The sequence below is a fragment of the Cyanobium sp. NIES-981 genome, from assembly GCF_900088535.1.
Lineage (GTDB): Bacteria > Cyanobacteriota > Cyanobacteriia > PCC-6307 > Cyanobiaceae > NIES-981.
In genome coordinates this window covers 763162-819482 of sequence record NZ_LT578417.1, presented here as the reverse complement: position 1 = coordinate 819482, position 56321 = coordinate 763162, and the positions used below count along the sequence as shown (strand labels likewise).

General features: G+C 67.0%; 51 protein-coding genes, 1 tRNA gene and 3 pseudogenes (1 of these 55 running past the window's edge). 15 read left to right on the top strand and 40 right to left on the bottom strand.

Going from position 1 to position 56321, the window contains the following annotated elements:
* The 3 genes from CBM981_RS04220 to istB form a co-directional block, all read left to right on the top strand.
* Positions 1-850, top strand: the 3' portion of a protein-coding gene (locus tag CBM981_RS04220; RefSeq protein WP_225867529.1) for a Fic family protein. Its footprint begins 476 nt before the window's first position; the window shows 850 of its 1326 coding nt (coding positions 477-1326); the start codon falls outside the window, past its left edge; it ends in the stop codon at positions 848-850.
* A gap of 162 nt (positions 851-1012) precedes the next feature.
* Positions 1013-2569: an IS21 family transposase gene (istA, locus tag CBM981_RS15775; protein ID WP_087067414.1), complete on the top strand. Its 1557-nt coding sequence runs from the start codon at positions 1013-1015 to the stop codon at positions 2567-2569.
* The gene (gene istB, locus CBM981_RS04210; protein ID WP_304441605.1) at positions 2484-3251 is read left to right on the top strand and encodes an IS21-like element helper ATPase IstB; all 768 of its coding nucleotides are present in this window, start codon (positions 2484-2486) and stop codon (positions 3249-3251) included. Before istA ends, istB begins: the two co-directional genes overlap by 86 nt.
* 352 nt (positions 3252-3603) lie before the next feature.
* Here istB and CBM981_RS16155 read toward each other — a convergent pair whose 3' ends face one another.
* The 9 genes from CBM981_RS16155 to CBM981_RS04165 all read right to left on the bottom strand — a co-directional run bounded on the left by CBM981_RS16155 (position 3604) and on the right by CBM981_RS04165 (position 15850).
* Entirely contained in the window at positions 3604-3870 is a 267-nt protein-coding gene (locus tag CBM981_RS16155; protein WP_225867528.1) for a nucleotidyltransferase domain-containing protein, read from the bottom strand.
* Complete coding sequence (locus CBM981_RS04200) at positions 3803-4177, bottom strand: DUF86 domain-containing protein (protein WP_087067389.1); 375 nt, start codon at positions 4175-4177, stop codon at positions 3803-3805. Before CBM981_RS04200 ends, CBM981_RS16155 begins: the two co-directional genes overlap by 68 nt.
* A complete protein-coding gene (locus CBM981_RS04195; protein WP_087067388.1) occupies positions 4174-4491 on the bottom strand; it encodes a nucleotidyltransferase family protein in 318 nt (105 codons plus the stop codon). Before CBM981_RS04195 ends, CBM981_RS04200 begins: the two co-directional genes overlap by 4 nt.
* Positions 4488-8690 (bottom strand): DNA methyltransferase, encoded by a 4203-nt coding sequence (locus tag CBM981_RS04190; RefSeq protein ID WP_225867527.1) that lies wholly within the window; start codon positions 8688-8690, stop codon positions 4488-4490. The genes CBM981_RS04195 and CBM981_RS04190 overlap by 4 nt, the downstream gene beginning before the upstream one ends.
* A gap of 56 nt (positions 8691-8746) precedes the next feature.
* Positions 8747-12118, bottom strand: coding sequence for a DISARM system SNF2-like helicase DrmD (gene drmD, locus CBM981_RS04185; protein ID WP_087067386.1), 3372 nt, complete (start codon positions 12116-12118; stop codon positions 8747-8749).
* Positions 12115-12480 (bottom strand): Rho termination factor N-terminal domain-containing protein, encoded by a 366-nt coding sequence (locus tag CBM981_RS04180; protein ID WP_087067385.1) that lies wholly within the window; start codon positions 12478-12480, stop codon positions 12115-12117. The genes drmD and CBM981_RS04180 overlap by 4 nt, the downstream gene beginning before the upstream one ends.
* Positions 12464-12943, bottom strand: coding sequence for a hypothetical protein (locus CBM981_RS04175; protein ID WP_087067384.1), 480 nt, complete (start codon positions 12941-12943; stop codon positions 12464-12466). Before CBM981_RS04175 ends, CBM981_RS04180 begins: the two co-directional genes overlap by 17 nt.
* Positions 12944-13315: 372 nt before the next feature.
* Positions 13316-14452, bottom strand: a complete 1137-nt coding sequence (locus tag CBM981_RS04170; protein WP_087066680.1) for an IS5 family transposase — start codon at positions 14450-14452, stop codon at positions 13316-13318.
* 283 nt (positions 14453-14735) lie between these two features.
* Positions 14736-15850, bottom strand: a protein-coding gene (locus CBM981_RS04165; RefSeq protein WP_369801667.1) for an IS3 family transposase whose coding sequence is annotated in 2 segments (ribosomal slippage) — positions 14736-15589 and positions 15589-15850 — 1116 coding nt in all. Because the reading frame shifts where the segments join, the coding sequence is not laid out codon by codon here.
* Positions 15851-15923: 73 nt separating this feature from the next.
* Between CBM981_RS04165 and CBM981_RS04160 the strand changes: the two genes are divergently transcribed.
* Positions 15924-16247, top strand: coding sequence for a helix-turn-helix domain-containing protein (locus CBM981_RS04160; protein WP_225867526.1), 324 nt, complete (start codon positions 15924-15926; stop codon positions 16245-16247).
* A gap of 48 nt (positions 16248-16295) precedes the next feature.
* On the opposite strand, the gene CBM981_RS04155 is transcribed toward CBM981_RS04160, so the two are convergent.
* A protein-coding gene (locus CBM981_RS04155; protein ID WP_369801619.1) for an IS3 family transposase occupies positions 16296-17410 on the bottom strand; the annotation gives its coding sequence in 2 pieces (ribosomal slippage) (positions 16296-17149 and positions 17149-17410; 1116 coding nt in all).
* 75 nt (positions 17411-17485) lie between these two features.
* Here CBM981_RS04155 and CBM981_RS15180 point away from each other — a divergent pair.
* A pseudogene (locus tag CBM981_RS15180) lies at positions 17486-17656 on the top strand (IS481 family transposase); the annotation flags it as partial.
* 58 nt (positions 17657-17714) lie between these two features.
* Here CBM981_RS15180 and CBM981_RS04150 read toward each other — a convergent pair.
* Positions 17715-19241: an IS5 family transposase gene (locus CBM981_RS04150; protein WP_225867525.1), complete on the bottom strand. Its 1527-nt coding sequence runs from the start codon at positions 19239-19241 to the stop codon at positions 17715-17717.
* Positions 19242-19335: 94 nt separating this feature from the next.
* On the opposite strand from CBM981_RS04150, the gene CBM981_RS04145 reads away from it, so the two are divergent.
* Positions 19336-19752, top strand: coding sequence for an integrase core domain-containing protein (locus tag CBM981_RS04145; RefSeq protein ID WP_255376839.1), 417 nt, complete (start codon positions 19336-19338; stop codon positions 19750-19752).
* A gap of 562 nt (positions 19753-20314) precedes the next feature.
* Here CBM981_RS04145 and CBM981_RS04140 read toward each other — a convergent pair.
* The 7 genes and pseudogenes from CBM981_RS04140 to CBM981_RS04110 all read right to left on the bottom strand — a co-directional run.
* Positions 20315-21457: pseudogene (locus tag CBM981_RS04140) on the bottom strand (transposase); the annotation flags it as partial.
* A 43-nt stretch (positions 21458-21500) separates the two neighbouring features.
* Positions 21501-22615, bottom strand: a protein-coding gene (locus CBM981_RS04135) for an IS3 family transposase (protein WP_369801604.1) whose coding sequence is annotated in 2 segments (ribosomal slippage) — positions 21501-22354 and positions 22354-22615 — 1116 coding nt in all. Because the reading frame shifts where the segments join, the coding sequence is not laid out codon by codon here.
* Positions 22616-22689: 74 nt separating this feature from the next.
* Positions 22690-23022 (bottom strand): annotated as a pseudogene (locus CBM981_RS04130) (transposase); the annotation flags it as partial.
* Between the two features lie 1601 nt (positions 23023-24623).
* Positions 24624-24941: an integrase core domain-containing protein gene (locus CBM981_RS15770; protein WP_225867523.1), complete on the bottom strand. Its 318-nt coding sequence runs from the start codon at positions 24939-24941 to the stop codon at positions 24624-24626.
* A complete protein-coding gene (locus tag CBM981_RS15765) occupies positions 24941-25141 on the bottom strand; it encodes a hypothetical protein (RefSeq protein ID WP_225867522.1) in 201 nt (66 codons plus the stop codon). Before CBM981_RS15765 ends, CBM981_RS15770 begins: the two co-directional genes overlap by 1 nt.
* Before the next feature lie 539 nt (positions 25142-25680).
* Positions 25681-25754: transfer RNA gene (locus CBM981_RS04115), tRNA-Pro, on the bottom strand.
* Positions 25755-25765: 11 nt separating this feature from the next.
* On the bottom strand, positions 25766-26587 hold the full coding sequence (locus CBM981_RS04110; protein ID WP_087067380.1) for an ABC transporter ATP-binding protein: 822 nt from the start codon (positions 26585-26587) through the stop codon (positions 25766-25768).
* A 94-nt stretch (positions 26588-26681) separates the two neighbouring features.
* Here CBM981_RS04110 and CBM981_RS04105 point away from each other — a divergent pair, with 94 nt between their 5' ends.
* The gene (locus tag CBM981_RS04105; RefSeq protein WP_087067379.1) at positions 26682-27569 is read left to right on the top strand and encodes an MBL fold metallo-hydrolase; all 888 of its coding nucleotides are present in this window, start codon (positions 26682-26684) and stop codon (positions 27567-27569) included.
* 607 nt (positions 27570-28176) lie between these two features.
* Positions 28177-29514: a DUF2254 domain-containing protein gene (locus CBM981_RS04100; RefSeq protein WP_087067378.1), complete on the top strand. Its 1338-nt coding sequence runs from the start codon at positions 28177-28179 to the stop codon at positions 29512-29514.
* On the opposite strand, the gene CBM981_RS04095 is transcribed toward CBM981_RS04100, so the two are convergent.
* Positions 29466-29918 (bottom strand): hypothetical protein, encoded by a 453-nt coding sequence (locus CBM981_RS04095; protein WP_087067377.1) that lies wholly within the window; start codon positions 29916-29918, stop codon positions 29466-29468. The two genes, CBM981_RS04100 and CBM981_RS04095, sit on opposite strands and share 49 nt — an antisense overlap.
* Before the next feature lie 147 nt (positions 29919-30065).
* On the opposite strand from CBM981_RS04095, the gene CBM981_RS04090 reads away from it, so the two are divergent.
* On the top strand, positions 30066-30290 hold the full coding sequence (locus CBM981_RS04090) for a hypothetical protein (protein WP_087067376.1): 225 nt from the start codon (positions 30066-30068) through the stop codon (positions 30288-30290).
* A gap of 19 nt (positions 30291-30309) precedes the next feature.
* On the opposite strand, the gene CBM981_RS04085 is transcribed toward CBM981_RS04090, so the two are convergent.
* Complete coding sequence (locus tag CBM981_RS04085) at positions 30310-30717, bottom strand: RidA family protein (RefSeq protein WP_087067375.1); 408 nt, start codon at positions 30715-30717, stop codon at positions 30310-30312.
* A gap of 133 nt (positions 30718-30850) precedes the next feature.
* Between CBM981_RS04085 and CBM981_RS04080 the strand changes: the two genes are divergently transcribed.
* The gene (locus tag CBM981_RS04080) at positions 30851-31915 is read left to right on the top strand and encodes an ABC transporter ATP-binding protein (RefSeq protein ID WP_087067374.1); all 1065 of its coding nucleotides are present in this window, start codon (positions 30851-30853) and stop codon (positions 31913-31915) included.
* Between the two features lie 29 nt (positions 31916-31944).
* Here CBM981_RS04080 and gloB read toward each other — a convergent pair whose 3' ends face one another.
* Positions 31945-32676, bottom strand: a complete 732-nt coding sequence (gloB, locus tag CBM981_RS04075) for a hydroxyacylglutathione hydrolase (RefSeq protein WP_087069186.1) — start codon at positions 32674-32676, stop codon at positions 31945-31947.
* Positions 32677-32843: 167 nt separating this feature from the next.
* Between gloB and hisG the strand changes: the two genes are divergently transcribed.
* Positions 32844-33503 (top strand): ATP phosphoribosyltransferase, encoded by a 660-nt coding sequence (hisG, locus tag CBM981_RS04070; protein ID WP_087067373.1) that lies wholly within the window; start codon positions 32844-32846, stop codon positions 33501-33503.
* On the top strand, positions 33503-35302 hold the full coding sequence (locus CBM981_RS04065; RefSeq protein WP_087067372.1) for an ABC transporter ATP-binding protein: 1800 nt from the start codon (positions 33503-33505) through the stop codon (positions 35300-35302). The genes hisG and CBM981_RS04065 overlap by 1 nt, the downstream gene beginning before the upstream one ends.
* Positions 35303-35308: 6 nt before the next feature.
* Here CBM981_RS04065 and CBM981_RS04060 read toward each other — a convergent pair whose 3' ends face one another.
* Complete coding sequence (locus CBM981_RS04060) at positions 35309-36166, bottom strand: alpha/beta fold hydrolase (protein WP_087067371.1); 858 nt, start codon at positions 36164-36166, stop codon at positions 35309-35311.
* A gap of 36 nt (positions 36167-36202) precedes the next feature.
* Between CBM981_RS04060 and CBM981_RS04055 the strand changes: the two genes are divergently transcribed.
* Positions 36203-36691, top strand: a complete 489-nt coding sequence (locus CBM981_RS04055; protein ID WP_087069185.1) for a GNAT family N-acetyltransferase — start codon at positions 36203-36205, stop codon at positions 36689-36691.
* Here the strand turns inward: CBM981_RS04055 and CBM981_RS04050 are convergent.
* Genes CBM981_RS04050 through CBM981_RS04040 form a run of 3 tightly spaced genes read right to left on the bottom strand, consistent with a single transcriptional unit; the run spans position 36688 to position 39157 of the window.
* Positions 36688-37383, bottom strand: a complete 696-nt coding sequence (locus CBM981_RS04050; RefSeq protein WP_087067370.1) for a TIGR04283 family arsenosugar biosynthesis glycosyltransferase — start codon at positions 37381-37383, stop codon at positions 36688-36690. The genes CBM981_RS04055 and CBM981_RS04050 overlap by 4 nt on opposite strands.
* Positions 37384-37386: 3 nt before the next feature.
* A complete protein-coding gene (locus tag CBM981_RS04045; protein WP_087067369.1) occupies positions 37387-38004 on the bottom strand; it encodes a TIGR04282 family arsenosugar biosynthesis glycosyltransferase in 618 nt (205 codons plus the stop codon).
* 13 nt (positions 38005-38017) lie between these two features.
* Positions 38018-39157 carry a trypsin-like peptidase domain-containing protein gene (locus CBM981_RS04040; RefSeq protein ID WP_225867521.1) on the bottom strand — a complete coding sequence of 380 codons (1140 nt, stop codon included), beginning with the start codon at positions 39155-39157 and terminating at the stop codon, positions 38018-38020.
* A gap of 97 nt (positions 39158-39254) precedes the next feature.
* Here CBM981_RS04040 and dnaA point away from each other — a divergent pair, with 97 nt between their 5' ends.
* Positions 39255-40736 carry a chromosomal replication initiator protein DnaA gene (dnaA, locus tag CBM981_RS04035; RefSeq protein WP_087067367.1) on the top strand — a complete coding sequence of 494 codons (1482 nt, stop codon included), beginning with the start codon at positions 39255-39257 and terminating at the stop codon, positions 40734-40736.
* 42 nt (positions 40737-40778) lie between these two features.
* Here dnaA and CBM981_RS04030 read toward each other — a convergent pair whose 3' ends face one another.
* Positions 40779-41270, bottom strand: a complete 492-nt coding sequence (locus CBM981_RS04030; RefSeq protein WP_225867520.1) for a hypothetical protein — start codon at positions 41268-41270, stop codon at positions 40779-40781.
* A 221-nt stretch (positions 41271-41491) separates the two neighbouring features.
* Here CBM981_RS04030 and CBM981_RS04025 point away from each other — a divergent pair, with 221 nt between their 5' ends.
* The gene (locus CBM981_RS04025; protein ID WP_087067365.1) at positions 41492-41755 is read left to right on the top strand and encodes a hypothetical protein; all 264 of its coding nucleotides are present in this window, start codon (positions 41492-41494) and stop codon (positions 41753-41755) included.
* A gap of 38 nt (positions 41756-41793) precedes the next feature.
* Here the strand turns inward: CBM981_RS04025 and cbbX are convergent, their stop codons facing one another.
* The 14 genes from cbbX to CBM981_RS03955 form a co-directional block, all read right to left on the bottom strand.
* A complete protein-coding gene (gene cbbX / locus CBM981_RS04020; protein ID WP_087067364.1) occupies positions 41794-42708 on the bottom strand; it encodes a CbbX protein in 915 nt (304 codons plus the stop codon).
* The gene (locus CBM981_RS04015) at positions 42705-42974 is read right to left on the bottom strand and encodes a 4a-hydroxytetrahydrobiopterin dehydratase (protein ID WP_087067363.1); all 270 of its coding nucleotides are present in this window, start codon (positions 42972-42974) and stop codon (positions 42705-42707) included. Before CBM981_RS04015 ends, cbbX begins: the two co-directional genes overlap by 4 nt.
* A 9-nt stretch (positions 42975-42983) precedes the next feature.
* On the bottom strand, positions 42984-44192 hold the full coding sequence (locus CBM981_RS04010; protein WP_087067362.1) for a CO2 hydration protein: 1209 nt from the start codon (positions 44190-44192) through the stop codon (positions 42984-42986).
* Positions 44192-45703, bottom strand: coding sequence for an NADH-quinone oxidoreductase subunit M (locus CBM981_RS04005; protein WP_087067361.1), 1512 nt, complete (start codon positions 45701-45703; stop codon positions 44192-44194). Before CBM981_RS04005 ends, CBM981_RS04010 begins: the two co-directional genes overlap by 1 nt.
* A complete protein-coding gene (locus CBM981_RS04000; RefSeq protein ID WP_087067360.1) occupies positions 45700-47565 on the bottom strand; it encodes an NAD(P)H-quinone oxidoreductase subunit F in 1866 nt (621 codons plus the stop codon). Before CBM981_RS04000 ends, CBM981_RS04005 begins: the two co-directional genes overlap by 4 nt.
* A gap of 63 nt (positions 47566-47628) precedes the next feature.
* Positions 47629-48096 (bottom strand): ferritin-like domain-containing protein, encoded by a 468-nt coding sequence (locus tag CBM981_RS03995; RefSeq protein WP_087069184.1) that lies wholly within the window; start codon positions 48094-48096, stop codon positions 47629-47631.
* Positions 48097-48101: 5 nt separating this feature from the next.
* The gene (locus tag CBM981_RS16070; RefSeq protein WP_304441609.1) at positions 48102-48827 is read right to left on the bottom strand and encodes a BMC domain-containing protein; all 726 of its coding nucleotides are present in this window, start codon (positions 48825-48827) and stop codon (positions 48102-48104) included.
* 79 nt (positions 48828-48906) lie between these two features.
* Positions 48907-49158 (bottom strand): carboxysome peptide B, encoded by a 252-nt coding sequence (locus CBM981_RS03985; RefSeq protein WP_087067358.1) that lies wholly within the window; start codon positions 49156-49158, stop codon positions 48907-48909.
* Positions 49158-49454 carry a carboxysome peptide A gene (locus tag CBM981_RS03980; RefSeq protein WP_087067357.1) on the bottom strand — a complete coding sequence of 99 codons (297 nt, stop codon included), beginning with the start codon at positions 49452-49454 and terminating at the stop codon, positions 49158-49160. The genes CBM981_RS03985 and CBM981_RS03980 overlap by 1 nt, the downstream gene beginning before the upstream one ends.
* A 1-nt stretch (position 49455) precedes the next feature.
* Positions 49456-51198: a carboxysome shell carbonic anhydrase gene (locus CBM981_RS03975; protein ID WP_225867519.1), complete on the bottom strand. Its 1743-nt coding sequence runs from the start codon at positions 51196-51198 to the stop codon at positions 49456-49458.
* Positions 51199-51205: 7 nt separating this feature from the next.
* Positions 51206-53626, bottom strand: a complete 2421-nt coding sequence (locus CBM981_RS03970) for a CsoS2 family carboxysome shell protein (RefSeq protein ID WP_172820807.1) — start codon at positions 53624-53626, stop codon at positions 51206-51208.
* Positions 53627-53836: 210 nt separating this feature from the next.
* Positions 53837-54178 (bottom strand): ribulose bisphosphate carboxylase small subunit, encoded by a 342-nt coding sequence (locus tag CBM981_RS03965; protein ID WP_006910831.1) that lies wholly within the window; start codon positions 54176-54178, stop codon positions 53837-53839.
* Between the two features lie 97 nt (positions 54179-54275).
* Entirely contained in the window at positions 54276-55688 is a 1413-nt protein-coding gene (locus CBM981_RS03960; RefSeq protein ID WP_087067354.1) for a form I ribulose bisphosphate carboxylase large subunit, read from the bottom strand.
* Positions 55689-55751: 63 nt separating this feature from the next.
* The gene (locus CBM981_RS03955) at positions 55752-56066 is read right to left on the bottom strand and encodes a BMC domain-containing protein (protein WP_006909739.1); all 315 of its coding nucleotides are present in this window, start codon (positions 56064-56066) and stop codon (positions 55752-55754) included.
* Positions 56067-56321: the final 255 nt, after the last annotated feature.

The following is a 56321-nucleotide window of genomic DNA, read 5'->3' as shown; positions in this document are numbered from 1 at the left end:
TCGTTCCGAGCGGATGATCCTCAACAACTTCCTCACGATGCAGCGCATCCAGGAGGTGAGCAAGCAAGCGCTGACGCCGCAGCTGGTGCGGGAGCTGCACAGGCTCGTGAGCGAAGGCACCCTGGATGACCTGGCCGATGCTGGCCGCCTGCGCCCAGCCGGCAAGGAGGTGGTGGTGGATGGCGCCAAAGGCACCGTGTTCCACGTGCCGCCACCAGCGGAGGAACTGCCCGGGCGGCTGGAGGAGCTGTGCCGCTTTGCCAATGGCGAGACCCCCAAGGTGTTCATCCACCCGGTGGTGCGGGCGATTGCCCTGCACTTCTGGCTGGCCTACGACCACCCCTTCTGCGATGGCAACGGCCGCACAGCCCGGGCGCTCTTCTACTGGGCGATGCTGCATCAGGGCTACTGGCTGTTCGAGTTCATCTCGATCTCGTCCGTGATCAACAAGGCCCGGGGGCAGTACGAGCGCTCATTCCTGCTCAGTGAGAGCGACGACAACGATCTCACCTACTTCCTGCTGGCCCAGGTGAAGGTGATCCAGCAGGCCATCGCCAGCCTGCATGCCTACCTGGAGCGCAAGGCCGGCGAGGTGGGGGCCCTGCAGCAGCGGCTGGAGGGGATCGCTGGCCTCAATCACCGCCAGCTGGCGCTGCTGCGTCATGCCCTGCGGCATTCCGGGTTTCGCTACACGGTGCTCTCGCACCAGAACAGCCATGGGGTGAGCCATCAGACCGCTCGCAGCGATCTGCAGAAGCTGGCTGCGCGTGGGCTGCTGATCGCGGGCAAGGATGGGCGTCGCGAAGTCTTCCGGGTGCCGGAGGATCTGGCGGCACGGCTGCCGGGCTGAGCTGGCGGAAGACGTTGACGGGGTTTTGTCCGGCGACAATCTGGTTGAGGGGTCGCGCCGATCTGGTTGACCGCTTCTGAGGGGGTCTGCTGAATCCGGTTGCCATGCGCAGGGCACCGGGCCATGCCTGCTCCCCTCACCGCTCAACAGATTGCGCTGTACATGTCCAAACGACGAGCCGGCAGCCGCCAGGAGGTGGCTGCCGCAGCGGCGGGCATCTCGGTGAGCAGTGCCCACCGCATTGATGCAGGCCGCCTCCAACCCAAAGCCGCCAAGCCCCGCACCAGGCGCCGACCCGATCCATTGGCGGAGGTCTGGGAACCACTCTTACTGCCGCTGCTGGAGCGCCATCCAGCGCTCACGCCCACCACCCTGCTGGAGCACCTGCAGGAGCAAAAGCCTGATCAGGACTGGAGTTCGGTGAAACGCACCCTGCAGCGGCGGGTACAGCAGTGGAAGGCACTGCATGGCCCGGCGCCGGAGGTGATGTTCCCGCTGGCCTACCAGCCCGGCGAGATCGGCTTCTGCGACTTCACCCGGGTGAAACGGGTGGCGATCACCCTGCGCGGACAACCGTTCCCCCACCTTCTCTTTCACTACCGCCTGGCCTGGAGCGGCTGGGCCTACGGGCAGATCGTCCACGGCGGAGAGAGTTTCGTGGCCCTCTCCGAGGGTCTGCAGAACGCCCTGGCCGCCTGCGGTGGGGTGCCCAGAGAGCTGCGCACCGATCGGCTCTCGGCCGCCAGCCGCAACCGGGATGGCAGCTACGCCCTCGACATCACCCCCCGCTACCAGGCCCTGTGTGCCCACTACGGCCTGTCCCCCAGCCGCAACAACCGGGGTGTGGCCCACGAGAACGGCATCGTCGAGGGACCCAACGGCCATGTGAAACGGCGGCTGGAGCAGAAGCTGATCCTGCGCGGCAGCTGTGATTTCGAGGAGCCGGCCGAATACGGCGAGCTTCTCGCTGAGGTGTTCAGCGCCCTCAACGCCCCCCGGCAACGGCGCTACGAGCAGGAGCTGGAGCATCTGGCCCCTCTGCCGGCGTTCCGCTTTGCCGACTACGAGCGGCTCACGGTGCGGGTGCGGAGCACCAGCACGATCGAGGTGAGGCAGGTGATCTACTCGGTGCCGCCCACCCTGATCGGCCGTCAGGTCACGGTGCGGCTGCACCACGACCGGCTGGTGGTGTTCCTGGGCAGCGGCTGGGTCTGCCAGCTCCCGCGCGCCTATGGCGCCGCAGGTGAGAAGCGGGCCTGGTGCATCGATCTGGAGCACCTGATCGATGGCCTGCGGGCCAAGCCCCGGGCCCTGCTCCATTGCCGCTACCAGCGCCACCTGTTCCCGGATCAGCGCTGGTGGGAGTTCTGGCAGCAGTTGCTGGCCGGCGGTGAGCGTGACGGTGCGGCCCGGCTGATGGCGGAGGCCCTGTATGTGGCGGTGCGGGTGGCCTCGTTTGAGTTGGTGCTCGCCTTCCTGGAGCAGGCCCAGCGCCGCCAGTCCCTGTCCCTCTCGGCTCTGCAGCAGCGCTTTCGCGTGCCGCCCCGCTGCCCGAGCCTCCCCGATCCCGTCATTCCCCAACACCTGCTGGCCTCCTATGACCACCTCGTCCCCGCTGCCGCGCTCACAGGCGGTGGAAGCGGCCCTGCCGCTGCTGCTCAAACAACTCAAGCTGGCGCGGTTTCGCAGCCACTGGCAGCCGCTGGCCGAGCAGGCTGAGGCCCAGGGCTGGAGCCCGGGCCAGTTCCTCTACGCCCTCTGCGAGCAGGAGCTGGAACAGCGGCAGACCGCCCGTCAGCAGCGGCTGCTGCGCGGTGCCCATCTCCCCTGGCAGAAGGGCCTCGACGGCTTTGACCACCAGCACCTCGATCCCCGCCAGTGGCAGGAGCTCCAGAGCCTGGCGCGGCAGACCACCTGGCTGCTGCAGGCGGAAAACCTGCTGCTGTTCGGTCCCAGCGGGGTGGGCAAGACCCACCTGGCCATTGCCATCACGATGGCGATGGTGGCGCAGGACCAGGTCTGCCGCTTCTTCCCCGCCACCACGCTGGTGCAGCTGCTGCAGAAGGCCAAGGCGGCCTACGACCTGCCGGCGATGCTGCAGAAGCTCGATCGCTACGCCCTGCTGGTGATCGACGACATCTCCTACGTGCGGCGCAGCGAGCTGGAGACCTCGGTGCTGTTCGAGCTGATCTGCCACCGCTACGAGCGCAAATCACTGCTGGTGACCAGCAACCAGCCCTTCCGCGAGTGGGACGACATCTTCCCCAGCGGCTCCATGACCGTGGCAGCGGTGGACCGGCTGGTGCACCACTGCCACATCATCGGCATCAAGGGCGAGAGCTACCGGCAGAAGGCAGCTGCTGCAAGGGTTTCCAGCGATTCCAGCGACCCGCCAACGTAATTGACGCGGGCGTCAGCACCGGCACGATCACCGGCATCAGCGGCCCAGACGTCCAAGACCAGGGCGGCGACGCGACAACTGGCCCACCTGTCGAGGCAATCTCCCCGCGCAACCAACCAGATTGACGCGCCGCGACATGCCTGGTCACGATCCAGTCCTCATCGGCAGTTCAGGCCTGCAGCAGGGGCAAAACCGGTGCCGCTCACCGGTCAACCTGATTGACGCCACCCTTCAACCTGATTGACACGGGACAGGGTTTCATGGCTCAGCCAGAAAACCAGGTCTGAGTGAGACCGGGAGGTGGGCTCAGAGCTGCGGCGAGTGAGGTTCTTCGTGGCAAGGAGATCCTTGTTCAGAGGGCCAGGGCCTGCTCCAGGATCTGGGTGCGAATCAGTGGATGCAGGCTCTCCGCTTCGGTCACGTCCACCGAACAGCCCAGCAGGTCTTCCAGGTCCTGGCGCAGGCTGATCAACCCCAACAGGGACTGCTCCGCTGGGAGGTCAACCAGTAGGTCGAGATCGCTGGCGGATCTCGGCGGAGGTGGCCATGGCTCAGGGGCTCTCCTTGCTGCTGGCTTCCAGCGTGCGGATGGCTTCCAGAACACCTGGCAAGGCCTCATGGCAGATCAGCAACACCTGCTCCGCGTCGAGATCGAAGTACTGGTGGGCGATCACATCGCGGAAGCCCATGGCGCCCTTCCAGTCGATGTGAGGGAACGTTGTTGCCAGCAGCCCTGGTTGGAGCTTCTCCAGACGCTTCAGGGCCTCGCCAGCTGCCAGGAACTGCATGCAGATCACATCGAGCAGATCCTGCCCCTCCTCGCTGTCCAACAGGCCGGGGTTCGCCAGCAGGGGACTGGCCTTGCGCTCGATCCGCTCCAGGGCCTGGCGCAACGGTGTGAGCAGCAGCAGAAGGTCGCCGCTCACGCGCTGACGCCCTCCCGCAGGATCGCCTGGCGCAGGGCGGGGTTCATGCGCTCGCGGAGGCGCACGAGGTCAACGGGCCGCTGCAGCAGGGCTTCCAGCTCCTGCTTCAGGTGCACCGTGGCGAAGGGGGTGAGGGGATCGAGTTCCACCCACACATCCACATCGCTGCTTGCCGTGGCCTCGTTGCGGGCGGTGGAGCCGAACAGGCCGATGCGCCGCAGGTGAAAGCGCTTCGCCCAGCCCTCCTGGTGGGACCGCAGCAGGGGGAGGAGCTCCCCAGGCGTGGGGGCTGTCGCGGATGTCTGGCTGCTCACAACCCCAACCCCATCTGCTCAGCCTTCTGAGGCTCAGTCTCGCCCGGCTGGCTCGTCTTTGGTGGCCTCCCCCGGCGCTTTCCGCCACCTGGGCCCGCAGCTGGTGCGGTCCTTTTCCCGCCCTTGCCATGCAGCCCCTGAGCAACCTCTTCCTGCTTGAACTGTTCATTCAGGGCAAGAAGCCTGGCCAAGATCTGGTCCTGGAACTCTTCGGAGAACCGTAAGCGCCAAGGCAAGCGCGTTTGGCTACTGGTGGCCAAAGAATAGCTGTCTTGAAACTGTGCTGCTTCCTCTTGGGTCCCGAATTCGGTCACCGCAAAGTAATCCGCATTGTGGCTGCCATCTAGCAAGATGTCGTCTAACTGAACTGGCTCATCTAGTCCATAAACATACTGCGCGCATCTGGAGGACGGAAACCCATACGCCCTTAGAGTCAAGGCATCAATCTCGCTCAGCAACTGTCGAGTTTGAGCAATCTCAGGATCTTGGCATCTGGGATCATTTATCATTCTGGTAAAGTCCCTGAGAACAAGGCTGTTCTTGGTCATAAACTGCTGCCTCGTTCTTACATATACGGACGTCGCTTGTTCAAGAGAGCTCAATATGCGATAGAGAGCTTCGCCCTCTTCGGATTGAGTTGGCGCCTGAGGCGGGCTCGAAGGCAGAGTTATTATTTCTGGCAATGGGAATCTTTCAAAGCATCTGTCTTTAGAATAAATGATGGAACCAGATTCTGTTGTGGCGGCAAAAAATAGCACCCATGCTAAATGAATTCTTGACTGCAGGATGCCAAGCGCTGCCATGCGGGAGCTTGGAAATGCGATGATCTGCTTGTCTATAAGAATACTCCTGGGCGCTATTGCAAACTCCTTGTAGAAGCTGGTTTGAGGCGTCACAATTGTAAAGGTGCTGAGATATTCTGGATTTTTGCTGGAATCCTCTGCCTCCTCGATCCTTCGATAAAGGTCTTGCGCTGAATGATAGTGCTGCCACCAATTAGCGCATCTATCGCCATGTGCTGAATTGCTGCTGCTAACCGATTTGATCCGATCCTCATAGGCGCGGGATCTTAAGTGCTCAAACAGCTTGGGATATGCACTAGAAGCAGAGTCTTGATCGGCGACTCCAAAATCAATTGCATATCTTCGCGGCCTGCAATCGCTCGTGCCGGTTATGTCTCCCGCTTTAAGGTAGCGCTTAATAGCATTCTTGGATGCGGGCTCTTCCTGCAAGATCTCCTCCATCGTCTGCAGGCTTGACGAAGAAGATGCACTCCTCTGGTTGTCGACGTCCTCAAATACAAAGCCTTCGCTCTGCAATGTAGTGCCAATAAAGCAAAGGCTTAGGTTGCGAGAAAGCTTGCTGGGCTCGCCAGATGGTCCCTCCTCAAGTAGATAGGGGGTGATTATCCTTGCGGGCTTGCCGTTTATGATTCGACGAATGCTTGGATCAGGATCCTTAAGAATGCACACATAGCTTACTTTGACCGAAGCATCTCCGGGCCACGGGAATCTCTTCTTTGCGGAGTAGATAATGCCGCCAAGGGCCGCTATCTTGATAAGTGAGCTGCTTGCGGTGTCTCCTTGGGAAATTGTCTTTGTGGCCAACAGTGCGAGGGCTCCCTTTGGGGAGAGTAACTCGAAGCACCTTCTGAAGAAGTATGCGGACAAATCGCATTTCCCTTGCACTCCAGGGAGGCGGCTCTTTGGGAACTCGACATATCCTTGTGGGCCAATTCTTCCTGTCAGCGAGTGTCCAGCAAAAGGTGGGTTGCCCAGGAACACATCGAAGCCCGGCTCGGGCCGCCCGAACACATCCGGGAAGGCCAGCTGCCAGTGCAGCGGCTGAATGCCCTTCTCGCCCTCTCGCAGGCGCTCCAGCGGTTCCGCCAGCTCGTCTTCCAGGTCCGTCGCTGAGCTGTGCCGCAGGGTCTCCCCCAGATAGAGCTTCTTCAGCTCTTCGCGGTCCTTCGGCTTCTTGCCATTGAAGAACGCCGCCACCAGCAGATCACCCACGGTGCGCAGGTAGGCCGTGCTGGCATTCAGTTCGTCGAGGGCCTGGCGCTTCTGGGCGTCGTCGGCATCGCTGCGGCTGTCGGCATGGAACAGGGCGAAGCTCCTGGCCTCCTGCTGGCGCACCTGCTCCAGGTATTCGATCTGGAGTGCGCGCTGCAGGCTGGCTCCCTTCAAGGCCGCTTCGATGTCGCTGCGCTCCATTCCCACCAGCGAATCGCCGCACTTCAGGGCGTGATCCACAAACGTGAACGGTGCGTCCTTGCTCAGGCTCACCAGCCAGAGGCTGAGACGGGCCAGGTTCACCGCAAACGGGTTCTTGTCGACCCCATAGAGGCAACTCTGAGCGATCAGCCGGCGGGCGTAGATCAGGGGCTCTTCGCCGTGGGCGTGGCCGCCGGGCTTCAACGCCTCCGGCAGACCCTCACGGGTCCAGGCCTGCTCCAGCAGTTCGGCCAGATACCTGCAGCTCTCCACCAGGAAGGCGCCAGAGCCCATGGCCGGATCGCAGATCTTCAGATCGAGGATCTGGGCCGCCGTGGGGCGGTGATGGCAACGCTCCAGCCAGGGGCGCAGGGCCTCCTCCACAATCGGCCGGGTGAGCGCACGTGGGGTGTAGTGGCTGCCGCTGCGGCGCCGCTCCTCCGTGGGCTGGAACACCAGGCCGCCGGCCGCCTGGGGGCCATCGAACAGGTCGCGGTTGATGCGCGGGGCCAGGGCTTCCAGCAGCTCGGCTTCTGAGCTGGCGGCCTTCAGGGCGTTCGCGGACTTGGTGGGGAGCGCGGTGCCCGCTTCCGTTTCCAGCCAGGCCTTGCGTTTGCCGCCGGGCAACGCCAGCAGGGCCTCGAGATCCACCGCCGTGGTGATCTGCTTCTTGGCCCCCTGCGGCTTGCTCTTGAGGCCGATGCAGCGGCCGGGAATGCGGCGCACCGCATAGCCCATGATCCCCTCGTACACCGAGCCGATCTGCTCCACATCCAGTGCCCGGTAGCTGATGCGCTCGCCATGCACGATTAGCAGGTTGCGCAGCACCGCGAGCACCACGCCATCGCTGATCCAGGGCGTTTCCAGCCAGGGGTACTCCCTGGGATTGAACAGCTGGCCTTTGCGGGCCGGCAAATAGTCGGCCGTGGGGCCACCGCCATCGAACACCAACCGGCACAGGCTCATCAGCCCGGCCCATGCCCCGAAGCGCTGCTCCATCGTGTCGGGGTACTCGCTCTCGTCCTGCTGCAGCTGCTCGAAGATCGCGCTGAGCTTGTAGTTCTGCTCGTACACCGCATCGCTGGGCATCAGCGCTTCGTCTTCGGCGTAGAGCAGAAACACCAGCCGCATCAGCACGGTGATCAGCCCTCCGTAGAGCTGCTGGGGATCGCGGTCAGGCAGATCGCCCAGCAGGGGGTTCTGCTCGTCCTGCACGCGGCTCAGCGCATCGGCCTGCTGGAAGCCCCGCAGCAGATCCCACAGCGCTGCCAGCACCTGATCGGCCAGGGCATTGCTCACCACCGCCTGGAAGCTGCGGCTCTTCTTCAGCACATCCGTGAGGCGGTAGCCGGCTGGATCAAGGAACACATGGCTCTGGCCCAGCAGCAGATCCAGACCGGAGAACATCAGCCGGCCACTCACCTCTGCCAGATCGGCCAGGCGGAAGGTGAGGTGGCCTGAGCTCTCGCCCTTGGGGGCCACCACCAGCCGCAGCTGGCCGCCGTTGAACAGCAGGCCGGCTTCCACCCCCGTTTCACGCAGCAGCCGCTCAAGGCGCTCCTGGGCACTGGCCCGCCAGAGGTGCTCACCATCCGTCACCTTCTGATCGAAGGCCGCGGCCGGCAGCAGCTCTATCACCAGCAGCTGGGCCCCCTCACCCGCCGCGGCCGGCACCACGGCTGTGGGCGCGAGGGTTTCTCCCAACTCATGCAGCTCCCGCGTGTAGGCCGCGATTGTTCCTGGATCGCTGGCGAGCTGATCGGGATGCCAGCCCAGGTGCTCGGTGAGCAGATCGGCCAGCCGCCGAAAGCCCCGCTCACCGTCGTTGTCTTCTGTGTCGGCGCCGTTGCTGATGGGTTCGAGGGCTTCGCGGTAGCGCTCCTGGCGCTCCAGCAGTTCGCTGCCGCTGCGCGTCAGCACCCAGCCCGCCTCCACCATCGCGGCCGGCGCCACCACCAGACCCACCGGCTGCAGGTAGCCCATCCACTCCTGGTGGGCCCTCAGTTCGGGGTCAACGGCGGGGGGGCGACGGGGCATGCCTATCCGCTGATGGGCCAGAGATACACAAGCCCGGCGGGCTCCAGCCGGTGGGTCACCACCTCGTAGCTGGCCTTGATGCGCTTGGGCTCACTGCCCAGTTCCACTTCGATGGCCTCCAGGCGCCGTTGCCAATGCTTCTGATCGGCGGCCAGTTGGCGCCGCTCCTGGCTGGAGAGCCTGGCGAGATCCAGAGCCGGCACGTTGATCTGCTCCTCCAGGCCGGGGATCAATCCGGTGGGATCGGCCGCGGCCGTCTGCCTGTCGAGCTTGGCCAACTCACGGGTGCGCTGACGCAGGGTGGCGTTGATCCGTTTGCGCTGGCTGCGCAGCACCTCCCTGAGGGACTGAGCCTCGCTGTTGCCCCTTTGCTTCAGCAGCTCGGCTGCCGCGTCCAACGCGGTTTCCGACTCCTGCTTCAACAGCGGCAGCAGGGCCATCACGTCCTGCTCGGCCATGGCCTGGAAGCGGCTGGTGTCGATGCTGGGCAGCCCGCCGTTCTCGGCTTCCTGCAGAGCCGCCTGCAGCAGCCCCCAGGTGCCTGTTCGGCTCGATCCGCCCAGCGGGCGCAGGGCGGCCTGGCGGTCGTCGCCGGGATGCCAGTCCGCCGCCACCGTGATCAACTCGTCATGCAGGCGGGTCGCCCCCTGGCCGAACAGCGACAGGCGCCCGAGCACCACCACCTTCGGCTGCGGATCACTGGTGGGCAGCACGCAGGCGCGGCTGAGTTCGTGGTGCAGGAAGCCCTGGCTGAGGAAACGGCTCAGCAGGCGCTGCACCAGCCGATGCTCCAGATGCAGGTGCACCGCCTCGGCGCTGAGCCGGCCTGGGTCTGAGAAGATCACCGGCCGCACCGGGTTTTCCCGACGCCAGTCGGCCAGATAGGCCTTGGCGGGCTTCACACCACGCAGGCTGTCGAGGGTGCCCTCCCAGCTTCTGTCGCGCGTCTGGGCCACCAGCTCCTCGGGGTTCGCCAGTCGCCAGCAGGGCTGGCCCCGCTCATCGGTGTGGGGCTCCAGGCCCGACACCCCAAGCAGCTCCAGCGACACGTTCAGCGCCTGGCGGAAGGGGTCGTGGGCAAAGGACAGCCACTGCTGCGACCTGGCCAGCAAGTGCCGCAGCCCGTCCTGCTGCTGCTCCAGCTCCTCCACCCGCCGGCTGGCCTCCAGGTCCTCGCGTGCCTTGGTGAGGAGGGCGCCGCGATCGGTGTTCGCGGCAGCCATGCCCTCCAGCTGGCCCTGGAGCGCATCGATCCGCTCCAGATCGATGCCGGCCTCCAGCGCTTCATCCACCTGCCGCTGCACCAGAGGCGAGAGCGAACCGAGTTCCTGGCGGATCACCTCGGTCTTACGCACCAGCACGTCCATCACCCGGTCTTCCGGCCGGTCTTCCAGCAGGAAGTAGTGGCACCACACCTGCGGGGCCTGCTGCAGCTTGCGGTCGATGCGGCCGTTGCGCTGCTCCAGCTTACTGGGGTTCCAGGGGATGTCGAAGTGGATCAGGTGTTTGCAGTGGTTCTGCAGGTTCACCCCTTCCCGCGCCGCATCGGTGGCGATCAGGATGCGTAGGGGCTCCTGGTCGGGGTCGGCATTGAACTGGGCCTTCAGCCGTTCGCGGTTGTCTTCGCTCATGCCGCCGCTGAAGCTCGCCACGCGCTGATCGGCTTCCCTTTCTCCCAGCAAGTGGTGCAACTGCCGCTCCAGGTAGCGCTTGGTGTCGACGTAGTCAGTGAAAATCAGCAGCCGTGTGGGCTGCCACTGCAGATCGGCGGTGCCCAGGCCAGGACAGAGATGCTGACGGAGCCACTCAGCCAGCCTTTCGACACGGGGATCGGGGCGGTTGCGATGGGCCGCGGCGATCGTCGCCATCTCCTCCAGCAGCGCCTGGTCGCTCTGATCAGCAGCCAGGGTCTGGCGGAGAGCGGAGCGGGTCTGCGCCTCCTCCAGGTTCAGCACCTCGTCATCGCTGAGGTCGGCCAGCTCGCTGTCAGCACTTACACCGCCTTCCAGCAGCTCGAGTTGGGCTTCGCGTTGCTGCTGTTGCTTCTCGGCCAGGCTGCGTTGATGCACGGCCAGGGTGCGGGCGAAGGCATCCACCGAGCTGAGCAGCCGTTTCTGCAGGTTGGTGATGACCAACCTGTCAGCGTTGAGGAGCCGTTTAAGAGCAGCCTGGGTCGGCGCTCCTTCGGCCAGGAGGCGGCGCTCCCGTTGCTTGCGGTACTTCTGCAACAACCGTGATAGGGCCAGCTCCGGGGTGTCTGGCGCCAGTGAGCCCTTGGGAATCCGAAGCGGCTCCACAATCCGCTCCGGGAACTCCTCCCCGATGTGGCGCAGGTCGTCCTTCAGGCGCCGCACCAATACCGAGTCGAGATCAGCCTGCTCGAAGGGCACCCCCCGCGTGAAGCGCGCTGGATCCAGCAACTCCAGCAGGGCCGTGAAGCTGTTGCTGTGGCCGTTGTGGGGAGTGGCGCTCAGGAAGATGCGGTGCTCAAAGCGAGGCGCCAGATCCCTCAAGCTGCGGGTGAGGCCCGAGTCGATCGCGTAGCGCAAGCTGTTGCTGGCGGGTGCCGCGTTGTGGGCCTCATCGAGGATCAGCAGGCTCTGGAGCGGTGCCTGGTCGTCGTTGCCGCGGCCCTGCTCCAACCAATCGATCAGGGGTGCGGCGTAATCGCTGTTGCGCAGCAGAGCGTGGGAGATCAGGAAGCGGCTGCCGGTGCTCCAGGGGTTGGTGCCGTAGCCCCGCTCCTGCCGCACCCTGGCCACATAGGCCCGGTCCATCACGGTGAACGCCAACCCGAAGCGCTGGGCCATCTCCTCTTGCCACTGCCGCAGCACCGAGGGCGGGCAGCTGATCACCACCCGACGGATGCGCTGGCGCAGCAGCATCTCCCGCAGGATCAGGCCGGCCTCGATCGTCTTGCCCAGGCCCACGTCATCAGCGATGAACAGGCCGATGCGGGGCATCTGCAGGGCCTTGCGCAGCGGTTCGAGCTGGTAGGCCTTCACGCCGATGCCGGCCCGGTAGGGGGCCTGGAACAGCTCGGCGTCGGTGGCGGTGACGCAGTTCCAGCGCAGGGTGTTGAGGTAGGCCGAGAACTGGCGCGGTTGATCGAAGCCCCGGCTGGCCACCATCTCCCAACTGCTCTCGCCCAGCAGCTCAAAGTCGATCTCCCGCTCGAGGAACACCGTGAGGCGCTGGCCGATCGCCTGGTCCTCCATGCAGGCCAATGACACCACCGTGTCGCAGCCCTCCGGAGGCCTGCGTGGGTAGGGCGGCTGGACGTCCTCCACCAGGTAACGGCGGGTGCGGCAGCGCACCACGGCCCCTGGCTTGAGCTTCTGGCGCCGGCTGGGTTTGGTGGGGGTGGCGGTCATCCCAGCTGAGCCATCAATTGCTTCACCAGGGCCACCAGTTCGCTCTTCTTCAGGCTCTCCACAGGACGCGGTGGGGGCTCAATGCCATGGTGCTCAAGCAGCTTGGCTAGATCAGCCTTCTTCATCCGGCTGTAGCCCTTGATCCGGTGCTCTTTGCACAGGGCCTTGAGCGTGGCCAGGGTCTGATGGGTGAAGGACCCCCTGCCCAGCAGGGCCTCCACCTCGGTCGTTCCTGGCAACGCGCTGGTCGCCGCAGCAGCGCTGGCCTGCTGCAGCTCCTGGTCCAGCGCCCGCAGGCTGCGGGCATCGGACTGGGCGATCGTTCGCAGGTTGTCCCGCAGGGCGTCAGCGATCCGGCCCATCGCCAGCCTCCAGCTGCTGCTTCATGGCGGCCTGCTTCTCCAGCAGTACCTCCAGGTTCTGCTTGCTTCTGGTCCAGCGGTTGATGAAACGGATCACCGCCTGGATCATCCGGCCGATGAAGGAGCCTCCGGCGTAGGTCTTCCTGCCCTTCTGGTAGGCCGCGAACTCATTCACCAGGTCGTCACCCGCGTCTTCCAGATCCCCGATCACACCGGTCACGATCTCGAGCATCTCGTAGGCCTCTGCCCGCACCGAGGCCTCCCGGGCAGCGATTTGCCGCAGCTTCTCCTCCAACGCGCGCATGGCGTCCCGACTGCGCTGGGACTGGGAGCGGTGGATCCCCCGGCTCACCATGAGTGAGCGGTAGGAGCTACGGAGACTGAGGTAGGTGGTCTCGAGAGTCTCCCGCTCCAGTTCCGTGGGGTCCGGCGGGAAGGTGGTTGTCGAGGGGAGGTCGGCCACGTAAGCCCCAGAGACTGCTCCCTTGAATGGTGGTCGCGGGAATCCTCGACGGCAATGAACTCGGCGTCTGACCGGGCTGGTATGCAGGGAACGCATCAAGCCTGGGTCTTCTCGCTCTCGCTTGATCGGGGCAAGCCGGTTTGGCACCGAACTGGCGGACCCCCAAGACCTTGCTGGAGGAGTGGGCCTAAGAGTTTGCAGAAAAAATCTCGTCGCGAGGCGAGTTCTCCCCCTCCGTGACCCAGCCAGCTGGTCATGGCGAGGCGATTATTGGAATGACTCAGGCTCGCTGTGAGTCCCTGATCCTCGGGATTGGTACCTCGCTCGACGCTGAATCTCCTCGCAGGCTCCCATCTCTGGAGAACGGCCTGTTCATGCCATCGCCTCCACAGGCCTGAGCAGGTTGCTCAGGCGGATCAGGTTGTAGGCGATCACATGCAGTCCGAACATGGCACTGACATTGGCCTGGCCGCGCAGCTTGAACTGGCGCAGGCCGCCGAACTGCTTGATCCAGCCGAAAACCTTCTCGATGCCGCGGCGTGCATGGATCGACTTGGCATAGCCCTCATGGCGAGTGGTGCGGCCATCGATGGCGGAGCCGCCGGAGCGTCCTGCGTTCTGGGCGACATGCGGGGTAACGCCGATCCGTCGCATCTCTGCGACGAATCCATGGGTGTCGTAGTTCTTGTCAGCACCGATGGTTTTCTGGTGGTGCCCGGGGAGATCGGCGGCCATCTCCTTGGCCGCATCCCGTTCGCCGTAGCCGTCAGCCTGGGTCACCCGGCAATCCACCACCAGGGCATGGCGGTTGTCCATGAGCACATGCCCCCGGTAGCTGGGCAGGGCCGGGTGAACATTCGACTTGCGGGCCAGAAGAGCGTCGGGATCCGTGCCGGAGCGATGGGTCTTGTTGCTGAGACGCACCCCGCGGAAGTCGCCCTTGGCCCGCTTCCTGCCATCCTTGGCCGCCCCGAATCCCTCGCCAGGGCCTGATGGCGGAGGCGGCGGGTCATCCTCTCCGTCGATTCGCTCCAGGGAGGCATGTGAGGCCCAGGCTTGGAGCAGGGTGCCATCGACGGAGAAGTGTTCATTGCTGAGCAGCGGTTTCACCTCCGGTGCCGCCATCAGCTTCTCCAGGAACCGGCCCATCAACTGCTCGTTGAGCAGCCGCTCACGATTCTTGGTGAACGTGGTCGGATGCCAGATCGGATCGTCAGGACTCAAGCCCACAAACCAGCGGAACAGCAGGTTGTAGTCGAGCTGCTCCAGCAGCAGGCGCTCCGAACGGATCCCGTAGAACGCCTGCAGCAGTGAGGCCAGCAGCAATTGCTCAGGCGGTATCGATGGCCTGCCTTCTGAGGCATAGAGATGGCAGAAGGTGGGATTGAGGCGATCGAGAGCCTGATCCGCCAGCTTGCGAATCCGCCGCAGCGGATGGCCGGCCGGAATCCGCTCCTCGATCGAGACGTAGGAGAACAGTGAGCCTGTGCGCTCCTGCTGACCACGCATCAAGCCTGAGGCGGATACTCCATTTTCGCAGGGGTGGGCGGGTTTTTCAGCGAACTCCTAATTGTGTAGTCCCACCACGTTGTTCAGCTGACGATTGGGTGTGAGGTCGCCAGGGTCGGGGTGTCACCGCCCATCCCAAGACCTCACACCCCATGCATAGCCACCCCAATGCCCGACTGACGCCGATCAGTCGGGAACGCCTGATTCGTCGGCACCTCAATGAGGGCGTGCCTGACGTGACCCCCTTTATCGGTCCAGGGCTTATGAGAGTGGGTGGTCATGGTCATGCTGCAGCTCCTTGTTGAGCTGCCTCCATGGGCGTACGCCCTTGGAGGGCCGAATGCGGCCTGAGTGAGTTGTACTCCCATCGCCAGCGATCGGCCAGGATCTGAGCCTCCGGGGCTGTGGTGAACAACTCGGTGTTGAGGAATTCATCGCGGAACCGGCCGTTGAACGACTCGGCAAAACCGTTCTCCCACGGGGATCCTGGCTCGATGTAGGCCGTGCTGGTGGCGCTGCTGGCCTCGCACCAGTCCCGTAGGGCCTGGGCAATGAACTCAGGGCCGTTGTCCGATCGGATGAACGCTGGCGCCGGGTAGAGGCTGGTGAGTTCCTCCAGCACAGTCACCACGTCTTTGGCCTTGCACCGCCTGCCCACCCGGATCGCCAGGCAGAGGCGGCTGTGCTCGTCGATCACGTTCAGGAACTTGAGTCTGCGGCCATCGGCGGTGGCATCGAACTGGAAATCCATGGCCCACACCTGGTGGGGATGCTGGGCCCGGTGACGCCTCACCGAGCCGTCGGCGGGCCGTGCCCGCTTCCGCTTCCTGGGAGTGGGCCGCTGCAGCCCCTCCTCCCGCCAGAGCCGTTGCACCCGCTTGTGGTTCACGGTCCAGCCCTCCCGACGCAGCAGGCGGTAGGCCATGCGGCGGCCCCAGCGGATGTGCTCAGCTGCAATCTCCCTCAGGCGGTGCCGAAGCTTGGTCTCCTCCAGGTCGACGACCTTCCCGCAATGGCGCTGGGTGCTGCGGTGCTGCCCCACAACACGGCAGGCCTGGCGCTCTGATGCCCGGTAACGCTCCTGCAGGACCGTGACGGCCCTGCGACGGCGTTCCGGGCTCAGAAGTTTCCCTCCGCAAGGTCCTTGAGCATCGCCTTCTCCAACTCGGCTTCTGCCAACAACTTCTTGAGCCGGGCGTTCTCCTTCTCCAGCTGCGTCAGCCGGCGGGCCTCCTCGGCCTGCATCCCGCCGTACTGCTGCTTCCAGCGGTGATACGTCGGCTGTGTCACCTCGATGACGCGGCAGACATCGGCGACGGTCTTGCCCTGGGCAATCAGCTGGTCGGCGGTCTTGAGCTTGCGGATGATCTGCTCCGCTGTGTGCCTGGTGCGTTTCATGGTGAAGTCCCCGGCCCAGTCTGGCCGGCTGAGGACTCTCATTCACCCTGGACCAATTCCCGGGGTCCACGTCATGCCGCTCAAGGCCCTTGCGGCACAAGCCGGGATCAGCCTGCGCAGCGCCTACAAGTGGCTGGCGCGTTTCCGTGATGGCGGCGTAACGGCACTGGCGGATCGACGGAGTGTTCGCCGCACCCAGCGGCGGACGCTCGATCCGCAGCAACTGCAGCAGGCTGTGGATCTACGGCACCAGCGCTGCACTCTCCGGCGCATCGCCAGGGCCGTCAAGGCGCCCCTCTCGACCGTCGGACGTGTGATGAATGCCCTGGGGCTGGGACGGCTCAGAAATCTTGAACCCAAGGTTCCAGTTCGCCGCTACCAGTGGGAGCGGCCTTGACGTGACCCCCTTTATCGGTCCAGGGCTTATGAGAGTGGGTGGTCATGGTCATGCTGCAGCTCCTTGTTGAGCTGCCTCCATGGGCGTACGCCCTTGGAGGGCCGAGTGTGGCCTGAGCGTGTTGTACTCCCATCGCCAGCGATCGGCCAGGATCTGAGCCTCCGGGGCTGTGGTGAACAACTCGGTGTTGAGGAACTCATCCCGGAACCGGCCGTTGAACGACTCGGCAAAACCGTTCTCCCACGGGGATCCTGGCTCGATGTAGGCCGTGCTGGTGGTGGTATTGGTCTCACACCAGTCCCGTAGAGCCTGGGCAATGAACTCAGGGCCGTTGTCCGATCGGATGAACGCTGGCGCCGGGTAGAGGCTGGTGAGTTCCTCCAGCACAGTCACCACGTCTTTGGCCTTGCACCGCCTGCCCACCCGGATCGCCAGGCAGAGGCGGCTGTGCTCGTCGATCACGTTCAGGAACTTGAGTCTGCGGCCATCGGCGGTGGCATCGAACTGGAAATCCATGGCCCACACCTGGTGGGGATGCTGGGCCCGGTGACGCCTCACCGAGCCGTCGGCGGGCCGTGCCCGCTTCCGCTTCCTGGGAGTGGGCCGCTGCAGCCCCTCCTCCCGCCAGAGCCGTTGCACCCGCTTGTGGTTCACGGTCCAGCCCTCCCGACGCAGCAGGCGGTAGGCCATGCGGCGGCCCCAGCGGATGTGCTCAGCTGCAATCTCCCTCAGGCGGTGCCGAAGCTTGGTCTCCTCCAGGTCGACGACCTTCCCGCAATGGCGCTGGGTGCTGCGGTGCTGCCCCACAACACGGCAGGCCTGGCGCTCTGATGCCCGGTAACGCTCCTGCAGGACCGTGACGGCCCTGCGACGGCGTTCCGGGCTCAGAAGTTTCCCTCCGCAAGGTCCTTGAGCATCGCCTTCTCCAACTCGGCTTCTGCCAACAACTTCTTGAGCCGGGCGTTCTCCTTCTCCAGCTGCGTCAGCCGGCGGGCCTCCTCGGCCTGCATCCCGCCGTACTGCTGCTTCCAGCGGTGATACGTCGGCTGTGTCACCTCGATGACGCGGCAGACATCGGCGACGGTCTTGCCCTGGGCAATCAGCTGGTCGGCGGTCTTGAGCTTGCGGATGATCTGCTCCGCTGTGTGCCTGGTGCGTTTCATGGTGAAGTCCCCGGCCCAGTCTGGCCGGCTGAGGACTCTCATTCACCCTGGACCAATTCCCGGGGTCCACGTCAGCCTGGCGACATGATCCATGTCGACACCAAACAGCTGGCCAGGTTTGAGCGGGTCGGTCACCGGATCACCGGTGACCGTCGTCAAGGCTCTTCCCGAGGCGCCGGCTACGAGAAGGTGCACGTCGCCATCGACGACGCCACCCGCCTGGCGTATGTGGGGCCTCCTGAGAAAGTGAGCCGCGGGCAATGCGCACCACAATGAGCCTGCCCGGGCGACCTCTGAGTGATCCTCAGGCCCCGCTGAGCTGACAACTCAGCTCTCTGCTGCTGGAGCTCAGAGCCCGTGCGGCGGAGACCAAGAGTTGCCAGCAGAGCACAAAATAGAGACAAAGAAGCTCCAGGAGCTTCTGGAGGTTCATGACCAGGACATTCATCGCGATGGATAAACCCTGTGTTGCCGGCAGTTTCTCTCGGATCAATCCCAATCCATAGCGACGCTTGCCTTGACCGATCTTGCCTTCAACAGCATTGCGCCGCCTTTGATCATCAACGAACTGCCGCCTCTCGGCTGCCACCAACTCCGGATCATTCTTCGGGCGACCAAGACGAGGCCCACTCAGCCGAATGCCGTGACGCTGGCAGAATGCCCGATTTGATCTTGTGCGGTAGATCTGATCAGCGCAGATCACCTCCGGATAGCAGCCGTATCGACGACGATAGGCTTGGGCCTGAACTTTCAGATCTTCCCCTTCGTTGTAGGGGTCAAAGCTCAGCCGATCCAGGAAAGCAAATCCTTCATCGGTGACAGAAAGTGAGATCTTGGCGCCGAACTCAACATTGCACCTCGCCTTGCCGCGAACAATTGGCCTGATGTGCGCTTGACAGAGGCTGACGATGCGAGCGGGAATACTTCTGGTGTCTGAGCGATAGAGAATGTTCTGCTGGCGGACCAGCTCACTGACAACCAACAGCTTCTGATAGGCATGCCGCCCAGCCGCCAGAAGGCTTGCGCCACAGGCTGTCAGGGCGTCAATGTTGGCAAGGTTGCGCTTGAGATGCCCAAGCTGTTGCTTGATCGCTTTGCGGATCTTGAGAAACCGAGGGCGTTTTTTCTTGGCCACGGCGAGGAACTGCTGCCTGGCCTGCTTCCGATGCGTTCGTGGTTTGTGACCAAAGGACTCTCTGACCTGCGAATACATGGCATCGATCAGAGTCTCGGTGAGCTCTCGGCCTTCATTGAGCAGCGAGAGATCCGTTGGATGCCGAATATCTGCCGGAACGCATGTCGCATCAATCAGCAGTGACCCCTGATTTGGCCGTGGCGTTTTGGATTCAATCTTCTGATCAGCTGCGCTCCCGGCTCCGCCTCCATCGCTGCTGTCGTGCTCATCAACTGCAGACGAACGGATCACGTTCAGACCGTGACGCACGATTCGTTCATTGCAGTCATTCACGACCGAATCTGGCAGCCGCTTCCGGAAGTACACCATCATTGATGGGTCAAACGGAGCCGAGTACTGAAATGCCTCCAGGCCGATGAAGAACTGGAGATAGGGGTTCTCTTTGATTTGCTCAACCAGTTCTTCATCAGTCAGCCCCATGCGGGCCTTGATGATCAGGGCGCCCAGTGCCATGCGAAATGGCTTTGCCGGGGCGCCAAAGCCCTTGCAGAACTGAGCTGCATAGTCACCTTCCAGCTCATCCCATGGGATCAGCTCAGCCAGCTTGATCCAGCGATTGTCACCAGAGAGCTTTCCTCCAAACGGCAGGAAGAAGTCCTCGAACGAGAGCTGATCACGATGCTCACGTCGGTACATGTGGAAAACTCTGGGCGGCTTTTGGGCGCAAACGAGCCCAATCTCGTACATTTTAGCCGAGAAAACTGCTCACATCCATTGCGCTGCAGTGGATGTGGCTTTTCTCAGGAGGCCCTATGTGGAGGTGCTGGCCGACGAGCAGAGGGCAACGACTGTTGGATTCCTGGCCCGTGCAGTCGGTTGGTTCTCGGAGCAGGGGATCACCTGCCGGAGGATCCTGTCGGATAACGGCTCCGCCTACCGCTCAGGGGATTGGCGAAAAGCCTGCCGGGCATTGGATCTGAAACCCATCCGCACCAAGCCCTATACGCCGCAAACCAACGGCAAGGCCGAGCGGTTTATCAAAACGATCCTGGCGGAATGGGCCTACGTGATCGCCTACCAGACATCGGAGGAACGCAACCGCTGGCTACGTCGCTATCTGGCCATCTATAACGGCAACAGGTGCCACATGGCTCTCGGTGGCCTCACGCCTCAGCAGTCCCTCCAGCGATTGCTGATCGCTGAATGACCTGGTGAGAAAACACACCTAATGGGCCTAAGGGTTGTGTATCACCATGTTGTTCAAGCGAGCAGCTCAGCGAGCCTCTGTTGAGACAGAACCCCATGAAGGACGCAGCGCACTATGGTGGCGGCTCGAGCAGTGACCCACATTTGATCGGTGGGGCTGAGGGCGCCAAGACGCGGGCGCCTCGGATCAGCGGGCTGGATTGAGGGAGTCGCTGGAGGTGACTTCTCAGGGGTGGGGCTGTGGGCTGACGTTGCTCCATGCCAACATTGTGCTAGGCCCTATATAGTCTATTCCCCTAGGAAGCTCCTTATTGAGAGCACAAGAGGCAATCCTGCAACAGCGCCTACGAGTCCGAATGGTGGTGGGGAGTAATTTGTAGATGATTCTCCACCTGCGCCATTTTGCATGCTGTTCTCGGTCTACGTGGGGCCTCCTGAGAAAGTGAGCCGCGGGCAATGCGCACCACAATGAGCCTGCCCGGGCGACCTCTGAGTGATCCTCAGGCCCCGCTGAGCTGACAACTCAGCTCTCTGCTGCTGGAGCTCAGAGCCCGTGCGGCGGAGACCAAGAGTTGCCAGCAGAGCACAAAATAGAGACAAAGAAGCTCCAGGAGCTTCTGGAGGTTCATGACCAGGACATTCATCGCGATGGATGAACCCTGTGTTGCCGGCAGTTTCTCTCGGATCAATCCCAATCCATAGCGACGCTTGCCTTGACCGATCTTGCCTTCAACAGCATTGCGCCGCCTTTGATCATCAACGAACTGCCGCCTCTCGGCTGCCACCAACTCCGGATCATTCTTCGGGCGACCAAGACGAGGCCCACTCAGCCGAATGCCGTGACGCTGGCAGAATGCCCGATTTGATCTTGTGCGGTAGATCTGATCAGCGCAGATCACCTCCGGATAGCAGCCGTATCGACGACGATAGGCTTGGGCCTGAACTTTCAGATCTTCCCCTTCGTTGTAGGGGTCAAAGCTCAGCCGATCCAGGAAAGCAAATCCTTCATCGGTGACAGAAAGTGAGATCTTGGCGCCGAACTCAACATTGCACCTCGCCTTGCCGCGAACAATTGGCCTGATGTGCGCTTGACAGAGGCTGACGATGCGAGCGGGAATACTTCTGGTGTCTGAGCGATAGAGAATGTTCTGCTGGCGGACCAGCTCACTGACAACCAACAGCTTCTGATAGGCATGCCGCCCAGCCGCCAGAAGGCTTGCGCCACAGGCTGTCAGGGCGTCAATGTTGGCAAGGTTGCGCTTGAGATGCCCAAGCTGTTGCTTGATCGCTTTGCGGATCTTGAGAAACCGAGGGCGTTTTTTCTTGGCCACGGCGAGGAACTGCTGCCTGGCCTGCTTCCGATGCGTTCGTGGTTTGTGACCAAAGGACTCTCTGACCTGCGAATACATGGCATCGATCAGAGTCTCGGTGAGCTCTCGGCCTTCATTGAGCAGCGAGAGATCCGTTGGATGCCGAATATCTGCCGGAACGCATGTCGCATCAATCAGCAGTGACCCCTGATTTGGCCGTGGCGTTTTGGATTCAATCTTCTGATCAGCTGCGCTCCCGGCTCCGCCTCCATCGCTGCTGTCGTGCTCATCAACTGCAGACGAACGGATCACGTTCAGACCGTGACGCACGATTCGTTCATTGCAGTCATTCACGACCGAATCTGGCAGCCGCTTCCGGAAGTACACCTGACGTGACCCCCTTTATCGGTCCAGGGCTTATGAGAGTGGGTGGTCATGGTCATGCTGCAGCTCCTTGTTGAGCTGCCTCCATGGGCGTACGCCCTTGGAGGGCCGAGTGTGGCCTGAGCGTGTTGTACTCCCATCGCCAGCGATCGGCCAGGATCTGAGCCTCCGGGGCTGTGGTGAACAACTCGGTGTTGAGGAACTCATCCCGGAACCGGCCGTTGAACGACTCGGCAAAACCGTTCTCCCACGGGGATCCTGGCTCGATGTAGGCCGTGCTGGTGGTGGTACTGGTCTCACACCAGTCCCGTAGAGCCTGGGCAATGAACTCAGGGCCGTTGTCCGATCGGATGAACGCTGGCGCCGGGTAGAGGCTGGTGAGTTCCTCCAGCACAGTCACCACGTCTTTGGCCTTGCACCGCCTGCCCACCCGGATCGCCAGGCAGAGGCGGCTGTGCTCGTCGATCACGTTCAGGAACTTGAGTCTGCGGCCATCGGCGGTGGCATCGAACTGGAAATCCATGGCCCACACCTGGTGGGGATGCTGGGCCCGGTGACGCCTCACCGAGCCGTCGGCGGGCCGTGCCCGCTTCCGCTTCCTGGGAGTGGGCCGCTGCAGCCCCTCCTCCCGCCAGAGCCGTTGCACCCGCTTGTGGTTCACGGTCCAGCCCTCCCGACGCAGCAGGCGGTAGGCCATGCGGCGGCCCCAGCGGATGTGCTCAGCTGCAATCTCCCTCAGGCGGTGCCGAAGCTTGGTCTCCTCCAGGTCGACGACCTTCCCGCAATGGCGCTGGGTGCTGCGGTGCTGCCCCACAACACGGCAGGCCTGGCGCTCTGATGCCCGGTAACGCTCCTGCAGGACCGTGACGGCCCTGCGACGGCGTTCCGGGCTCAGAAGTTTCCCTCCGCAAGGTCCTTGAGCATCGCCTTCTCCAACTCGGCTTCTGCCAACAACTTCTTGAGCCGGGCGTTCTCCTTCTCCAGCTGCGTCAGCCGGCGGGCCTCCTCGGCCTGCATCCCGCCGTACTGCTGCTTCCAGCGGTGATAGGTCGGCTGTGTCACCTCGATGACGCGGCAGACATCGGCGACGGTCTTGCCCTGGGCAATCAGCTGGTCGGCGGTCTTGAGCTTGCGGATGATCTGCTCCGCTGTGTGCCTGGTGCGTTTCATGGTGAAGTCCCCGGCCCAGTCTGGCCGGCTGAGGACTCTCATTCACCCTGGACCAATTCCCGGGGTCCACGTCACACCATCATTGATGGGTCAAACGGAGCCGAGTACTGAAATGCCTCCAGGCCGATGAAGAACTGGAGATAGGGGTTCTCTTTGATTTGCTCAACCAGTTCTTCATCAGTCAGCCCCATGCGGGCCTTGATGATCAGGGCGCCCAGTGCCATGCGAAATGGCTTTGCCGGGGCGCCAAAGCCCTTGCAGAACTGAGCTGCATAGTCACCTTCCAGCTCATCCCATGGGATCAGCTCAGCCAGCTTGATCCAGCGATTGTCACCAGAGAGCTTTCCTCCAAACGGCAGGAAGAAGTCCTCGAACGAGAGCTGATCACGATGCTCACGTCGGTACATGTGGAAAACTCTGGGCGGCTTTTGGGCGCAAACGAGCCCAATCTCGTACATTTTAGCCGAGAAAACTGCTCACATCCATTGCGCTGCAGTGGATGTGGCTTTTCTCAGGAGGCCCTACGTGGTTTGTTCTTATGCAAGCATCTCCGCCACAGCTGTTATCTCCCACCCAGTACACTCTCATAGCCCTAGGTGAGCAGATGATGTGTCAACACACAAAGTATTGCCTGGATGGTCTGTGTCTGGATCTTATGCAGGCATAATCATGCATGTCATTTGTCCAGCTGCATTGCTTTGTGCCCAGCCCTAGAACCTTGTATATTCTACGTGGCAAGCGACATTCAGCAAGATGTCGGGCGGAAACTGTTTCAATAGCGTTATCTTCTGGCTCTATATAAACGTGTTGACATTATAGTATTGCACGCGGATCCAAGCGTTATCGATTCTGTAGGAGCTGCCGTCCGCACACCGGCTGGTGTCACTGTTGACAGGTTCTTTCAATTCTTTGTGAGTGCCCTCATATGTCAGGGCGTATGAGCGCTAAGGGCTAATCACCTCAGTGGCACTAATGTGGCGTCGGCAAAAAGCGCTTGAGATGCACGCTTCATTACGGTAAAGTGATTATCAGGCAATGCATTATTCATCGTGATAGTTCTTGGCCCATAAATCGACCTTTGGAAGGTTGCTGATAAAGCTGCTAACTCAAGACCGGCCCCAGTGGTTTTTATGGTTTAAAACTAGTCCCCTCAACCGGTAGCTGATCTCGACGAATTGGGCCTCGCTCCATCCACTGCCCTCCTGGTCGAAAACCTGCGGGACCAAGGCAAGAGCGACTCAGGTCGGCCTATCAGGCGAGCAGGCATCCAGCAACGCCAGCCCGTGCTCTAGCACCTGGCGTAGCGCCTGTACCTTGATCGGGTCCATGGCGACAGTAAATGTACGGGCATCCATGTGGGACTGAATCTCCGAAGTTGGCGACGGACTCGATCAATAGCTGGATGCAGTAAAACCGACCGGTAGCAGAGATTCATGCTGGCTTGATCTGTGTCTCATTGAATGGCAGGGGGAGACTTTGAATTGGGATCACAGGGATTTGCCTGGTCTTCCGTTGTTACGCATCCCAGTCTTTGCCCGTACGCAACACTAGCTTTATACATTAAACGTGGTAGGCGGGTTCTGAAAATTAGAGATAATATTGGCGCCAATATCGACCATTCTCGCACTCTTCTTGATTCAGCTTCCTGAAATGTAGGCCATGGCACTGCAATGCTGCATTCGTCTGGGCACAGATGCTTGTTGCGCTCGAACCAATTGCTGTAGGCATCTTGTGATGACGACTGCGCAGCAGCTTTTGCATTCTTCTCAACCTGCTCATGGTCATCTCCTATGGAAAATGACCATTCGCCAGGTATGTGATAGACAACATCTTCCTCCTTTTTGGGGTTGCAACCGCACGCAAAAGCCATCGGCAGCCTCGGATTGGACCCTCTCGCTGTAGCCACTGGGCGCACAATTGTCAACGCTATGTGAACTTTCTCCGAAGCAGCTGCATTGTTCTTCTTGAGTTATCAGACGAGCTTGGGCCCAGCAGGGTCAGCACCCTGCTATTTGTTGTGTATCCCCACGACAATCAGGCGAGCGAGCAGCTCGGCGAGCCGTTGCTGAGGTGAGCGCCAGCCGAGGGCCGAGTGCTTCCTGAGACGGTGATAGATCGACAGGTGCCGAGGCAGCCACCGGTTCCGCTGCTCCGAGTTCTGGAACGCCATGGCGTAGGCCCTACCCCGGCAGAGGGTCTGGATGAACCTCTCAGCCTTGCCGTTGGTTCTGGGCGTGTACGGCCTGGTGAGGATGTGCCGCAGACCCAGGATGCGGCAGGCCTTGGCGAACGCTTTGGAGACGTAGGCAGGGCCGTTGCCTGCCATTACCCGCCGGCACTCGATTCTCTGCGCGTTGAACCAGGCCTGGCACGGCTCAGAAAGCCGATCACGGTGGGCTTCTGCTCATCGGCCAGCACCTCCACGTAAGCCAAGCGCGTGGCATCGTCCACGGCGACATGGATCTTGTCGTAGCCGACGCCGTAGGACCGACCCTGCTGGCGATTGCCGGTGATCCGGTGGCCCACCTGGCGGAACTGGGCCAGCTGCTACTCCTTCGGAGAAGCCAGCTGCTCGACATCGATGTGAATCAGGTCGCCGGGCCGCTCCCACTCGTACCGCTGCACCGGCGGTTTGGGTTCCAGGTTCCGGAGGCGTCCGAGGCCGAGCCGGCTGAGGACTCTCGTTCACCCTGGACCGATTTCCGGGGGCCACGTCACCCAGCCAACTCCTGAAATACACGACCAACACCATCCGGGAGATCGCGAGTCGGATCATTGGCAGAACCTTCAGCGTCGTTCACAATTCAGAGCTGGGACCGGAGCTCCGGCGGGTGCTCGACGATCTCCTAGAGGCTTTGGAAAGTACCTGCCCTGACGAGGTGATCTCATCTACCACTCCGGCTCAACGCGAGCCCAGCCTGCCTGTTGAGCGTTTGCCACTGGTTCGCTGCCAGGGTCGGCGAGAGTTGCCCTAATCCCCATGGGGCGGGAGTTGCCGCCAGTCCGATGGGCTTCTGTCCAATCCATGTCCAACCGGAACCTGCACCAGATCCCTGAAAAGTCAGTCGGGGCGACAGGATTCGAACCTGCGACCTAGTGCTCCCAAAGCACCCGCGCTACCAAGCTGCGCCACGCCCCGTCGGGCCGACTTTACCCCTCGGATCCACCACGGCTGACCGGGTGGGGGGACGCCGGCAGCACCTGGTGGAAGCCCCCCACGCTCACCACCTGCAGGGGCGTGTCGAAGAGGGCACTCAGGGGCCCGGCCTGCAGCAGCTCCGCCGCCGGACCGTCCCCCACCACCTGCCCCTGGCTCAGCAGCACGCAGCGCTGGATCTCGGGAACGATGGCCTCGATCTGGTGGGTCACCAGCAGCAGCGTGGTGCCCCGTTGGGTCAGCTGCCGCAGCAGGGCGAGCAGCTGGTGGCGGGCCTTGAGATCGAGGCCGTTGGTGGGTTCATCCAGCACCAGCACCTCGGGGTCGTGCACCAGGGCCCGGGCCAGCAGAAGGCGGCGGCGCTGGCCGTCCGAGAGTTCGCCGAAGGGCCGCTCCGCCAGATCCTCGAGCCCCAGCTCCTCCATCAGCGCCGCCACCCGCAGCCGCTGGGCTCCGCTGGGCTGCTGGCTGCGGCCCAGTCCCACCGAGCCGAAGAAGCCGGAGAGCACCACATCCGCCCCTCTCACCCCGGCGCTGTAGTGGGCATGCAGATCAGGGGACACCAGTCCGATCCGATGGCGCAGCGCCCAGAGGTTCACGGTGCTCCTCCCGAAGACCCGCAGCCACGACCCCGCCTGCACCACCGGATAGATCTCGCGGCTGAGCAGCTTGATCAGGGAGCTCTTGCCGGAGCCGTTCGGGCCCAGGATCACCGTGTGCTCCCCGGTGCACAGCCGCAGGCTCAGGTTCTCGAACACCCGCCGCCGGCCCCGGTAGGCCGTCACGGCCTGCAGCTCGAAGTAGGGCTCTGGCATCGCCGCCGGCCACGCCGCTCGGATGTGGCGATTCTGGCGGTGTCGGGGAGGCCGCCGGCCGGTGCTGCCTAGGTTGAGAACCCGCCCACTCCGGATGGCCCGGCCCGCTCTGCGCCTGAGCAGCAACGCCCCTGGCGCCTTCTACGTGGATTCCACCTGCATCGACTGCGGCACCTGCTGGCAGTGGGATCCCCACCACTTCGCCCCCACCGGCGACAGTTCCCACGTGGTGCACCAGCCGGAGGGGGAACCGGAGATCGGCCAGGCCCTGCTGGCCCTGCAGGCCTGTCCGGTGGCGGCGATCGGCGCCACCACAGAGCTGCTGCGCCACACCCCGGCCGACGGCTTCCCCGCCCTGCTCTTCTCCCATCCGGCCGGTGAGGTGCACTACTGCGGCTGGGCCTCGCGCAAGAGCTTCGGCGCCAGCAGCTACCTGGTGGTGCGCCCTGAAGGCAACGTGCTGATCGACAGCCCCCGCTTCAACGGCCATCTGGCCCGCCGCATCGAGGCCCTCGGCGGGCTGGCCGCGATCGTGCTCACCCACCGCGACGACGTGGCCGACCACGAGCGCTGGGCGAAGCACTTCGGCTGCGAGCGCTGGATTCACCGCGCCGATGCCGACGCGGCCCCCGGCGCCGAGCGGCTGGTGGAGGGCCAGGCTCCCGCGGCACTGGATGCCGGGCTGCGGCTGATCCCCACCCCGGGCCACACCGCCGGTTCGATGGTGGCGCTGCTGGGCGGCCAGATCCTGTTCAGCGGCGACCACCTCTGGTGGAGCCCGGTGCAGCAGGCCGTGGTGGCGTCCCGCACCTACTGCTGGTGGGACTGGCCCAGCCAGGTGGCCTCGGTGGAGCGGCTGCGCGACCTCGACGTGCGCTGGCTCCTGCCCGGCCACGGCGATCGCCATCACTTCGAGCCGGGCGCCTGGGGCCCGGCGATCGACTGCACTCTGGCCTACTGCCGCGGGCTCGTGGCCGGCTGAGCGTCTGTGAAGCGGCATTGCCGCCGGTGAAGAGAGATGTGCGTTGCCGCCCAGGGCCTCGACGCCGCCGTGGTTTGGGCCGAGGGTGTGTGCAACCGATCTCGGAGGCTCCCTGTGGACGACACTCCGCCCAACCAGATGTCAGGAGCGCACTGACGTTCGGACCCTGCTCCAACAATCTCAAACCATCTCAGGTTCTTCTCTGCTTGCTCCCAAGGCCACGTCAAGGCCACGGCCGGATCCCGACGCTTTCCAGAGCGTGAGTCCGCGTTCAGCCCTCAGGCAAGCTCGCCCCATGCACCGCCCCGCAGCTGGTTGATTCCCTCTGCTTGAAGACCTCCGGTCCAGGTGCCCCGGAAGCCACGAAGAACCCCGCTCGTGCCATGGCCCCAGGAGCCATCGCCAGCAAGCTCCGCCCCTCCACAATCGAAGAACCCCACGTCATTCGACGATCCGTTCGATCGCAGCGCCGTGCCCCGTCTCCGCTCCCTGTCATGGAGACGGCCACCACGGTTGAGTCCACAACAGCCCGGGACCAGCGTCCCGGGCTTTGTTGTGCCGGTCTTTGTCGTGCGAGGTTTTCTCCGGAGTGCCCCCGCGCCCTGCCATGGCCCGCCATGACCCGATCACCCTGAGCCTGAGGGGCCGTCTGGCGTTCGCGCTCAACCGGCTGCGCGAGAAGCTCTGGGTCAAGCCGCTGCTGCTCTGTCTGGTGTCCCTGGCGGGCGTGGCCCTGGCCCAGCTGGCCGATGGGCTGGTTCCGGATCTGCTGCTGCCCGACATCAGTGTCGACACGCTCGAGACCCTCCTGCGCATCATCTCCTCCAGCATGCTGGTGATCGCGGTGTTCGCGGCCGGCTCGATGCTCTCGGCCTACGCCTCGGCCGGCACCGTGGCCACGCCGCGGGCCCTGGCGGTGGTGCTGTCCGACGACGTGTCGCAGTACGCCCTCTCCACCTTCATCGGTGCCTTCATCTTCGGCATCGTGGCGCTGATCGCCCTGATGAACGGCCTCTACGGCCGCACCGGCCGCTTCGCCCTCTTCCTGCTCACCCTGCTGGTGTTCGCGGTGGTGGTGCTCAGCTTCGTCACCTGGGTGGATCGCATCGCCCGGCTGGGCCGCGTCACCAACACCATCAGCCGGGTCGAGGCGGTGGCGGCCCGCGCCCTGCTCGATCGGGCCCAGCGCCCCACCCTCGGCGCGCTGCCCCTGGTCTCCCCCGAGCCGGCCGGCAGCGTGGAGGTGAGGAGCGACCAGGTGGGCTACCTGCAGCGCATTGATCTGGGAGCCCTGCAGCTGCTGGCGGAGATGGCGGAGGTGCAGGTGTCGGTGCGTTCGCTGCCCGGTGCGTTCATCACCCCCAGCCGGGTGCTGGCCAGGGTCTGGGGCGAGGCCGCCTGGGACCCGGACCTGCCGCAGCGGATGGCGGACACCTTCCTGATCGGGGAGGGCCGCACCTTCGACGACGATCCGCGCTTCGGGCTGGTGGTGCTCTCGGAAATCGCCAGCCGGGCGCTGTCCCCCGCCGTGAATGATCCCGGCACGGCGATCCATGTGATCGGCAGCTTCGTGCGCCTGTTCAGCCGCTGGGCGCAGGCCTGCGAGGAGCGTCAGGGGAGCGCCCCGGTGTCACCCCGCTACGACCGGCTGCGCCTGCCCCAGCTCGCCACCGCCGATCTGCTCGAGGATGCCTTTCAGGCCCTGGCCCGCGATGGGGCCGCCGCCCTCGAAGTGGGTCTGCGGCTGCAGAAGGGGCTGCAGCGGCTGAGCCTGCTGCCGCTGCCGGGGCTGGCCGAGGCGGCCCGGGGCCAGGCGAGGCTGGCCCTCGCGCACGGGGAGCAGGCCCTGCGCCTGGAGGCGGAGCGGCAGCGGCTGCGGCAGGCGGCCGCCTGGATTCACCAGGGGGCGGGACCGCGGCCGGCACCCACGTTGCAGCCCACCTGAGAGCCGAGCAGGGCGCCCAGCGGCACGGCCCAGTCCCGCCCCTCATCCTGGGAGGCGATGTAGCCGGCGCCGCCGCCCAGCAGCCCGCCCACGAGACGGCCGGTGTTGCAGCGCCGCGCCTCGCGCTCCAGATCGGCTCGGAGCTCATCCACCCGGGACTCGCGCCGGTACGGGGTGGTCTGCACCGGGTAGGTGTCGTACACCCTCTGGCTGCGCCAGTCACGGCGGTCCACGCTGCGCACCACGCGGCTGGCCGGCACCGGCCGGGCCGGCACCAGCACGTAGGTGGGCTGCTGCCAGGCCCGCGGCCTCGCCAGGGCGGCCGAGGGCGCGGCCACCAGGCCGCACAGACCCGTGGCGCCCAGCAGGGCGAGCAGCCGGGTGGGGAGAGGTTGGGTGGTCATGGTGCTGATTGCATGAGGAGGACTCCCCGCTGGTGGGGATGACCTCACTCAACCGGGCCCGTATGTCTGGCCCATGACCGGAAGCGCGGCGATCTGTGACCAGATGCATCCGGGCGGCTTAGTGTGGATTTCCAGACATGGGGCCGTATGGACAGCGACCGCCGCGATCCCGCCGGCCATTCCGCCAGTCATCCCTCCAGCCATCCCGCCAGGGACCCTGCCCGCGAGGGCACCTGCCTCGGCAGCACCTGCATGAAGTGGGGCGGCGACGGCGAACTCGCCCCCCAGGACCTGCAGGCGATCCTGGCCCGGCTCAGTGAAGTGGACGCGCAGGCCCAGGCCCTGATGGAGTGCCCGGTGGATCCCGGCTGAGCTCGTCAGCCCTCCCGCGTCAGCCCACCAGGGCGATGCAGTCGATCTCCACCCGGGCCCCCTTCGGCAGGGCGGCCACCTCCACACAGGCCCGGGCCGGGGACACCCCCTCGCCGAAGGTCTCGGCGTAGATCGCATTCACCGCCGCGAAATCCCCCAGATCCGCCAGAAAGACGGTGGTGCGCACCACCAGGGCCGGGGAGCTGCCGGCCGCCCGCAGCACCGCCTCGAGATTGCGCAGCACCTGGCGGGTTTCGGCCTCCACATCGCCGCCGCCCACCATCTGGCCGCTGGCGGGATCCAGGGCGATCTGACCCGAGCAGAACAGCAACTCTCCGGCCTGCACGGCCTGGTTGTACGGACCGACGGGGGCAGGGGCCTCCGGCGTGTGGATCGCCGTGGCCCTGGCGGATGCGGAGCTGCTCATGGCGGTGGTGGCTCCCTTCCTCGGAGATGGCGTTTCATCATGATGGGGCCGCGAGCCCCGGGCCCCAGCCACCGCCGCCATCGCCTCCCCCCTCACCGCCCTCACCCCCCCGGACCTGCAGCTCCGCGAGCACGTGCAGCTGCAGGGTCTGTGGCATCGCTACCCCGGCGCCGACCCTGAGGGCTGGACCCTGCGCGGTCTCGACCTGGCCCTGCGCCACGGTGAGCTGATGGGCCTGCTGGGGCCCTCCGGCTGCGGCAAGACCACCCTGCTGCGGCTGATCGCCGGCTTCGAGCGTCCCGAGCGGGGGGCCGTGCTGATCGACGGCCGCCAGGTGGCCGGGCCCTCCCGCTGGCTGGTGCCCGAGCGCCGGGGTGTGGGCATGGTGTTCCAGGACTACGCCCTCTTCCCCCACCTCGACGCCTGGCGCAACGCCTGCTTCGGTCTGCGCCGCGGCCAGGACACCAGCCGGGCCGCCTGGCTGCTGGAGCTGCTGGGGCTCCAGGGCCTGGAGCGCCGCTATCCCCATGAGCTCTCCGGCGGCCAGCGCCAGCGCCTGGCCCTGGCCAGGGCCCTGGCGCCGGGGCCGTCGGTGGTGCTGCTCGATGAACCCTTCTCGAACCTGGATGTGGAGGTGCGGCTGCGCCTGCGCAGCGAGCTGCCGCTCGTGCTCAGCCAGTGCGGCGCCAGCGGCCTGATCGTGACCCACGACCCCGAGGAGGCCCTGGCCATCTGCGACCGGGTGGCGGTGCTCTGCGGCGGTGAACTGCATCAGTGCGCCAGTCCGCGGGATCTGGTGCAGCATCCCGCCACGGCCTTCGTGGGCCGCTTCGTGCTGCAGGGCAACCTGCTGCCGGTGCAGCGGGGCGACGGCCTGCTGATCACACCCCTGGGGCGCCTGCGGCCCCGCGACGCTGCCGCCGCCCCGCTCGGCGCGCCCCTCGACGGGCCGGCCGAGGTGCTGGTGAGCCCCGAGGCGATCGAGCTGATGCCGGAGGCCGGCGGCGAGGCCTGGGTGCTCGGCCGTGAGTTCCTCGGCAGTGCCTGGCTCTATCAGCTCCACCTCGAGGGGCTCAGCCTGCGGTTGCGGCTGCCGCTGGAGCAGGAATACGGCCGCGGCCAGCGCTGCCGCCTGCGGCTGCGCCCGGGCCATGGCGCCATCCTGTTCCCCCAGCGCCTGCCGCTGGTGGCGCTCTGAGGTCGCCCGGCCCGGGCGGTGCCGCCGCCTCAGCCGCGCCAGTGGTCCTTGTGCCGTCGCCGCCGGGCCAGGGTGGGGGCGTCGGGGGCCCGCAGAAACAGGTTGGTGGCCTGCTCCACCCCGATCCGGCTGGGCACGGTGGCCTGCCCCCTGGCCCGTTGCTCGAGCACCTGCTCCAGCCGCGCGCCGATCGCGGCGGCCGCGGCCGGATCCTCCTCGGCCGCCACGGCCCGGGCCCAGCCCAGGTTGGCGGCGGTGTACTCATGGGCGCACCACACCTGGGTGTCGGGGGGCAGTGCCGCCAGCTTCTGCAGGGAGTGGTGCATCTGGGCGGCCGTGCCCTCGAACAGGCGGCCGCAGCCGCCGGCGAAGAGGGTGTCGCCGCAGAAGAGGTGGCCGGAGCGGGGCAGCCAGAAGGCGATGTGGGCCCGGGTGTGGCCGGGCACCGCCAGCACCTGCACCGGTTCCCCCAGCAGGGTGAAGCGTTCGCCATCCGCCACCCCCCGGGTCTGGAGGGGAATGCGCTGCCGGTCCGCGGCGGCGGCCACCACGGCACAGCCGGGCCAGCGCCGCAGCAGCTCCGGCGTGCCGCCGATGTGGTCGCTGTGGTGGTGGGTGTGGAGGATGGTGCCCAGCCTCAGGCCGCGCTGCCGCAGCACCTCCTCCACCGGTGGCGCCACCGCCGGATCCACCACCGCCGCCTCGTCCCCCCGCGCCAGCAGGAACACGTAGTTGTCCTGCAGCACCGGGATCCGCGTCACCGTGAGCGGGAGCAGCCGGGGCTCACGCTCCGGCGGGCTGTCCTGCGGGCTGTCCGGCGGGCTGTCCGGCACACCGGCTGGCTCGCTGTTCGGCTGGCAGCCCGGCTCGGCGGTGCTCTCTCGGGCGTTCGGGCCCATCGTTAAAGTCCGGTCTGCGGAGTGTCTCCATGATCACCGTTGCCCTGGCCAAGGGTGCCCTCCTCAAGGATTCGGTGCGTCGCTTCGCCGCCGCCGGCCTCGACTTCGCGGCGGTGCTCGAGCCCGGCAACCGCCAGCTGATGGTGCCCAGCGCCTGCGGCACGGCCCGGGCCCTGCTGGTGCGCAACGCCGATGTGCCGGTGTACGTGGCCTACGGCCAGGCCCAGCTCGGGGTGGTGGGCTACGACGTGCTGCGGGAGCACCAGCTGGCCGTGGCCCAGCTGGTGGATCTGGGCTTCGGCGGCTGCCGCATGAGCGTGGCCGTGAAGGCCAGCAGCCCCTACCGCCGCGCCGTGGACCTGCCCGCCCACTGCCGCGTGGCCAGCAAGTTCACCCGCTGCGCCGAGGCCTACTTCGAAGCCCTCGACCTCCCCGTGGAGCTGATCCATCTGGCCGGTTCGGTGGAGCTGGGCCCGATCACCGGCATGAGCGAGGCGATCGTGGATCTGGTGGCCACGGGCCGCACCCTGGAGGAGAACGGCCTGATCGCCATCGAGGACCTGTTCCACTCCACCGCCCGGCTGGTGGGCCATCCCCTGGCCCTGCGGCTGGACGACGGCCCCCTGCAGGCCATCGTGGATCGCATGGCTGCGGTGTCGGCCTCCCCCCTGCCGGCCGGAGTGGCCTGATGGCAGCCCTCGACCGCGAGCGTCTGCGGCGTCTGCTCCCCTACCTGGGGCGGGATCGGCGCCGTCTGCTGGTCACCCTGGTGCTGCTGATCCCCGTGGCCGGCGCCGCCGCGATCCAGCCCCTGCTGGTGGGTCAGGTGATCGCCGTGCTGCGGGGGGAACCCACCCTGACCTTCCTCACCGGCATGCCGGTGCCCCAGGCGCTGCGCCTGCTCGTGCTCGTCCTGCTGGGGGCGGTGCTGCTGCGGCTCGCCCTGCAGGGGCTGCAGAGCTACAGCGTGCAGGCGGTGGGCCAGCGGCTCACCGCCCGCATCCGCGACGACCTCTTCGCCCACGCGATGGCCCTGTCGCTGCGCTTCCACGACCGCACGCCCGTGGGCAAGCTGCTCACGCGCCTCACCAGCGATGTGGATGCCCTCGCCGAGGTGTTCGGCAGCGGGGCGGTGGGGGTGCTGGCCGATCTGGTCACCCTGCTGGTGATCGCCCTCACCATGCTCAGCATCGAGTGGCGCCTCGGCCTGTTGCTGCTCTGCTCCCAGGTGCCGGTGGTGCTGGGCATGCTCTGGCTGCAGCGCCGCTACCGCCGCGCCAACTACCGGGTGCGGGAGGAACTCAGCCAGCTCAACGCCGATCTGCAGGAGAACCTGCAGGGGCTGGAGGTGGTGCAGATGTTCCGCCGGGAGCGGGTGAACAGTGCCCGCTTCGCCCGCACCACCGATGCCTACCGCCAGGCCGTCACCGGCACGATCTTCTACGACAGCGCCATCTCCGCCTTCATCGAGTGGGTGGCCCTGGTGGCCGTGGCCCTGGTGCTGGCCCTCGGCGGCAGCATGGTCACCGCCGGTGCCCTGGGGCTGGGCACCCTCACCACCTTCATCCTCTACTCCCAGCGCCTCTTCGACCCCCTGCGCCAGCTGGCGGAGCGTTTCACCCAGATCCAGGGCGGGCTCACGGCGGTGGAACGCATCGGCGAACTGCTCGAGCAGCCGATCGAGATCCAGGAGCTGCCCGCCTCCCAGCGCTCTGCGGCGGCCCGGCGCTCCGGCGGCCAGCGCAGCAGCGCCGGCGAGGTGGTGTTCGAGCACGTGTCCTTCGCCTACCGGCAGGACGACCCGATCCTCACCGATCTGTCCTTCCGCATCGCCCCGGGCGAGCACGTGGCCCTGGTGGGTCCCACCGGCTCGGGCAAGACCACGGTGATCCGCCTGCTCTGCCGGCTCTACGAACCCCAGCAGGGCCGGATCCTGCTGGATGGCATCGACATCCGCGAGCTGCCCATCCCCACCCTGCGCCAGCGCCTGGGGGTGGTGCTGCAGGACACCTTCCTGTTCAGCGGCAACGTGGCCGACAACCTGCGGCTGGACGCTCCGATCGCCAACGACGAGCTGGCCCAGCTCTGCCGCGAGCTCGGCCTCGATCCCCTGCTGCGCCGTCTGCCGGAGGGGTTGGCCACCGAGCTGCGGGAGCGAGGCGGCAATCTCTCCTCGGGGGAACGCCAGCTGCTGGCGGTGGCCAGGGTCGCGATCCGCGATCCCTCCGTGCTGGTGATGGACGAGGCCACCGCCTTCCTGGACCCCTCCACCGAGGCGACCCTGCAGCAGGACCTGGACCGCCTGCTGCAGCAGCGCACCGCGATCGTGATCGCCCACCGCCTCGCCACCGTGGAGGCGGCCGACCGGATCCTGGTGCTGCAGCGGGGCCGGCTGATCGAACAGGGCACCCACCGCCAGCTGCGGGCCGCCGGAGGGCTCTACGCCCGGCTGGCCGAGCTGCAGGACAAGGGCCTGGCCGCCTTGTAAGCAGCCTCAGGGGCCGGGTCTGGCGTAGCGGTCGAGCCGGATCACCGTGGTGGGTCCTGCCGGGCCGCTGTCAGCGGGCTCCCCTGGGGCGCAGAGAGGTTCGATGCCTTCCAGCCAGGGGCGGATCACGGCCGCCACGGCCTCGGGTTGCCGCAGCATCGGCAGGTGGCCGGCCCCGTCCAGCACCCGCAGGTCGTGCTGGGGGGCGTAGCCGGCCAGATGGCGCACGTAGCGGGGTTCCATCACCTGATCGCGGCTGCCGGCGATCCACAGGCTCGGCACCCTGAGCCCGGCCGTGAGGGCGGGCAGCTGCTGCACGGCACTGCGCCGCATGCTGCAGGCCAGCAGACCCTGGGCCGCGTGCCGATCGGCCAGCAGGGGACTGCGCAGGGCATCACTGCCCGGCAGTCGCAGCAGCCAGCGGGGCCTCAGCTGCAGGAACACGGCACCACCGCGGCGCACCTGGGCGAAGGGCCTGGGTTGGTACACCCCGCCGCCCACGGCGATCTGGATCAGCCCGGCCAGCTGACTGCCCAGCTGCGGCGCGGCATGCAGCGCCAGGCTGCCCCCCAGGGAATGCCCCATCAGCACCACGGGCCGCCCGTTGCAGGCGCGCTCGCGGGCCTCGCGGGCCAGCCAGGCTCCGTAGCTGGCCAGGCTGGGCTGCAGCCCCCTCGGGCGCTCCCGCCCGCCGAAGCCGGGCAGATCCGGGGCCCAGAGCTCCCAGCCGGGAGCCAGGCGGGCGGCCAGCCGGTCCCACAGGCGCCCTGCCAGCAGCCAGCCATGGGCCGCCACGATCAACGGACGCTCCTCGGCGGGTCTCGACCCGGGCAGGGTGGGTTGTGCTGCTGCTGCTGGTGCCATCAGGCAGGATCGTGGCATCCCGCGCCCACCGTGTTCGTGGATCCGGTCGAGCTCCTCACCACTCTCTACGGGGAGCAGCATCGGCTCTGCCCGACGCCCAACCCCCAGATCCCCCTGGTGCTCAGCACGGAGCGGGAGATCGACCTGATCGAGCTCGAGCAGCTCTGTGATGCGGTGGGCTGGAGCCGCCGCCCGATGCGCCGCGTGCGTAAGGCCCTGCAGAACAGCCTGCTGCGGGTGGGTCTGTGGCGCCACGACCCCCGGCTGCCCAAGCTGGTGGGCTTCGCCCGCTGCACCGGCGACGGGGTGCTGGAGGCCACGGTCTGGGATGTGGCGGTGCACCCCCACTACCAGGGGGTGGGGATGGGCAAGGCCCTGATGCACTACGTGCTCGACCAGCTGCGCAGCATGGAGGTGGACCGGGTCAGCCTCTTCGCCGACCCCCAGGTGGTGGACTTCTACCGCGCCCAGGGCTGGGAGCTGGAGCCGCTGCAGCGCCGCTGCGCCTTCTGGTACGCCCCCTAGGGGCCGGCGTAGTAGCGGCGGGCCAGCGTGGCCGCATCCGCCCCCCGGCGCCACTGGCGCCGCAGGTGGGCGTTCTCCAGGGTGGTGCGCAGGATGCCCCGCTGCCGCCAGCGGCGGCCGTCCACCCGCACCGCGCTTCCCAGGCTGCGCAGCCTGCCCAGGCGCCGCAGCCGCTGCACCAGATCCAGGTCCTCCATCAGCGGCAGGGGCCGCAGCCCGCCACAGGCGCGGTAGAGGGCCAGGGGCAGCAGCAGGCCCTGGTCGCCGTAGGGCAGCTGCCGCCAGCGGCTGCGCAGGGCCACCCCCAGTTCCACCAGCCGCAGGCCGGGGTGGCCGCCGGCGATGGCCAGCCTGAAGTACCAGGCCGTCCCCGCCCGCTCCCGGGCGTTCCGGATCCGCTCGGCCCAGTCCGGCGGCAGCCGCACGTCGGCATGCAGCAACAGCAGCCACGGACCGCGGGCCTCCCTGGCACCCAGGCCGAGCTGGTGACCGCGGCCCGGTCCGGAGCGCAGCAGCCAGGCCCCGCCCAGCCGGGCCAGCTGGCCGCTGCCGTCGTCGCTGCCCCCATCCACCACCAGCACCTCCCGCACCAGATCCGGGGCGCCGCCCAGCTGGGCCAGCAGGGCCGGCAGGCTCCCCTGCTCGTTGCGGCTGGCGATCACCACACTCAGCCAGGGCGGCGGGGCAGCCATGGCTCAGCGCCAGGGTGCCAGGTCGGCGGCCCGGTCCAGATCGTGGTGCACCGGCAGCAGGGTGGGGGTGAGACCCAGGCCCGCCGCCGCCGCGAGCGTGTGCTCCAGCACCTGGCCGCTGCCCCAGGGGATGCCGGCCAGCAGGGCCGGTCTGGAGCGGTCCAGGCCGATCAGCCAGTAGCCCCCGTCGCCGGCGGGTCCCAGCACAAGGCCGCCCGCGTCGATCCCCTCGAAGGCCGCCTCCAGGTCACCGCTGGCCAGGGTCGGCAGGTCGCTGCCGATCAGCACAACCCGGCCAGCCCCCTCGCCCAGGGCCCGCAGCAGCTGCCGCTGCAGCCGCACGCCCAGCCCGCCGCGGCCCTGGGGCACCGCCGCATCGCAGCCCAGCTCGGCCCCCCAGCACCGGCAGGCCCGCGGCCCCAGCCCCTGCACGGCCAGCACCAGCCGGCAGCCGAGCCGGCGGCGGCTCTGGCGGGCGGTGGCGAGGGTGTGCTCGATCAGCCGGCGCTGCACCGCGGCGGCCCTGCTGGCGCCGATCCCAGCGGCCAGGCGGCTCTTGCAGCGTCCCGGGGCCGGCCAGCGGGCCATCACCACCAGCTCCAGGGGGGGTGGGGTGCTCATCCGGCAGGAGGTGTCAATCCTGCCGCGGCAGCTCGGCCGGCCGGATCTCCAGAGAGCTCGTGCCGCTGCCCCGACGCACCACCACGTCGAGGGGTTCGCCCACCCGGCCCTGATCCACCGCCAGCTGCACCTCGGAGGGATTCCGCACCTTGCGCCCCCCCACCGACTCGATCAGGTCGCAGGCCTTCAGGCCTCCCTTGGCGGCGGGGCTGCCCTGCATCACATCCACCACCACCACCCCGTTCACTTCGGGCAGCCGGCACTGGTCGGTGGTGGCGTTGATCTCGCGGGCCAGCTGGGGGGTGAGGGCCTGCAGCCGCACGCCGATGTAGGGGTGGCTGGCGTAGCCCCGCTCGATGATCTGGGCGGCGATCTGCTTGGCCACGTTGATCGGCACCGCGAAGCTCAGGCCCGCTCCCGGCGCCTGGCGGATGGCCGTGTTGATGCCGATCACCTGGCCCCGGTCGTTGATCAGCGGGCCGCCGCTGTTGCCGGGGTTCACGGCGGCGTCGGTCTGGATGTAGGGCACCCGCTGGCCCTCGCCCACCGCGTTGGTGCGCTGGATGGCGCTGATGATCCCCGCGGTCACGGTGTTGTCGAGGCCGAGGGGATTGCCGATCGCGATCGCCCATTCACCGGGCCGCAGCTTGGCGGAGTCGCCCAGGGGGGCCACCGGCAGGTCGGTGGCCACCACCTTCACCACCGCCACATCGGTGAGGGGATCGCTGCCCAGCACCTTGCCGGTGAAGCTGCGTCCATCCGGCAGGGTCACGCTCACCTCGCTGGCGCCATCCACCACGTGGGCGTTGGTGAGCAGCACGCCGTCGGAGCGGGTGATGAAGCCCGAGCCCTGCCCCTGCTGCTCCTGGATCGTCGGCCCGCGGCCGAACAGGCCCCCCAGCGGGTTGATCACCCGCTTGGTGGTGTCGATGCGCACCACCGCGGGGCCCACCTTCGCCACCGCGTCCACGATCACGTTGTTGCTGGGCTGCAGCGGCGGGGTGGGCCCCGCATCACTGATCCGCACGTTGCCCCGCTCCGGCTGGCCGGGCAGGCGGGGCAGTTCAGGCAGCCGTGGCATCCAGCCCGTGCAGCCCGTGAGCAGCAGCGGGCCGATCAGCACAGCTCCGGACCAGGGGCGGATTCGGGGCATGGGGGCTTGGCGGGGCCAGGTGGGGATGCGCTTCATTTAAGACCGACCGGGCCTGGGGATCTGCGTATATTCAGCACCCGCGAGAGGGGGGCCGTCGGTGCAGCAGGCAGAGGAGCTGTGGCACCAGGTTCAGCAGGCACTCCAGGGACGTTTCAGCAAGCCCACCTTCGAGACCTGGATCCGGCCGGCCCGCTGTCAGGGGCTGGAGGGCTCCGCCCTGCACCTGGAGGCCCCCAACAGCTTCGCCTGCGGCTGGCTGCGCAAGAACTACATCGACACCATCGCGGCGGTGGCCAGCGAGATCGCCGGCCGACCCCTGCAGGTGTCGGTGGACACCGCCCCCCAGGAGGAGCCGGCCGTGGGCCTGGCGGTGGGGGGGCGGCCGGTGTCGCGCGAGCTGCCCCCTGACCCATCGCTCCCCGACGGCGCCGGCGCGGCGGCGCGCCAGCCCGGCGGCCCCAGCGGCGGCAGCCCGGCCGTGGCGGCACCGGTGCCCGGTGGCGCTCCAGGGGCAGTGGTCAACGGCCGCGGCGCCCGCCGCTCGCCAGGAGCGGGGCTCAACCCCCGCTACGTGTTCAACCGCTTCGTGGTGGGCCCCAACAGCCGCATGGCCCATGCGGCCGCCCTGGCCGTGGCCGAGGCTCCGGGCCGGGAGTTCAACCCCCTGTTCATCTGCGGAGGGGTTGGCCTGGGCAAGACCCACCTGATGCAGGCCATCGGCCACTACCGCCTGGAGATCAACCCGGAGGCGCGGGTGTTCTACGTGTCCACCGAAACCTTCACCAACGACCTGATCCAGGCGATCCGCAAGGACGGCATGCAGGCCTTCCGCGACCGCTACCGCGCCGCCGATCTGATCCTGGTGGACGACATCCAGTTCATCGAGGGCAAGGAGTACACCCAGGAGGAGTTCTTTCACACCTTCAACGCCCTGCACGAGGCGGGGCGGCAGATCGTGATCGCCTCAGACCGTCCCCCCAGCCAGATTCCGCGCCTGCAGGAGCGGCTGATCTCCCGCTTCTCCATGGGCCTGATCGCCGACATCCAGGCGCCGGATCTGGAGACCCGCATGGCCATCCTGCACAAGAAGGCCGAACAGGAGCAGATGGCGCTGCCGCGGGAGCTGATTCAGTTCATCGCCGGCCGCTTCACCTCCAACATCCGCGAGCTCGAGGGGGCCCTCACCCGGGCCGTGGCCTTCGCCTCGATCACCGGGCTGCCGATGACGGTGGAGTCGGTGGCGCCGATGCTCGATCCGGCCGGCCGCGATGTGGAGGTGAAGCCCGAACAGGTGCTGGAGAAGGTGTCGGAGGTGTTCGGGGTGGGGGGCGATGAAATGCGCAGCGCCAGCCGCAAGCGGGCCGTGAGCCAGGCCCGCCAGGTGGGCATGTACCTGATGCGCCACAGCACCAACCTCTCCCTGCCCCGCATCGGCGAGGTGTTCGGCGGCAAGGATCACTCCACGGTGATGTATGCCGTGGAGCAGATCGAAAAGAAACTCAGCGCCGATCCCGCCCTGGCCCGCCAGGTGCAGCAGGTACGCGACCTGCTGCAGATCGACTCCCGCAAGCGCCGCTGAGGCTGCCGGCGAGCCGGGTGCGGCTGGCTCAGGCCGGCAGGCTCACATGCAGCCCTGCACCGAGATGCGGTAGCTGAACCCGAGGGCACCTGGATCACTGCTGGCGCCCACCTTGAAATTCATCTGGCTCGCCTGCTTCTCCGGTACTGCGGGGAAAGGCCCGAACTCCTGCCCCTGGCCGATCGGAGGATTCATCGTGGCGTTGATCACCTGCAGGCTGGTGCCATCGGTGAACTTCATGAAGCCCTCCACGGGATATTTCGCTTTCGCATCGGAGGAATTGGCCGTGAAGAAGAACTTGTAATTCCTGTAGGGTCGATCCACGATGAAATCGGTGTTCCAGTTCGTCTTGCCGAACAGCTTGGCTCTGCCCACGGTCTTCGACACCACGGGATTGCTGCCATCACCCCCGATCGGTTGGAGAAACGTGCAACGGTCCGTCTGAGCCTGGCCAGGAACTGCCGTTGTCGCCAGGATGGCCACCACCGAGCCTGCTGCCATCAGGAGTGGCCGAAAGGTGCGAGAGCCAGGCATGGAGGCGTGGATGGGAAATCCCATGATGGTGGAGTGATCCAGGTGGGTCGGTTCGATTGTACGGCGATGGGATGATCCGCACGGTGGGATGACGCGGGAATCAACCATTGACGGCTGTTGCAATCGCGGTCGTTGCAATCGCAGCTGTTGTATTCGCGGCTGTTGCTTCAGCGCCGCGGCCCAGCGTATGGTTCGGACTGTTCACCCAGGGGTGTGCTCCCGTGGCGAAGTTCCCTGCCTCCGTTCTCGTCCCGGTGCTGTTGCTGGCCCCTGTTGTGGCCGCCGCCTGCAGCCTGGCCGCCGCCCCGCTCCAGGCCCAGACCCAGACCTGGCAGCGGCGCGGCGCTCCGCCCGCGGCAGGCTCCACCGTGGTGCCCGACAACTGTGCCGTCGCCAGCGACGGCAGCATCACCTGCGACACCAGGCTGGAGGGGGGCACGGGCCGGCCGCCGGCATCGCCGCGCCTCGAGCTCTTCCCCAACTGAGCCGCCAACCCCACTGCGCCCTCGGAGCTGGGGAGCACTCAGGTGAGTGGCACCGCCGGATCCAGGCCTTCCACCTCACCCTGGAACACCCGCGAGGCGGTGATGTCCTCCGCTTCCAGGGTCATCAGGTCGAGCTTGGTGAGGGCACTGCCCATGCGGCTGAACAGTCGGTTGGCCTGGCGCATGCGGGCTCGGTCGATGGCATTGCGAATCGAGCGGGCATTGGCGAAGAACGGCAGCTGCATGCGCCGCTTGATGTATTCCTCGAAAGCCACCAAGGCTTCTTCACTGAAGCGATAGTTTTCATTGGCCAGGATCAACTGGGCGATGGCCAGCAGCTCGGGTGCGCTGTAATCGGGAAAGTCGATGTGGTTAGCCACCCTTGAGGAGAGCCCTGGGTTGGAGTGGTAAAAAATATCCATGCGGTCTTTGTAGCCCGCGAAGATCACCACCAGATCATCCCGGTTGTTCTCCATCACCTGCAGCAGGATCTCGATCGCCTCTGCCCCGTAGTCCCGCTCGTTCTCGGGTCGGTAGAGGTAATACGCCTCATCGATGAACAGCACACCACCCATCGCCTTCTTCAGCATCTCCCGGGTCTTGGGAGCGGTGTGGCCGATGTACTGGCCCACCAGATCGTCGCGGGTGGCGGTCACCACGTGACCCTTGCGCACATAGCCGAGCCCGTGCAGGATCCTGCTCATCCGCTCCGCCACCGTGGTCTTGCCCGTGCCGGGGCGGCCGGTGAAGGACATGTGCAGGGACGGCGGCGCCGTTTCCAGTCCCACCTCCTGCCGGGCCCGGTTCACCACCAGCAGGGCCGCGATCTCCCGGATGCGCGCCTTCACCGGGCGCAGACCGATGAGGTCGCGATCCAGTTCATCCAGCACGTCCTGGATTCCCGCCCCCTCGTAGGCGGCCCGCAGGTCCACCGCCGGGCCGGGATCGTTCACAGCGGGGCATCCGCCAGCAGGGCGTCGATCGCTGCGGCGAAGGCCTGCTCCGCGGCGCCGATGGGTTCCCCCTCCGTGTCGGCGCGGAGGGTGAGGTTCACGTAGGTGCGCCCGAAGCTGATGTCCGGATAGCGCGCCTGCTGCTCACTCAGATCGTTGAGCCGCTCGAGGAAATCCCGGGTGGCGCCGTAGTCCGCGAACTCGATCCGCCGCTCCAGGCGTTCCGGACGTTCAGGCTTGGGGCGGGGAGTCCAGGTTTGCTCCATAGCCAGACCCTAGGCCAGGGCTGGGCTGCTGCTCTCCGCTGCGGGCACGGTCATGGCGGGCATCCCGGGCATTGGCGCTGCGGCGAGGCAATCGGTGCGGCTGCTCACCAGCCGGTCGGCCCAGGCCTGCACATGGGCGTGGTTTGCGGCCTGGTGCGCCGGGTCGGTGCTGGCCAGGGGATGGGGCATCATCCCGTTGATGGCGGCGTTGGTGACGCAGAACATCGACTTCTGGAAGCTGCAGCAGATCTTCACCCGGATGTCCCCTTCTCCCCGGCTGCGCTGCAGGTACCAGGCGTGCAGGGCCGCAGGCAGATGGCGGTACATGTCCTGCATCAGCAGGCTGGGCGGGATGCCGGCGCCCATGGTGGGCAGCGGATCGGCGAACAGGGCGCCGTAGGCGAAGCGGCTCTGGTCCGGCGAGATCTGCTGGGCCTGGGCGTTGAAGCTCACCGTGCCGAAGAAGGGGGTGCCCCGCAGGAACACCGCCTCCACGTAGGGCACGGCCACATCCATCAGGAAGGTGAGGCCGGCCTCGGGAGGGAGCACCCAGAAGCGCTCCCCGTCCAGCTCCACGGCGTAGGTGATCGGCTCGGCGGCCGCGGCCACCAGGCCGGCTTGGATGAAGTCCACCACGGCGGCGATGCTGCGCACCGAGCCGTCCCGCTCGGCCCGGGCCAGATCGAGAAACAGATCACTCATCACCCGCCAGAACTGCCCCAGGGCATGGGTGGTGGCGGCGGTGCGGATCAGCTCGGGTAGGAAGGCCGGGAACAGGGGATCCAGCAGGGCCAGCAGGGGATCCCGCCGCCGCTTGCGGGCGATGATCGCCGTGCAGCTGGCGGCGAAGGCCTCGCTGTCGAGATAGGCATCCAGCCCGCCGGTGCCATGCCAGAGCATGGTCTTCATGCAGTACTCGGCGTACTCGAAATTGATGCGGTCGTGGTTGAGGTTGCGCCAGATCCGGGCCGGGCTGGGATCGCCGTTGAGGTACTTGAACAGCGGGAAGGGATTGAGGAACTGCCGCTCCGCCTGGAAGATCAGGTTGATGCTGTAGGCATCCAGCACCTCGCCGTAGCTCTCCAGGATGCCCACCACCTCAAGCAGGTGGTCGTCGCTCTCGGCCAGCAGGGTTTCGCCGCTCAGCAGGCGGCGCTCCAGCTCCCGGGCCGGCGGCATGCCGCCGTTGCGGGTGAGGTGGGCCGGAATCACAGGCATCAGCCGATCCTCGCCTGGGCCATGGCCGTGGTGGCGGCTTCACTGAGCTGGCCGAGGGTGCTGGGCACCAGCCCCAGGGCCACCACGGCGATCCCGAGGGCGATGGCCGGCACGGTTTCGCGGGGGTTCACCGCGGCGAGCTGGATGTCCAGCCGCGCGTCCTGCACCGGATCGGCAGGCGGGGTGATCGCCAGCCGGCCGAAGAAGGCCCGGTTCACCAGCAACAGGAAATACACCGCCGTGAGACCCGAGCCCACCAGGCACACCAGGGTGGCGATCGGGTAGGCCGTGATGCTGCCCCGGAACACCAGAAACTCGGAGATGAAGCCCGCCATGCCGGGCATCCCGGCGCTGGCCATCACCCCCACGATCATCAGCGAGCCCGTGAGGGGCAGACCCCGTTCGGGATTGAGCAGGCCGCGCAGCACCGTGAGATCGCGGGTGCCGGTCTTGCGGTACACGATCCCCACCAGCAGGAAGAGCAGGGCGGAGATCAGGCCATGGCTCACCATCTGGAACTCCGTGCCCAGCAGGCTCACCGGCGTGGCCGCCGCCGCGGCCAGCAGGATGTAGCCCATGTGGCCCACCGAGCTGTAGGCCACCATCCGTTTCATGTCCTGCTGGGCGATGGCCGCCAGGGAGCCGAACACCACCGACACCGCGGCCCACACGGCCAGAGCTGGGGCAAGCTGCGCCCAGGCTTCGGGGAACAGCCCCATGCCGAAGCGGAGCAGGCCGTAGGTGCCCAGCTTGAGCAGCACCCCGGCCAGCAGCACCGACACCGGCGTGGAGGACTGGGTGTGGGCATCCGGCAGCCAGGTGTGGAAGGGCACCAGCGGCATCTTGATGCCGAAGCCCACCAGCAGCGCCGCCAGCAGCACCAGCTGGGCACCCATCCCCAGCCGTTCGCTGTCCACCGGGGTGAGGCTGAAGTCCACGCTGCCGGTGAACAGGGCCAGGCCCAGGAAGGCGCCGAGGATCAACATGCCAGAAATGGCCGTGAAGATCAGGAACTTGGTGGCGGCGTAGGCGCGGCCCGCCCCGCCCCAGATCGAGATCAGCAGCCAGAGCGGAATCAGCTCCAGCTCGTAGAAGAGGAAGAACAGCAGCAGGTTGTCGGCCAGGAAGGCTCCGTTCACGGCCCCGCTGATCAGCAGCAGCAGGGCGAAGTAGAGCCTGGGCCTGCGGCTGAATTCACGGGTGCACACCGCCGACACCAGGGTGAGGGCCCCGTTGATCAGCACCAGCGGCAGCGACAGGCCATCCACGCCCAGCCTGTACTCCAGGCCCAGGCCCGGCAGCCAGCGGTGCACTTCCTGCAGCTGCAGACCCGCTTCGCTGGGATCGAAGGGCACCAGCACGGCAAGGCTGGTGAGCAGTTGCAGGCCGAGCAGGGCGATGCAGGCGGTGCGCAGCCGGGCCGCACTGGGCTGGCCCGGCCAGGCGAGCAGGGCGACGCTGCCACCGAAGGGGATCAGCAGCAGCAGCGACAGCAGGGGCAGATCGGTCATGCCACCCCCCGCGCCAGCCAGCTGAGGGCGGAGAACAACAGCACGATGGCCACCACCACCGTGAGCACATACGACTGCAGCTGGCCGCTCACCCCGAGCTTCAGGCCCTCCGCGCTCTGCAGCGACAGCCGGCCCAGGCCATTGACCAGGCCGTTCACCACGCGGCGGTCGAGCCAGTCGGTGAGCCGGGCCAGCAGGGCCACCAGGGCCACCACGGTGCTGCGGTACACCCGCTCGGTGTAGAAGTCGAAGGCCAGCAGGTCCTGGAGCCCCCGCAGGGGCTGCTGGCTGGTCCGGGACCGGAACTGATCGAGGGGGATGGCGGCGCCGATCGCCACCCCCATCAGGCCGCTGCCGGCCACCGCCGCAGCCACGGTCCAGGAGAACGAGGCGATCCCCGGCACCGGATCCAGCCGGGCGATCAGCAGGGGGGTGAGCAGCACGAGCACGGTGAGACTCACCATCGGCAGGGTCATCAGCCAGTTCACCTCGGGGGTGCGGCGGGTCTTGGGCAAGGGATGGCCCAGGAACACGCTGCGGTAGACGCGGGTGAGATTCAGGGCCGTGAGCAGGTTGGTGAGCAGCAGCACGGCGGCGAACAGGGGCGAGGCCGCCAGCATCGCCTCCACCCCCAGCCCATAGCACCAGAAGCAGCCCAGCGGCAGCAGACCCACCAGTCCGGCCGCGGCCACCAGGTAGGCGCTGCCGGTCGCCGGCATGCGCGTGCCGATGCCGCCCAGTTCGGTGAGGTCCTGGCAGTTGGTGGTGGCGATCACGCTGCCCACGCTCATGAACAGCAGGGCCTTGGCCAGGCCGTGGGCGAACAGCAGCAGCAGGGCGATGCCGGGCAGCTGCAGGGCGATGGTGATGAACACCAGCCCCAGATAGGAGGTGGTGCCGTAGGAGAAGGCCCGCTTGAGATCCACCTGGGCCAGGGCCACCAGGGCGCCGCCCAGGGCGCTGATCGTGCCCACGGCCAGCAGCCCATCGGTGGCCACCGGCGACAGCGTCAGCAGCGGCATCAGCTTGAGCAGCACCAGAGCGCCGGCGGTCACCACGGCGGAGTTGCGCAGGATCGAGGCCGGGTTCGGGCCCTCCATCGCCTCATCGAGCCAGAGGTGCATGGGGAACTGGGCACACTTGCCCATCGGCCCGGCGATCAGGCCCAGGCCCAGGAGCGTGCCGGCCAGCGGCGTGAGGCTGCCGGAGCTGCGGGCTTCGGCGGCCCAGCTGTAGAGATCGGTGAATTCCATCGAGCCCGCCCAGGCCGAGAGGGCCACCACCCCCATCAGCAGCAGCACGTCGCCCACCCGCTTGGTGAGGAAGGCGTCGCGGGCGGCGGTGACCACCAGGGGCTGGGCGTACCAGAAGCCCACCAGCAGGTAGGTGGAGAGGGTGAGCATCTCCAGCAGGAAGTAGCTCAGGAAGAGGTTGCTGCTCAGCACCACGCCGGAGAGTGCCCCCTCGAAGAAGCCCACCAGGGCGTAGAAGCGGGCCAGCGACCACTCCTTGTCGAGGTAGCCGAGGGCGAACACCTGGGCCAGCAGGCTCATCAGGGTGACCAGCTCCAGGGCCGCCAGGTTGGTGAGCGAGAGATCCAGTCCGATGCTGAGCTGCAGATCGGCGGCGGTGAACCAGGGAATGGCCAGGTGGGCCGGACCGTGCAGCAGCACCTCCCGGGCCACCACGAAACCGTGCACCACGGCCAGCAGCGTCACGAGCACATTGAGGTAAGCCGCCGGCCTGGGGCCGTTGCGCCGGATCCAGCCGCAGGCCCAGGGCAGGGAGAGCACCATGCCGCTGAAGCCGTAGAGGGGGATCAGCCAGGCCAGCTGAACCGAGAGGGGCAGGGGGGGCGCCACGGCTGTCTCAGGCTGCCCCAGGGGGACGCTGGGATCGGCGGAAGCCGCCGATCGGACAGGGGCCTAGAAGGTGGCCCGCTCGTCGAGGCGGCTGCGGGAGCCCGTGAGGCCGCGCAGCCAGCGGCCCAGGTCCTCGGCGTGGTGCTGCTCGTCGGTCCACAGGTCGCGGAAGAAGGCCTCATTCTCGCTATCGCCAATCAAAAGACAGAAGCGCACGGCTTCGGCGTAATGATTGATGAGATCGTCTTCCAGGCTGAGATTCCCGCGCAGCAGTCCGGCCAGATCGGCCGCATGGCTCACGGGCCGCAGCTGGGAGGCGGCCGGGGCCACCCCAAGGCGAAGCATGCGCTTCACCAGCTGCTCGGCGTGCTGCATCTCCTCCACCGTTTCCTGACGGAAACGGGTGGCTGCCTCGCTGTCGCCCCAGAGCTCCAGCAGGGAGGCCTGGGTCATGTACTGCTGCACGGCCGAGAGTTCAAGACTGAGCGCGCGGCCCAGGTAGCCCAGGACGCGCGGATGCGCGGCGTCCATGCTCATCACAGGCGGCGGGTGGCCTCCGTGCCCTGCAGGGCGGGCTCCACCTCGGTGTGGGGACGGGCGATGATGTGGGCGGCCACCAGGCCGTCGCCCACCCGTTCGCAGGCATCGGCACCGGCGCGCACAGCGGCGTTCACCGCACCGGTTTCGCCCCGCACCATCACGGTGACGTAGCCGCCGCCCACGAATTCCCGGGCCACCATCGTGACTTCGGCGGCCTTGGTCATGGCGTCGGCCGCCTCAATCGCCGGCACCAGGCCCCGGGTTTCGATCATGCCGAGTGCGATTCCGTGAACGGTGGGAGCCATGGCGGGGGTTGCGGGAGAGGAGGGGGGACGGGTGGAGCTGCCGCCGCCGCCGGCACGGCCGGATCCGGCGGAACGGCTTGAGGCGGGGGAGGAACGGCGGGTGGTGGTGCTGCTCCGGGAGGTGCCGCGACCGCCGCGGGAGGTGCCGGCGGCTGCGGCGGGAAGGGCTCTGGCGCTGGTGCTGGACGCCTTGCGGGTCGCGGGGGTGGTGGACGCAGAGCTGCTGCCGGCCTTGACGGCCGCCGGCGGAGCGGTGGCCGGAGTGGGAGCCGCCGCGGGTGCTGGGCTGGCCGGCGTGGCCGCCACCGTGGGGGCGGGGACCGCGGCCGGAACCGCAGGCTTGCTGCCAGCAGCGGGGCTGGCGGCTGGCGCCGGCGTGGTCGCCTTTCCTTGGGATCGGGATGTGGGGCTGGCCATGGCGGGCGGCGGACGGCAGGGAAGGGAGAAGGGAGGCGCATCGGCACGGCCCCGGGCGGGCCGGCCGGCAGAGGATCACCTAGCCATCGGGTTCCCAGAAATCGATGATCCCGCCGATGGTCAGATCCGTCTGGGTGTCCGGCACCCCGCAGGCGAAGCGGGCGGCCGAGCCACTGGCGGTGAACACCCAGTTGCCGGGCGAGGCGCCGACCGGATCCACCGCCACGGCGAGCTTGCCCTTGGCGTTGCGCAGCGTGCGCAGATTCCAGTGCAGCAGCCCCTCAACCCGCTGGGTGCAGATGATCGAGCCGGTGACCTGCATGATCTCCATCACTTGCTCCCTCCACTGGAGGACCCGCTGGCAGGAGGGGCCTGTTTGCCGGCCTCGGGATCCCAGTGGTCGATGATGCCCACGATGGTGAGATCGCTGGGGTAGGACTTGCTGCCGGCGGCTTCCCGGGCCGCGGAGCTGCCGACGCAGATCACCCAGTCCCCCGGGATGCAGCCCACCGCATCGACCGCCACCTTCTGGGTGCTGCCATCGAGCACCACCTGCAGGTGCTTGTGCTCGAAGTCCGGGATGCGGTTCGTGGACACCAGCGGTTTCACCACCTTGCAGATCAGCATCTCAGTGCCCTCCTCCGGTTGCGAACACGATGGTGGAACCTACCGCCTCGGCCGGGGTGTGGCGGTCCTGGTCGCGCACGGTGAGCAGGGCGTGCAGCAGCCCTTGCTGGAACAGCTCGGCGTAGCGGCTCTCGATCGCGGCCTGCACGCGCTGGCAGTGGCGCACGGCGCGGTCGCGGGCCCCGGGCACCTGGCCGTGGTAGTCGAAGCGCACCACCACCGGCACCGGCAGACCCCTTGACACGTTCAGCCCCTTGAAGATCTTCACGCCCACGTCCAGGTCGGCGGCCCCCTCCTCCACCGTGTCCATGTAGGCGAAGTAGGTGAGGTTGCGCAGGTGGATCTCCTTGAAGCCGATCCCCACACCGATGAAGCGCTCGGCATGGCCGGCGTCGTCGTAGGCGCCACCGTGGAACTGGCGCACGTAGTCGATCTGGGAGATGTTGTGCTCCAGCAGCCGGGCCACCAGGGTGACCATGCCGGGGTCGGGCACGGAAGCGGCCGCCTCCTGCACCATGGCACGGGCCCGTTGCCTGGCCTGATCCGGCGGCAGGCCCAGGGTGGCGGCGTAGACCTCCCGGGCGTCGAGCCAGCGGTCCAGGCGGGTGCTGCCATCCATGCCGGGCATGTGCACCCGGATCGCATCGGTGTCGGTGTCGATGCCCATCAGCAGCAGGTCCACCGAGGCGCCGCAGCAGAAGCTGTTCTCCACGGCCTGCTGGAAGTCCTTCAGCCGGCTGAGGCCGCAGGAGGCCGCCAGGACGTCGTTGCTGCCATGGGCGGCGCAGCCCTCGTGCTCGGGGTCCAGGGAACTGAAGTGGTACAGCGCCACCTTCAGGTAACGGGTGTCGGCATGGGCCGGATTGGGCTGGGCCTCGCGGTAGCGCCGGTGCTCGGTCTTCACCCAGCGGTTCACCGTGTTCTCCACATCGAACAGGGCGCCGGCGTGGGGGCGGCGGCGCACCGAACTGAAGGGCAGCCGCAGGCCGAAGGCGATGGCGTGGGCCAGGCGGCCGTCGGCGCAGGGGGTGATGTCCAGCAGGTGGAAGCCGCAGTCCAGCAGGAAGGCGTCGAAGCTCTCGGCTGAGGGGCTGCCGGGCTGACCCTGGAGTGGGTCGTCGCGGAAAAAGGCCTCGCTGGCCTGCTCGTAGGTCTCGAACACGCACCAGGCAAACAGGGTGCGCATGTCGAGCTGGCTCACCCAGGCGGTTTCCAGGACCGGCTCGGGCAGGGGATAGCCGAGCTCCTCGAGGGCGATGGCCTGGGCCCGGCGGACGAAGTCATCCTCGTGCTGCAGGGCCGAGAGTCGCTTGAGCACCGGCACGATCCGGTCGAACGCCAGCTTCACCGCGGTGTCGTAGGCGTGCAGGGCCTCGTTGGCGGCCCCATCCGTGAGTGGATGCAGCTGGGCCTCGGTGGTGATAGGGCTCCGGGCAGCAGCGGCGGGTGCCGAGCGGCGGAAGCCCCCCGCGGGGCGCGTCGAGGGGCGCGCCAGTCCAGGGGCCGGCGACGCCGGCCTGGAGCTGCGCCGCCCCACGGGCCGGGATGCCGCCGGTGATGCCGGGGTGCGGCTGGCCTGCATGGCGGCCCGGGCCCGGGTGCCCCGCAGCGGCGGCCCGGGCTCGGCCGCATCGGCGCCAGACCCTGCGGGCCCGCGCCGTGGCTCGGCGGCGCCAGGACGGCGGCGCGCCGCCGTGGGCGCGAGCGGTGGTGGTGTGCTGGGGCGGTTGGTACGTCGGGGCATGGGCCGATCAGCCGCGGGCGCCGCCGGACACCGTGATCAGGGATCCGGCCTGGGTGTTGCCGCTGGAGCCCGTGACCCGGCTCACCGGTTCGGGCACCTCCTCGTTGCGCTTGGACTGGAAGCCGGGCATGGCGCTCATCGGGCCCACCCGGGTGGGGTTGCGCCGGCGGGCCGAGCTGCCTTCGGTGCCGGTGACCCGTTCACCCCGGTCCCAGTCGTCGCCCGTGATCTTGAGGCCGGCGGAGATCCCCTCGCCGGTCACCCGGGAGGTGGGCCTGGCGTCTTCATCGACGCTCACCGGTGCCGCCGACATGACGCTGGTCTGGATCGGTCCGCGCGACAGCTGCGGGCCGCGACGGTCGAAACGGAAGTGTTCGGTGCCGGTCACCTTGTCACCGGCCATGTCGAAAGGGCCGGTGATCCTCCCCCCCTGCTCGTAGCTGTTGCCGGTGACTCCCGACCTCTCCTGGCGGGCGACCTGGGCGGCCCGGGCCGGCGACTGCACGCTGAACTGCTGCCAGGGTGCACTCTCGAGCGGCTGGGGGAAGTCGGCGTCGCCGCTGCTGGCGGCGCCACAGGCGGCGGCCAGCTGGTCGGCACCCACGTAGGGAGTACCCGTGACGGCCTCGCAGGCGCCGCGCTCGGCACCGGTCATCACGCCGCCGATGCCCGGCTGGATGCCGCTCATGCGGCTGGAGCCCCGCACCGGAGTGCGTTCCCGGATCGTGCGCACGGCTGGGGTGGGGCAGTGGTCGGAGGCCTGCTCCAGGCCGGCGTAGGGCGTGCCGGTGACGGCCTTGCAGGTGCCGGGCTCATCGCCGGTCACCTTGTCGCTGCGGCCGGTGCGGGTGCCGCTCACCACCTGGGCCCGGTTGGTGACGCTGAAGCCCACCTTGGGGGCCTCGGGCGCGGGCCTGACGCCGCAGAAGCTCTCGTACTGCTGGGTGCCGATGTACTCGTCGCCGGTGATGATCCGGCAGCTGCCCGGCTCGTTGCCGGTGACCCGCTCACTGCGACCCACGGCAGTGCCGGTGACGCCCGTGCCCCGCAGGGTCTGCAGGCTCTCCACCTTGCTGGGGGCCCGGCCCGGAGCGGGGGGCTCGGCGCCCAGGTACTGGTCGCCGGTGAGCTGCAGGCCGGAGCCCGGTTCGTCGCCGGTGACCCGCTCGGATCGGCCCACCATCACCCCGGACACGGGCTGGCCGCCCAGGGTCTGGCTGCGGCCCACCTTGCGGGGGCTGGGGTTGGTGGTGCCGCAGTAGCTGGCGGACTGGTTGGCGGACACGTACTCGGTGCCGGTGATGATCTTGCAGGTGCCGGGCTCATCCCCGGTCACCTTCTCGGAACGACCCACCTCGTTGCCGGTGACCCGGTTGCCGTGGGTGGTGGCCGTGACCCGCACCTTGGCGGGCTGCAGCCGGGGTGCCTCGCTCTGGCAGAAGGTCTGGAAGACCTCGGCACCCAGGTACTCGGTGCCGGTGATCGCCCGACAGGTGGCGGCCTCGTTGCCGGTGGTCTTGGGCGAGCGGTTGGCCTGGGTGCCGGTCACCACCTGGCCGGAACTGGTTTCACTCATGCCCACCTTCCAGTGGGCGTCGGCGGCGGCCGCCTGGCGGGCCCCGTGCCGGTTCGGGCCCGTGGGCCGGGTGCAGCCGCTGCGGCTGGAGCCGGCGCTGCCCACCTTGGCCTTGAGCTCGCGCACCTTCTGGGCGAGTTCACGGGTGCTGATGTCCGGGTTGCCCTGCCGGGCCACGGAAGCGGCCGTGCTGTTGGTGGGGGCGTTGGCGGACTTGCCGCGCTTGGAGAGGGCTTCGCGGCGGGCGAGCACCAGGGCCCGGCTGGGGTTGTGCTGGGCCTGCGCCCGCCGGATGGAGGGGCGCTGGGAGGCCTGGCTGCGGCCTGAGCTGCCCAGGCCACCCGACAGGTTCAGGCCGGGTGCTTCGCTGCTGCGGTCCTTGCAGCCGCAGGGCTTCGCGGCGGATGGCGCCACCGGGGCCGGGGCCGGAGCGGTCGAGCCGGTGCCCCGGGTCAGCTCACGGCCAAGGTCCGTGCGGGTGCGGTCCCGGGAGGTGTTGGCCCGCTTGCCCTTCTGGGTGAGGGCCTCGCGGCGGGCCAGGGCGAGCTCGCGGCTGCGGTTCATCAGCCGCTTTGGCTCGCTGCGGCGTCCCGGCTCGGGGGCGCTGAGGCTCAGAGCGCTGCGGCCGCGGGGGGCGGAAGCGGTGCTGGGGGCGGCGACCTGGGCTGGGGCGGAGGTCTGGGGACCGGAGGGGGCAGGCGCTGCCTGGCCGGCGGGGCGGCTGAGACGCACATCAGCGGCGGTGCGCACCCGGCTCGGGCTCGAGATGAACCGGCCTGCGGCTTTCTTGCCACCGTTGGTGAGGGCCCGGCGGCGCTCGAGCGCTGCTTCCCGGCTGGATGTGCTGGCCATGTCCGCCCGTCGTCGAAGGTCGCTGTGGTTAGGCCGCAGCTCCGAGGTCAGGGCCGGCAGCACGGGGGCTGGGGGCTCTGGAATCGGACTGCCTGGCTCCCTGGCTGTGAACGGCTGGGCTCACGGCCGGGGGGTCAGACCTGCGGCGGGAAGGGGTGCGGTTCCTGAGGATCCAGGAACCGCGGAGGAGTGGTGATCCGGTAGGGGCGCTCAGCGGCCCTCGAACACCACGAAGCAGGCACCCTGGCTCTGGGTGTAGGCGTCGTAGCCCACCAGGCGCACGTGGTGGTCGGGGTAGGCGCGGTGGCAGGCCTCGAGTTCACTCACGATCACGCCGAGATCCTTCTCGCCGAAGAAGGGGAGCTTCCAGTACGACCAGTAAGTGGCCATCGAGCGGCTGGGGTGCACGTGCTCGATCAGCGGGCTCCAGCCCTGGGCAATGATGTAAGCGATCTGGTCGTAGATCTCGTCCTGGGTCATCGGCGGGAGGAAGCCGAAGGTCTCCAGGGTGGCGACTGTTTGGTAGTCACCCACGGTGCTCTTGAAGGGCATGGGGATCCTGTGGTGGATGGGATGGATGGAGGCTGGTGCCGCTTACCGGGGGAGGCAGGTTGGCGTGGGCCGCGCTGCCGCTCCCCTCAGCGCGCGATCACTGGACGTCGAGCTTGTCGACGGTGTCGAACTCGAACTTGATTTCCTTCCAGGTTTCGAGGGCGATGGCCAGCTCGGGGCTGTGCTTGGCGGCTTCCATCAGGATGTCGCGGCTCTCCTTCTCGATTTCCCGGCCGGCGTTGCGGGCCTTGACGCAGGCCTCGAGGGCCACCCGGTTGGCGGCGGCGCCAGCGGCCGAACCCCAGGGGTGGCCGTGGGTGCCACCACCGAACTGGAGCACGGAGTCGTCGCCGAAGATCGCCACCAGGGCCGGCATGTGCCACACGTGGATGCCGCCGGAGGCCACGGCGAACACGCCGGGCATCGAACCCCAGTCCTGATCGAAGAAGTTGCCGCGGCTGCGGTCCTCCGGCACGAACGACTCGCGCAGCTGGTCGATGAAGCCCAGGGTGGTCTGGCGGTCACCCTCGAGCTTGCCCACCACGGTGCCGGTGTGGAGCTGGTCACCACCGGAGAGGCGCAGGCACTTGGCCAGCACCCGGAAGTGGATGCCGTGCTTGGGATGGCGGTCGATCACCGCGTGCATGGCGCGGTGGATGTGGAGCAGCATGCCGTTCTTGCGGCACCAGTGCGCCAGGCCGGTGTTGGCCGTGAAGCCACCGGTGATGTAGTCGTGCATGATGATCGGCTGCCCGAGTTCCTTGGCGAACTCAGCCCGCTCGTACATCTGCTCCGGAGTGGCGGCGGTGCAGTTGAGGTAGTGCCCCTTCTTCTCGCCGGTTTCCTCCTGGGCCAGCCGCACGGCCTCAGCCACGAACTCGAAGCGGTTCTGCCAGCGCTGGAAGGGCTGGGAGTTGATGTTCTCGTCGTCCTTGGTGAAGTCGAGACCACCGCGGAGGCATTCGTACACCACACGGCCGTAGTTCTTGCCGCTCAGGCCGAGCTTCGGCTTGATGGTGCAGCCCAGCAGGGGGCGGCCGTACTTGTTCATCCGGTCACGCTCGACCTGGATGCCGTTCGGAGGACCCATGCAGGTCTTGATGAAGGCCAGCGGGAAGCGGATGTCTTCCAGGCGCAGGTGGCGCAGGGCCTTGAAGCCGAACACGTTGCCCACCAGGGAGGTGAGCACGTTGGTCACCGAACCCTCTTCGAACAGGTCGAGGGGATAGGCGATGAAGGCGTAGAACGCCTCCTTGTCGCCCGGCACGTCTTCGATGCGGTAGCAGCGGCCCTTGTAGAAGTCGAGGTCGGTGAGGAGCTCGGACCACACGGTGGACCAGGTGCCGGTGGAGGATTCAGCGGCCACGGCGGCAGCCACCTCTTCCTTGGGCACACCTTCCTGGCCTGTGCACTTGAAGCAGGCCAGCAGGTCGGTGTCGAGGGGGACGTAATCAGGAGTCCAATACGTGTCGCGGTACTCCTTGACCCCGGCGTCGTACTTCTTGCTCATGGAGTTTCTCCGGTTGGGTCGGTAAAGGGATGACGAGGGGAACGCCTCAGGCGTTCAGCGGCCTCAGTCCTTGGAACCCACGAAACCGGCGCTGCCGCTCAGAGCAGGCTCCACTTCGCGGTGGGGGCGGGCAATGATGTGGGCGGCCACCAGACCGTCGCCCACGCGCTCGCAGGCATCGGCACCGGCCCGCACCGCGGCGTTGACAGCACCGGTCTCGCCCCGCACCATCACGGTCACATAGCCGCCGCCGACGAACTCGCGGGCGATCAGCCGTACTTCGGCAGCCTTGGTCATGGCGTCAGCCGCTTCGATGGCGGGCACCAGACCGCGGGTCTCAATCATGCCGAGGGCGATGCCCATGGTTTCGTTAGCCATTACCTGCTCCTGGAGGAGGGGGTGGAATGTTCGCAGGCAACCATGGTCCGCCGCCAAACCCTCCGTCAAGCAAAAGCGCCGCCTGGGTCATCACCGTTTATGTCGGCACTCATAAGCACGGCTGATCCATCCCACACATTTCGTTAGTGTTTGCTTGGCGACCCAGTCGGCGCAGTCGGTCTGCTGCCGCTGACATGAAATGCCCCGGCACCGGCCCGCTGGCCGTCCTCCCTAGCCTGAAAGCGGATCGGCTTC

Coding starts and splice junctions, on each gene's coding strand:
- CBM981_RS16155 (WP_225867528.1), bottom strand. CDS start 3,870: ATGAGGCCTTGCCAGGTGTTCTGGAAGCCATCCGCACGCTGGAAGCCA.
- CBM981_RS04190 (WP_225867527.1), bottom strand. CDS start 8,690: ATGGGCTACCTGCAGCCGGTGGGTCTGGTGGTGGCGCCGGCCGCGATG.
- CBM981_RS04100 (WP_087067378.1), top strand. CDS start 28,177: ATGGCCCGCCATGACCCGATCACCCTGAGCCTGAGGGGCCGTCTGGCG.
- CBM981_RS04010 (WP_087067362.1), bottom strand. CDS start 44,192: ATGCCTGTGATTCCGGCCCACCTCACCCGCAACGGCGGCATGCCGCCG.
- CBM981_RS04170 (WP_087066680.1), bottom strand. CDS start 14,452: ATGCGTGGTCAGCAGGAGCGCACAGGCTCACTGTTCTCCTACGTCTCG.
- hisG (WP_087067373.1), top strand. CDS start 32,844: ATGATCACCGTTGCCCTGGCCAAGGGTGCCCTCCTCAAGGATTCGGTG.
- CBM981_RS16070 (WP_304441609.1), bottom strand. CDS start 48,827: ATGGCCAGCCCCACATCCCGATCCCAAGGAAAGGCGACCACGCCGGCG.
- CBM981_RS04160 (WP_225867526.1), top strand. CDS start 15,924: ATGCCGCTCAAGGCCCTTGCGGCACAAGCCGGGATCAGCCTGCGCAGC.
- CBM981_RS15770 (WP_225867523.1), bottom strand. CDS start 24,941: ATGGCAGGCAACGGCCCTGCCTACGTCTCCAAAGCGTTCGCCAAGGCC.
- CBM981_RS04150 (WP_225867525.1), bottom strand. CDS start 19,241: ATGTACCGACGTGAGCATCGTGATCAGCTCTCGTTCGAGGACTTCTTC.
- CBM981_RS03985 (WP_087067358.1), bottom strand. CDS start 49,158: ATGGAGATCATGCAGGTCACCGGCTCGATCATCTGCACCCAGCGGGTT.
- CBM981_RS04045 (WP_087067369.1), bottom strand. CDS start 38,004: ATGAGCACCCCACCCCCCCTGGAGCTGGTGGTGATGGCCCGCTGGCCG.
- CBM981_RS04050 (WP_087067370.1), bottom strand. CDS start 37,383: ATGGCTGCCCCGCCGCCCTGGCTGAGTGTGGTGATCGCCAGCCGCAAC.
- CBM981_RS04015 (WP_087067363.1), bottom strand. CDS start 42,974: ATGGAGCAAACCTGGACTCCCCGCCCCAAGCCTGAACGTCCGGAACGC.
- CBM981_RS04065 (WP_087067372.1), top strand. CDS start 33,503: ATGGCAGCCCTCGACCGCGAGCGTCTGCGGCGTCTGCTCCCCTACCTG.
- CBM981_RS04005 (WP_087067361.1), bottom strand. CDS start 45,703: ATGACCGATCTGCCCCTGCTGTCGCTGCTGCTGCTGATCCCCTTCGGT.
- CBM981_RS03955 (WP_006909739.1), bottom strand. CDS start 56,066: ATGGCTAACGAAACCATGGGCATCGCCCTCGGCATGATTGAGACCCGC.
- CBM981_RS03995 (WP_087069184.1), bottom strand. CDS start 48,096: ATGGACGCCGCGCATCCGCGCGTCCTGGGCTACCTGGGCCGCGCGCTC.
- drmD (WP_087067386.1), bottom strand. CDS start 12,118: ATGACCGCCACCCCCACCAAACCCAGCCGGCGCCAGAAGCTCAAGCCA.
- CBM981_RS04105 (WP_087067379.1), top strand. CDS start 26,682: ATGGCCCGGCCCGCTCTGCGCCTGAGCAGCAACGCCCCTGGCGCCTTC.
- CBM981_RS04060 (WP_087067371.1), bottom strand. CDS start 36,166: ATGGCACCAGCAGCAGCAGCACAACCCACCCTGCCCGGGTCGAGACCC.
- istA (WP_087067414.1), top strand. CDS start 1,013: ATGTCCAAACGACGAGCCGGCAGCCGCCAGGAGGTGGCTGCCGCAGCG.
- CBM981_RS03980 (WP_087067357.1), bottom strand. CDS start 49,454: ATGCTGATCTGCAAGGTGGTGAAACCGCTGGTGTCCACGAACCGCATC.
- CBM981_RS04110 (WP_087067380.1), bottom strand. CDS start 26,587: ATGCCAGAGCCCTACTTCGAGCTGCAGGCCGTGACGGCCTACCGGGGC.
- CBM981_RS04180 (WP_087067385.1), bottom strand. CDS start 12,480: ATGGGCCGGATCGCTGACGCCCTGCGGGACAACCTGCGAACGATCGCC.
- CBM981_RS04040 (WP_225867521.1), bottom strand. CDS start 39,157: ATGCCCCGAATCCGCCCCTGGTCCGGAGCTGTGCTGATCGGCCCGCTG.
- CBM981_RS03975 (WP_225867519.1), bottom strand. CDS start 51,198: ATGCCCCGACGTACCAACCGCCCCAGCACACCACCACCGCTCGCGCCC.
- CBM981_RS03965 (WP_006910831.1), bottom strand. CDS start 54,178: ATGCCCTTCAAGAGCACCGTGGGTGACTACCAAACAGTCGCCACCCTG.
- CBM981_RS04030 (WP_225867520.1), bottom strand. CDS start 41,270: ATGCCTGGCTCTCGCACCTTTCGGCCACTCCTGATGGCAGCAGGCTCG.
- CBM981_RS04095 (WP_087067377.1), bottom strand. CDS start 29,918: ATGACCACCCAACCTCTCCCCACCCGGCTGCTCGCCCTGCTGGGCGCC.
- CBM981_RS03960 (WP_087067354.1), bottom strand. CDS start 55,688: ATGAGCAAGAAGTACGACGCCGGGGTCAAGGAGTACCGCGACACGTAT.
- CBM981_RS04085 (WP_087067375.1), bottom strand. CDS start 30,717: ATGAGCAGCTCCGCATCCGCCAGGGCCACGGCGATCCACACGCCGGAG.
- CBM981_RS03970 (WP_172820807.1), bottom strand. CDS start 53,626: ATGGCCAGCACATCCAGCCGGGAAGCAGCGCTCGAGCGCCGCCGGGCC.
- CBM981_RS04090 (WP_087067376.1), top strand. CDS start 30,066: ATGGACAGCGACCGCCGCGATCCCGCCGGCCATTCCGCCAGTCATCCC.